The sequence below is a fragment of the Pseudorhodobacter sp. E13 genome (assembly GCF_003991405.1).
Classification (GTDB): domain Bacteria; phylum Pseudomonadota; class Alphaproteobacteria; order Rhodobacterales; family Rhodobacteraceae; genus Pseudorhodobacter.
In genome coordinates this window covers 390103-446024 of the sequence record NZ_RPEN01000159.1, presented here as the reverse complement: position 1 = coordinate 446024, position 55922 = coordinate 390103, and the positions used below count along the sequence as shown (strand labels likewise).

General features: G+C 61.7%; 56 protein-coding genes, 1 tRNA gene and 1 riboswitch (2 of these 58 only partly in view). Of the genes, 45 read left to right on the top strand and 12 right to left on the bottom strand.

The genetic code is table 11. The features are described from left to right. Positions 1-14: the end of a hypothetical protein gene (locus EGN72_RS18300; RefSeq protein WP_127050246.1), read on the top strand. Its footprint begins 760 nt before the window's first position; the window shows 14 of its 774 coding nt (coding positions 761-774); its start codon lies beyond the left edge, outside the window; it ends in the stop codon at positions 12-14. 101 nt (positions 15-115) lie between these two features. Beyond that, positions 116-1063, top strand: coding sequence for a class I SAM-dependent methyltransferase (locus tag EGN72_RS18295; RefSeq protein WP_233587184.1), 948 nt, complete (start codon positions 116-118; stop codon positions 1061-1063). A 6-nt stretch (positions 1064-1069) separates the two neighbouring features. Here EGN72_RS18295 and EGN72_RS18290 read toward each other — a convergent pair whose 3' ends face one another. After that, positions 1070-1270, bottom strand: coding sequence for a hypothetical protein (locus EGN72_RS18290; RefSeq protein ID WP_127050242.1), 201 nt, complete (start codon positions 1268-1270; stop codon positions 1070-1072). A 216-nt stretch (positions 1271-1486) separates the two neighbouring features. Here EGN72_RS18290 and clpB point away from each other — a divergent pair, with 216 nt between their 5' ends. Then, positions 1487-4099, top strand: a complete 2613-nt coding sequence (clpB, locus tag EGN72_RS18285) for an ATP-dependent chaperone ClpB (protein ID WP_127050240.1) — start codon at positions 1487-1489, stop codon at positions 4097-4099. Between the two features lie 123 nt (positions 4100-4222). Here the strand turns inward: clpB and EGN72_RS18280 are convergent, their stop codons facing one another. Together EGN72_RS18280 and EGN72_RS18275 are read right to left on the bottom strand one after the other, a co-directional pair. Beyond that, positions 4223-4888 (bottom strand): alternative oxidase, encoded by a 666-nt coding sequence (locus tag EGN72_RS18280; RefSeq protein ID WP_127050238.1) that lies wholly within the window; start codon positions 4886-4888, stop codon positions 4223-4225. A 92-nt stretch (positions 4889-4980) separates the two neighbouring features. Continuing rightward, complete coding sequence (locus EGN72_RS18275; protein WP_127050527.1) at positions 4981-5880, bottom strand: N-formylglutamate amidohydrolase; 900 nt, start codon at positions 5878-5880, stop codon at positions 4981-4983. Positions 5881-6038: 158 nt separating this feature from the next. Between EGN72_RS18275 and EGN72_RS18270 the strand changes: the two genes are divergently transcribed. Both EGN72_RS18270 and ykgO read left to right on the top strand, forming a co-directional pair. Then, positions 6039-6113, top strand: a tRNA-Val gene (locus tag EGN72_RS18270). Positions 6114-6210: 97 nt separating this feature from the next. Continuing rightward, positions 6211-6336 (top strand): type B 50S ribosomal protein L36, encoded by a 126-nt coding sequence (gene ykgO / locus EGN72_RS18265; RefSeq protein ID WP_050521456.1) that lies wholly within the window; start codon positions 6211-6213, stop codon positions 6334-6336. Here the strand turns inward: ykgO and EGN72_RS19220 are convergent. Next, a complete protein-coding gene (locus tag EGN72_RS19220; RefSeq protein WP_158623224.1) occupies positions 6296-6577 on the bottom strand; it encodes a hypothetical protein in 282 nt (93 codons plus the stop codon). The genes ykgO and EGN72_RS19220 overlap by 41 nt on opposite strands. A gap of 24 nt (positions 6578-6601) precedes the next feature. Here EGN72_RS19220 and EGN72_RS18260 point away from each other — a divergent pair, with 24 nt between their 5' ends. Then, positions 6602-7657: a fatty acid desaturase gene (locus tag EGN72_RS18260; protein ID WP_233587183.1), complete on the top strand. Its 1056-nt coding sequence runs from the start codon at positions 6602-6604 to the stop codon at positions 7655-7657. A gap of 42 nt (positions 7658-7699) precedes the next feature. Here EGN72_RS18260 and EGN72_RS18255 read toward each other — a convergent pair whose 3' ends face one another. After that, positions 7700-8272 carry a peroxidase-related enzyme gene (locus tag EGN72_RS18255; RefSeq protein WP_127050236.1) on the bottom strand — a complete coding sequence of 191 codons (573 nt, stop codon included), beginning with the start codon at positions 8270-8272 and terminating at the stop codon, positions 7700-7702. Between the two features lie 64 nt (positions 8273-8336). On the opposite strand from EGN72_RS18255, the gene EGN72_RS18250 reads away from it, so the two are divergent. The 11 genes from EGN72_RS18250 (at position 8337) to EGN72_RS18200 (ending at position 18356) form a co-directional block, all read left to right on the top strand. Further along, a complete protein-coding gene (locus tag EGN72_RS18250) occupies positions 8337-8942 on the top strand; it encodes an FMN-binding negative transcriptional regulator (RefSeq protein WP_127050234.1) in 606 nt (201 codons plus the stop codon). Between the two features lie 222 nt (positions 8943-9164). Beyond that, positions 9165-9773 (top strand): glutathione S-transferase, encoded by a 609-nt coding sequence (locus tag EGN72_RS18245; RefSeq protein WP_127050232.1) that lies wholly within the window; start codon positions 9165-9167, stop codon positions 9771-9773. A 19-nt stretch (positions 9774-9792) separates the two neighbouring features. Further along, positions 9793-10434, top strand: coding sequence for a LysE family translocator (locus EGN72_RS18240; RefSeq protein ID WP_127050230.1), 642 nt, complete (start codon positions 9793-9795; stop codon positions 10432-10434). A gap of 210 nt (positions 10435-10644) precedes the next feature. Next, positions 10645-11208: a ubiquinol-cytochrome c reductase iron-sulfur subunit gene (petA, locus tag EGN72_RS18235; RefSeq protein ID WP_127050228.1), complete on the top strand. Its 564-nt coding sequence runs from the start codon at positions 10645-10647 to the stop codon at positions 11206-11208. Between the two features lie 9 nt (positions 11209-11217). Next, on the top strand, positions 11218-12537 hold the full coding sequence (gene petB / locus EGN72_RS18230; protein WP_127050226.1) for a cytochrome b: 1320 nt from the start codon (positions 11218-11220) through the stop codon (positions 12535-12537). Positions 12538-12557: 20 nt separating this feature from the next. Continuing rightward, a complete protein-coding gene (locus EGN72_RS18225) occupies positions 12558-13352 on the top strand; it encodes a cytochrome c1 (protein ID WP_127050224.1) in 795 nt (264 codons plus the stop codon). 75 nt (positions 13353-13427) lie between these two features. Continuing rightward, the gene (locus EGN72_RS18220) at positions 13428-13970 is read left to right on the top strand and encodes a dihydrofolate reductase family protein (protein WP_127050222.1); all 543 of its coding nucleotides are present in this window, start codon (positions 13428-13430) and stop codon (positions 13968-13970) included. Between the two features lie 33 nt (positions 13971-14003). Beyond that, a riboswitch (TPP riboswitch) is annotated at positions 14004-14110 on the top strand. A 36-nt stretch (positions 14111-14146) separates the two neighbouring features. Further along, entirely contained in the window at positions 14147-15124 is a 978-nt protein-coding gene (locus EGN72_RS18215) for a thiamine ABC transporter substrate binding subunit (RefSeq protein ID WP_127050220.1), read from the top strand. Between the two features lie 52 nt (positions 15125-15176). Continuing rightward, on the top strand, positions 15177-16163 hold the full coding sequence (gene thiB / locus EGN72_RS18210; RefSeq protein WP_127050218.1) for a thiamine ABC transporter substrate binding subunit: 987 nt from the start codon (positions 15177-15179) through the stop codon (positions 16161-16163). Continuing rightward, positions 16139-17677 carry a thiamine/thiamine pyrophosphate ABC transporter permease ThiP gene (locus tag EGN72_RS18205; protein WP_127050216.1) on the top strand — a complete coding sequence of 513 codons (1539 nt, stop codon included), beginning with the start codon at positions 16139-16141 and terminating at the stop codon, positions 17675-17677. Before thiB ends, EGN72_RS18205 begins: the two co-directional genes overlap by 25 nt. Beyond that, positions 17664-18356, top strand: coding sequence for an ATP-binding cassette domain-containing protein (locus EGN72_RS18200; protein ID WP_127050214.1), 693 nt, complete (start codon positions 17664-17666; stop codon positions 18354-18356). The genes EGN72_RS18205 and EGN72_RS18200 overlap by 14 nt, the downstream gene beginning before the upstream one ends. A gap of 6 nt (positions 18357-18362) precedes the next feature. Here the strand turns inward: EGN72_RS18200 and EGN72_RS18195 are convergent, their stop codons facing one another. Further along, positions 18363-19424, bottom strand: coding sequence for an ABC transporter ATP-binding protein (locus EGN72_RS18195; protein WP_127050212.1), 1062 nt, complete (start codon positions 19422-19424; stop codon positions 18363-18365). A gap of 17 nt (positions 19425-19441) precedes the next feature. Continuing rightward, entirely contained in the window at positions 19442-20239 is a 798-nt protein-coding gene (locus EGN72_RS18190) for an IclR family transcriptional regulator (RefSeq protein ID WP_255417441.1), read from the bottom strand. A 116-nt stretch (positions 20240-20355) separates the two neighbouring features. Between EGN72_RS18190 and EGN72_RS18185 the strand changes: the two genes are divergently transcribed. The 14 genes from EGN72_RS18185 to EGN72_RS18120 all read left to right on the top strand — a co-directional run bounded on the left by EGN72_RS18185 (position 20356) and on the right by EGN72_RS18120 (position 37423). After that, entirely contained in the window at positions 20356-21588 is a 1233-nt protein-coding gene (locus EGN72_RS18185; protein WP_127050210.1) for an ABC transporter substrate-binding protein, read from the top strand. A 69-nt stretch (positions 21589-21657) separates the two neighbouring features. Next, positions 21658-22545, top strand: coding sequence for a carbohydrate ABC transporter permease (locus EGN72_RS18180; RefSeq protein WP_199743777.1), 888 nt, complete (start codon positions 21658-21660; stop codon positions 22543-22545). 3 nt (positions 22546-22548) lie between these two features. Beyond that, entirely contained in the window at positions 22549-23394 is an 846-nt protein-coding gene (locus tag EGN72_RS18175; protein ID WP_127050208.1) for a carbohydrate ABC transporter permease, read from the top strand. Then, positions 23391-25475 carry an alpha-galactosidase gene (locus EGN72_RS18170; RefSeq protein WP_127050206.1) on the top strand — a complete coding sequence of 695 codons (2085 nt, stop codon included), beginning with the start codon at positions 23391-23393 and terminating at the stop codon, positions 25473-25475. Before EGN72_RS18175 ends, EGN72_RS18170 begins: the two co-directional genes overlap by 4 nt. Positions 25476-25493: 18 nt before the next feature. Beyond that, positions 25494-26258, top strand: a complete 765-nt coding sequence (locus EGN72_RS18165; protein WP_127050204.1) for an SDR family NAD(P)-dependent oxidoreductase — start codon at positions 25494-25496, stop codon at positions 26256-26258. Next, entirely contained in the window at positions 26255-27169 is a 915-nt protein-coding gene (locus EGN72_RS18160; RefSeq protein WP_127050202.1) for a 2-dehydro-3-deoxygalactonokinase, read from the top strand. Before EGN72_RS18165 ends, EGN72_RS18160 begins: the two co-directional genes overlap by 4 nt. Then, positions 27166-27768 carry a 2-dehydro-3-deoxy-6-phosphogalactonate aldolase gene (locus tag EGN72_RS18155; RefSeq protein ID WP_127050200.1) on the top strand — a complete coding sequence of 201 codons (603 nt, stop codon included), beginning with the start codon at positions 27166-27168 and terminating at the stop codon, positions 27766-27768. The genes EGN72_RS18160 and EGN72_RS18155 overlap by 4 nt, the downstream gene beginning before the upstream one ends. Next, positions 27765-28610 (top strand): SMP-30/gluconolactonase/LRE family protein, encoded by an 846-nt coding sequence (locus EGN72_RS18150; protein ID WP_127050198.1) that lies wholly within the window; start codon positions 27765-27767, stop codon positions 28608-28610. The genes EGN72_RS18155 and EGN72_RS18150 overlap by 4 nt, the downstream gene beginning before the upstream one ends. After that, on the top strand, positions 28607-30496 hold the full coding sequence (locus tag EGN72_RS18145; protein ID WP_127050196.1) for a beta-galactosidase: 1890 nt from the start codon (positions 28607-28609) through the stop codon (positions 30494-30496). Before EGN72_RS18150 ends, EGN72_RS18145 begins: the two co-directional genes overlap by 4 nt. Positions 30497-30593: 97 nt before the next feature. Next, complete coding sequence (locus EGN72_RS18140) at positions 30594-31829, top strand: MFS transporter (RefSeq protein ID WP_127050194.1); 1236 nt, start codon at positions 30594-30596, stop codon at positions 31827-31829. A 124-nt stretch (positions 31830-31953) separates the two neighbouring features. Further along, entirely contained in the window at positions 31954-33120 is a 1167-nt protein-coding gene (locus EGN72_RS18135) for an MFS transporter (RefSeq protein WP_127050192.1), read from the top strand. Between the two features lie 386 nt (positions 33121-33506). After that, positions 33507-34217 carry a DUF2971 domain-containing protein gene (locus EGN72_RS18130; protein ID WP_127050190.1) on the top strand — a complete coding sequence of 237 codons (711 nt, stop codon included), beginning with the start codon at positions 33507-33509 and terminating at the stop codon, positions 34215-34217. Between the two features lie 304 nt (positions 34218-34521). Continuing rightward, positions 34522-35544 (top strand): aspartate-semialdehyde dehydrogenase, encoded by a 1023-nt coding sequence (locus EGN72_RS18125; RefSeq protein ID WP_127050188.1) that lies wholly within the window; start codon positions 34522-34524, stop codon positions 35542-35544. A 112-nt stretch (positions 35545-35656) separates the two neighbouring features. Continuing rightward, positions 35657-37423: a DUF4139 domain-containing protein gene (locus EGN72_RS18120; protein WP_127050186.1), complete on the top strand. Its 1767-nt coding sequence runs from the start codon at positions 35657-35659 to the stop codon at positions 37421-37423. 72 nt (positions 37424-37495) lie between these two features. On the opposite strand, the gene EGN72_RS18115 is transcribed toward EGN72_RS18120, so the two are convergent. Continuing rightward, on the bottom strand, positions 37496-38143 hold the full coding sequence (locus EGN72_RS18115; RefSeq protein ID WP_127050184.1) for a carbonic anhydrase: 648 nt from the start codon (positions 38141-38143) through the stop codon (positions 37496-37498). A 137-nt stretch (positions 38144-38280) separates the two neighbouring features. Between EGN72_RS18115 and EGN72_RS18110 the strand changes: the two genes are divergently transcribed. The 3 genes from EGN72_RS18110 (at position 38281) to EGN72_RS18100 (ending at position 41025) form a co-directional block, all read left to right on the top strand. Then, positions 38281-38664, top strand: a complete 384-nt coding sequence (locus EGN72_RS18110) for a hypothetical protein (protein ID WP_127050182.1) — start codon at positions 38281-38283, stop codon at positions 38662-38664. Between the two features lie 148 nt (positions 38665-38812). After that, the gene (locus EGN72_RS18105; RefSeq protein ID WP_127050180.1) at positions 38813-40204 is read left to right on the top strand and encodes a M17 family metallopeptidase; all 1392 of its coding nucleotides are present in this window, start codon (positions 38813-38815) and stop codon (positions 40202-40204) included. Continuing rightward, complete coding sequence (locus EGN72_RS18100) at positions 40201-41025, top strand: NlpC/P60 family protein (RefSeq protein ID WP_127050178.1); 825 nt, start codon at positions 40201-40203, stop codon at positions 41023-41025. Before EGN72_RS18105 ends, EGN72_RS18100 begins: the two co-directional genes overlap by 4 nt. Here EGN72_RS18100 and EGN72_RS18095 read toward each other — a convergent pair. Continuing rightward, positions 41000-41623, bottom strand: coding sequence for a TetR/AcrR family transcriptional regulator (locus EGN72_RS18095; protein ID WP_127050176.1), 624 nt, complete (start codon positions 41621-41623; stop codon positions 41000-41002). The genes EGN72_RS18100 and EGN72_RS18095 overlap by 26 nt on opposite strands. 71 nt (positions 41624-41694) lie before the next feature. Between EGN72_RS18095 and EGN72_RS18090 the strand changes: the two genes are divergently transcribed. From EGN72_RS18090 to EGN72_RS18080, 3 genes are read left to right on the top strand one after another with little or no spacing between them, the layout of a single operon-like run. Continuing rightward, complete coding sequence (locus EGN72_RS18090) at positions 41695-42924, top strand: HlyD family efflux transporter periplasmic adaptor subunit (RefSeq protein ID WP_127050174.1); 1230 nt, start codon at positions 41695-41697, stop codon at positions 42922-42924. Then, positions 42921-44096, top strand: a complete 1176-nt coding sequence (gene devC, locus EGN72_RS18085; protein WP_127050172.1) for an ABC transporter permease DevC — start codon at positions 42921-42923, stop codon at positions 44094-44096. Before EGN72_RS18090 ends, devC begins: the two co-directional genes overlap by 4 nt. Then, positions 44096-44791, top strand: coding sequence for an ATP-binding cassette domain-containing protein (locus EGN72_RS18080; RefSeq protein WP_127050171.1), 696 nt, complete (start codon positions 44096-44098; stop codon positions 44789-44791). Before devC ends, EGN72_RS18080 begins: the two co-directional genes overlap by 1 nt. Positions 44792-44800: 9 nt before the next feature. Here EGN72_RS18080 and EGN72_RS18075 read toward each other — a convergent pair whose 3' ends face one another. Then, positions 44801-45541: a glucose 1-dehydrogenase gene (locus tag EGN72_RS18075; RefSeq protein WP_127050169.1), complete on the bottom strand. Its 741-nt coding sequence runs from the start codon at positions 45539-45541 to the stop codon at positions 44801-44803. Positions 45542-45787: 246 nt separating this feature from the next. Here EGN72_RS18075 and EGN72_RS18070 point away from each other — a divergent pair, with 246 nt between their 5' ends. Beyond that, positions 45788-47011, top strand: a complete 1224-nt coding sequence (locus EGN72_RS18070) for an aminopeptidase P family protein (RefSeq protein WP_127050167.1) — start codon at positions 45788-45790, stop codon at positions 47009-47011. A gap of 230 nt (positions 47012-47241) precedes the next feature. Further along, positions 47242-48063: a L,D-transpeptidase gene (locus EGN72_RS18065; RefSeq protein ID WP_127050165.1), complete on the top strand. Its 822-nt coding sequence runs from the start codon at positions 47242-47244 to the stop codon at positions 48061-48063. Between the two features lie 76 nt (positions 48064-48139). Here EGN72_RS18065 and EGN72_RS18060 read toward each other — a convergent pair whose 3' ends face one another. After that, the gene (locus tag EGN72_RS18060) at positions 48140-48490 is read right to left on the bottom strand and encodes a cupin domain-containing protein (protein ID WP_127050163.1); all 351 of its coding nucleotides are present in this window, start codon (positions 48488-48490) and stop codon (positions 48140-48142) included. Between the two features lie 170 nt (positions 48491-48660). On the opposite strand from EGN72_RS18060, the gene panB reads away from it, so the two are divergent. Further along, positions 48661-49500 (top strand): 3-methyl-2-oxobutanoate hydroxymethyltransferase, encoded by an 840-nt coding sequence (gene panB / locus EGN72_RS18055; RefSeq protein WP_127050161.1) that lies wholly within the window; start codon positions 48661-48663, stop codon positions 49498-49500. Continuing rightward, entirely contained in the window at positions 49497-50339 is an 843-nt protein-coding gene (panC, locus tag EGN72_RS18050; protein ID WP_127050159.1) for a pantoate--beta-alanine ligase, read from the top strand. Before panB ends, panC begins: the two co-directional genes overlap by 4 nt. 63 nt (positions 50340-50402) lie before the next feature. Here the strand turns inward: panC and EGN72_RS18045 are convergent, their stop codons facing one another. After that, a complete protein-coding gene (locus tag EGN72_RS18045) occupies positions 50403-51683 on the bottom strand; it encodes an acetylornithine deacetylase/succinyl-diaminopimelate desuccinylase family protein (RefSeq protein WP_127050157.1) in 1281 nt (426 codons plus the stop codon). Between the two features lie 184 nt (positions 51684-51867). On the opposite strand from EGN72_RS18045, the gene EGN72_RS18040 reads away from it, so the two are divergent. The 4 genes in view from EGN72_RS18040 to EGN72_RS18025 are tightly spaced (at most 15 nt apart) and all read left to right on the top strand, a layout consistent with a single transcriptional unit that may run on beyond the window. Further along, the gene (locus EGN72_RS18040) at positions 51868-52941 is read left to right on the top strand and encodes a hypothetical protein (protein WP_127050155.1); all 1074 of its coding nucleotides are present in this window, start codon (positions 51868-51870) and stop codon (positions 52939-52941) included. 1 nt (position 52942) lies between these two features. Next, positions 52943-53185 carry a hypothetical protein gene (locus EGN72_RS18035; protein WP_127050153.1) on the top strand — a complete coding sequence of 81 codons (243 nt, stop codon included), beginning with the start codon at positions 52943-52945 and terminating at the stop codon, positions 53183-53185. Positions 53186-53190: 5 nt separating this feature from the next. Beyond that, positions 53191-54306, top strand: coding sequence for a hypothetical protein (locus EGN72_RS18030; RefSeq protein WP_127050520.1), 1116 nt, complete (start codon positions 53191-53193; stop codon positions 54304-54306). A gap of 15 nt (positions 54307-54321) precedes the next feature. Further along, on the top strand, positions 54322-55922 hold the 5' portion of the coding sequence (locus EGN72_RS18025; RefSeq protein ID WP_127050151.1) for an ATP-binding protein. Its footprint extends 334 nt past the window's final position; only the first 1601 of its 1935 coding nucleotides appear in the window; the start codon lies at positions 54322-54324; the stop codon falls past the right edge of the window.

Below are 55922 nucleotides of genomic sequence, written 5' to 3'. Positions count from 1 at the left end.
AAAAGCGGGAATGACGCTGGCCCAAAGCCCCCCTTGACACTGCGGTGATTTCACCCGATGTGCTGCGCTCTGTCGCCGCCTGATTTCGGGCGGCGCGTGCTTTTTTCATTGGTGCATGATGACTCCGATCCTGTGTTCGTCAGGCGATCTGTTGGCAGATCGTCGCGTTGGGTATGCTGATATGCTGGCCGCCTCTGGCGATCTGGCCGCCGCCGCCGATCTGATGGCCGATGCCTTGGCGCTGGTGCCGGGCTGGGCCGCAGGCTGGTTCCATCTGGGGGAATTGGCCGAGGCGGCAGGGCGCGACACGGCGGCGCAGGATGCCTTTGCGCAGGCCTTGGCGCTGGACCCGGCAGATCGTCTGGGGGCAACGCTGCGGCTTGACCTGTTGCGCAAGGTGCCCTTGACCGAAGGTATGCCTGCTGCCTTTGTGGCGGCCCTGTTTGACCAATACGCGCCGGATTTCGATGCCAGTCTGGTGGATCGGCTGAATTACCGGGTGCCACAGAAACTGGCCGCCGCCTTGCCCGACCGCCCGTTTGACGCGGTGTTGGACCTTGGCTGTGGCACCGGATTGATGGGGGCGGAACTGCGCGGGCGGGCCGCGCATCTGACCGGCTGGGATATTTCCGAAGGCATGTTGGCCGAAGCGCAGGCGAAAGGCATTTATGACGCGCTGGCCTGCCATGACCTGAACACGCTGGCCCCCGCGCAGGGGCGCTATGATCTGATCGTCGCGGCAGATGTGTTCATGTATCTGGGTGCCTTGGAAACGGTGATAAGCTGGGCCGTGCAAGCCCTGCGCCCCGGTGGCGTGCTGGCCTATTCCTGCGAGAGCCATGACGGGCCAGAGCCCATTTTGCTGCGCCCGTCGCGCCGCTATGCGCATAGTGTTGGCTATCTGACAGATTTGCTGCAAGCCGCAGGCGTGCCGGGTGGGGTTGTCAGCCCCATCGCCCTGCGCCGGGACCGGGGTGAGGATGTTGCAGGCGTGATGGTGGTGGCGCAGGTCAACCACACATTGCGCGACCGCAGCGGCGAGGCGGAATGCGAACTGGCCTGAGCGGCCTTAGCGCAGGATCTGCCGTTCCGCTGCGCGCACCAGCCCTTTGACCAAGGCTTGATGCCCGATGCTTTGCGCGGCGGGCATGGTCACACCGATGCGTAGGGGCACCGGCAGGCCGGGGGCAAAGAATTCCACCGCCGCTTCAAAGTGGCGGCGGGCGGCATCATAGACGACATAGGCAATTCTGGTGGCTGTGGTGGCCATGCGCGAACCCTTTCCAATCAAACCGCCGAATGCTCGGCCCGGTGATTTAACAACGTAGAAATGAAGATTTGGTTTCCACTTTTTTAGGGGATTGGCCTTCACAAATGCTTGAAAGCTTTGGGGTGCATCCCCAGATTTACCCTGAGGCCCGAAGATGGGATGTGCCGCAACAGGGCATTCCACACAGCGGGAGCTTAACAGAAAAGGAGAATGCCGATGAACCTTGAGAAGTTCACGGAACGGTCGCGCGGTTTCTTGCAAGCCGCCCAAACCATCGCGCTGCGTGAAAATCACCAACGCCTTGCCCCCGAACATTTGCTGAAAGCCTTGATGGATGATGATCAGGGCATGTCGGCCAATCTGATCCGCCGCGCGGGCGGTGACCCGGCGCTGGTGACCCAGGCGCTTGATCTGGCCATGGGCAAGATGTCTAAAGTGTCGGGCGATGCACAGCCCTATATGGACCCCGCCACCGCGCGGGTGCTGGATGAGGCCGAAAAGGTCGCCAAGAAAGCCGGTGACAGTTTCGTCCCGGTGGAGCGGATTCTGGTCGCGCTGGCGATGACGAACACCAATGCCAAGGATGCTTTGGCTGCGGGCAACGTGAATGCCCAAAGCCTCAATGCCGCGATCAATGACATTCGCAAAGGCCGCACCGCCGATAGCGCCAGCGCCGAAGATACGTTCGAGGCACTGTCGAAATACGCCCGCGACCTGACCGAGGCCGCCGAGCAGGGCAAGATTGACCCGATTATCGGCCGCGATGAGGAAATTCGCCGCGCGATGCAGGTGCTTTCGCGCCGGACGAAAAACAACCCGGTGCTGATCGGGGAACCCGGTGTCGGTAAAACCGCGATTGCCGAAGGGCTTGCCCTGCGCATCGTGGATGGCGATGTGCCGGAATCCCTGCGCAACAAAAAGCTGATGGCGCTGGATATGGGCGCGCTGATTGCGGGTGCGAAATATCGGGGTGAGTTTGAGGAACGTCTGAAAGCCATCCTCAAGGAAATTGAGGCCGCCAGCGGTGAAATCATCCTGTTCATCGACGAGATGCACACGCTGGTCGGCGCTGGTAAAGGCGACGGCGCGATGGATGCTGCCAACCTGATCAAACCGGCTTTGGCGCGGGGCGAATTGCACTGCATCGGGGCCACCACCTTGGATGAATACCGCAAATATGTGGAAAAAGATGCCGCCCTTGCCCGCCGCTTCCAGCCTGTGATGGTCGAGGAACCGACGGTGGAGGATACGATCTCTATCCTGCGCGGGATCAAGGAAAAATATGAGTTGCACCACGGCGTGCGGATCAGCGACTCGGCATTGGTTGCGGCGGCCACGCTCAGCCATCGCTATATCACCGATCGCTTCCTGCCCGATAAGGCCATCGACCTTGTGGACGAAGCCGCCAGCCGTTTGCGGATGGAGGTCGACAGCAAGCCCGAAGAACTGGACCAGTTGGACCGTCAGATCCTTCAGCTGCAGATCGAAGCCGAGGCGTTGAAGAAAGAAGATGACGCGGCGTCGAAGGATCGTCTGGAAAAGCTGGAAAAGGAACTGGCCGACCTGATGGAGCGGTCCGACAGCATGACGGCGCAATGGCAGGCCGAACGCGACAAGTTGGAATCGGGGCGCGCGCTGAAGGAAAAGCTGGACCGCGCCCGCGCCGATCTGGATGCCGCCAAGCGCGAGGGCAATCTGGCCAAAGCCGGAGAGCTTTCCTATGGCATCATCCCGCAGCTTGAACGGCAGCTTGCCGAAAGCGAAGGTCTGGAATCGGATGCGCTGGTGTCCGAGGCCGTGCGGCCCGAACAGATCGCCGAGGTGGTGGAACGCTGGACCGGTATTCCCACGACCAAGATGCTTGAAGGGGAACGCGAAAAGCTGCTCAAGATGGAAGAGGAACTGGGCAAGCGCGTGATCGGGCAGCGGCAGGCGCTGAAAGCGGTGGCCAATTCGGTGCGTCGTGCGCGGGCCGGGCTGAATGATGAAAACCGGCCTCTGGGCTCTTTCCTGTTCCTTGGGCCAACCGGCGTGGGGAAAACCGAACTGACCAAAGCGGTCGCTGAATATCTGTTCGACGATGATCAGGCGATGGTGCGGATCGACATGAGCGAATTCATGGAGAAACACGCCGTCAGCCGGTTGATCGGCGCGCCTCCGGGCTATGTCGGTTATGACGAAGGCGGGGTGCTGACCGAAGCCGTGCGCCGCCGCCCCTATCAGGTGGTGCTGTTCGACGAGGTGGAAAAGGCGCATCCGGATGTGTTCAACGTGCTGCTGCAAGTGCTGGATGATGGTGTGCTGACCGATGGTCAGGGCCGCACCGTGGACTTCAAGCAAACGCTGATCATCCTCACGTCCAACCTTGGGGCGGTGGCCCTTAGCCAGCTTCCCGATGGCGCCGATCCGGCCCCGGCACGGGCACAGGTGATGGAAGCGGTGCGGGCGCATTTCCGCCCCGAATTCCTGAACCGTCTGGATGAGACGATCATCTTCGACCGTCTGGCACGCGAGGATATGGCAGGCATCGTGACCATTCAGCTCAAGCGGCTGGAGCGTCGCCTTGCAAGCCGCAAGATTACGCTGGAACTGGATGCGGATGCGCTGCAATGGCTGGCCGATGAAGGCTATGACCCGGTGTTCGGCGCGCGCCCGTTGAAACGTGTGATCCAGCGCAGCCTGCAAGATCCGCTGGCCGAGATGATCTTGGCCGGTGACGTGATGGACGGCAGCACGATTGCAGTGTCGGCCAGCGCCGATGGCCTGCTGATCGGCGATCGCGTCAGTGCTTCGCAGCGTCCCAAACCGCATGTTGCCGTTGTGCATTGAAATTGAAGGGGGCAGGGCCTGAAAACCCTGCCCCTTTCATCTATTCAAAAATATCCCGGGGGTGTTTGCATTGCCGGCAATGCAAACGAGGGGGCAGCGCCCCCTCTCCCGCAGCGGATCGTCTTAGCCCGCCTTCAGGGCATCGGCAAATTCGTGGTTTTTGTCACGATGGCCTGCCTCATCGGCCCGCACTGCGATGATGACATCGCGCAAGCGGGCATCGGCCCCAAGCGACCAATAATCAATGGCAAGCTGTGGCGCGGGCACGTTTTCGATCACCCCGGCATCTACCTTTTCCAGATATTGCGTGTAGCTGATCACGGCTTCTTCCTCCAGATACCCCACGACCCGATGCGCAACGCGCGGGGCGAACAGATACAGCAGGAAATACAGGTTGAAGAACACCCCTTGCCCCATCAGGATCAAAAAGCGTTCAAAGCGGCTGGGTTCAGCGATCTTGATGAAGGTCATCAGATGCATCCGCTCATTCTCGGCCTCGTCCAGCAATTCGCGAATCCAGCCCTGATCGTCACGGATATGGCGCAGGGCGCGCAGATGTTGCAGCAAACCACCCACCATCCCCGGCACTGCGGCCACGGTTTCCAGCACCACGGCGCGGTGGCCGTAGCGGCTGGAAAAGAAGGCATCCGCAAAAACCCGCATGAATTTTACCACGCCCAAGGCGATCCGGTCGCGCCGGTCCTGCGGTTGGCGATGCGCGGTCAGGTCAATCCTGCCTGTGGGCCTGCCTGCGGGGTGGGTGGGCTGTGTCTGTGCTGTGTTCAGCATGGCTTTTCTCCTTTTGACAGGAGATTTGCGCGCCGGGGGGGGCTGCCGCAAGGCCACTGCGTCAGCTTGCCCCTGCGCGAATGCGCGCAGCCTTATTCCGCCGCCATCGGTTTGCCCTGCGCCGCACCTGTAATCTGGGCGATGACGCCCGAGATCAGCGCCTGAAACGCAGCGAAATCGGCGCGGGGTTCAACGCGGGCCTCATCCAGATAGAGCGCGCGGTCAATCTCGATCTGCACCACATGCTGGCCGCGTGACGGGCGGCCATAGGCCTGCGTGATATAGGCCCCGGCAAAAGGTGTGTTGCGCGCAACCCGCAAGCCGGCATCGACAAAGGCCGCTTCGATGCGGCCCACCACATCGCCGCTGGCCGATGCCCCGAAACGATCACCCAGAACCACATCCGGGCTTGGGCTGCCGGGGCGGGCATGGGTTTCAATCGCCTCATGCGGCATGGAATGGCAATCCACCAGCACGGCCCGGCCGAATCGTTCGGTGGTTTCAAACATCAGGTTGCGCAATTGCTTGTGATAGGGGTGCCAGAACCCGTTGACGCGGGCCAAGGCCTCCTCCCGGTCCAGCCGCCCGCCATAGATATGTCGCCCGCCTGACACCACGCGCGGCACAACGCCCAAGCCGGAATTGATGCGCGGATTATGGTGCAGACGCGGCACGCCGTCGATCAGCGCCGGGTCCAGCTCATCCGCGGCGCGGTTCAGGTCCAGAAAGGCGCGCGGCGCGCGGGCGGCCAGCAAAGGCGCCCCAAAACCAGGGGCATCGGCGAACAACAGGTCGACATAGGCATCCTCGGAGGAGCGCAGGGTCACGTCGTCCAAGCGGCTTTGGTCGCGAAAGGCCTGCGGATAGGCCCGCCCGCTGTGCGGGGACGAGAATACAAAGGGCGCGGTTTGCACATCGGGACGAAAAAGATCAAACGTTTCGGTCAAATCACAGACTCCTTCTTGCCAAGAGGTATAGCCCGCAATCGCCATTTGCCAAAACCTCAAAGCGCCGCGTGATAAAACAAAACCACTTGAACCCCGGCGCGACTCCTTTTATAGCGCTGCCAACCGACGCGGTTCCGCCCGCGTCCTTTTCTTTGGTAACTTGGGTCCAAAGCAAAGACATGGCGGAATCGCTGCGGGCATGTGGGCGGTTAGCTCAGCGGTAGAGCACTACGTTGACATCGTAGTGGCCACTGGTTCGATCCCAGTACCGCCCACCATCTTGCCACCTTTTTGGTTGCAGGTTCACCGCCCCCGCTGTAGGTGGAGGCACCAAGTTTTAATCGGCGCACGCGCGCCGCGATAAGGAGAAGACCCATGAAGGTCAAGAACTCGCTCCGCTCGCTGAAGTTGCGTCACCGCGACTGCCAGGTCGTGCGCCGCAAGGGCCGCGTCTATGTGATCAACAAGACGCAGAAGCGCTACAAAGCGCGTCAGGGCTAAGCCAGCCCGATATTTGCACCTTGCCGTGCAAAAAATCTAAAAAGCCGTCGCTGGATAACAGCGGCGGCTTTTTCTTAGGGGAAACAGGGGTGTAGTCTTTGTGCCCTTGCGCTTGAAGGGCTGCGCCCTGCGACACAAGGGCCTGCTTTTGTTGCATCGGTTGCAAGAAGGCCTGGATTAACTTATCGGTAATGCCAAATAGGGTAGCCATGGCCACGTTACCCTTGTCAAAACCGGCCATCACTACAGGGAAGACATCTCGTCCATGAACATCCAGAATTTGCGTGATGCCACGCTCATGCCCGTGCCTGACCACCAGCGTTCAGCGCGTGAGTGGCTGCAAGTGCTTGCCAAATACCGTGATCCGGACCCGACGCGCAGCACGTTTGAATTGCTGGTGACGCTGGTTCCCTTCCTTATGATCTGGGTGGCTGCGATCTGGGTTTTGCCCTACAGCGGGCTTGTCGCCTTTGCTTTGGCTGCGGTGAACGGCCTGTTTCTGGTGCGGCTGTTCTGCATCCAGCATGATTGCGGGCATGCGTCATTCTACGCCAACCGGCAGGTCAGTGATTGGGTCGGGCGTTGTCTGGGCGTGTTGACGCTGACGCCCTATCACGTCTGGCGCCGCCAGCATGCGATCCATCATTCCGCCTCGGGCAATCTTGATATGCGCGGTATTGGCGATGTCACCACCCTGACGGTGGATGAATATCTGGCCCGTTCGCGCTTTGGTCGCTTCATGTATCGGCTTTATCGCAGCCCGGTGACGCTGTTCCTGATTGGTCCGGCCTATATCTTTCTGGTGCAGAACCGGATTCCCTATGGGTTGATGAAATCCGGCGCGTCGTTCTGGATTTCGGCGATGGGCACCAATGCGGCCCTGATCGCCGGGGTTGCGGCGCTGGTTTACTTCGGCGGCTGGGCCCCTTTGTTGCTGGTGATCCTGCCGACATGGATCGTTGCTGCCTCGACCGGGGTGTGGCTGTTCTATGTGCAGCACCAGTTTGAGGATACGCATTGGCGCAAGGCGGATGAATGGCAGTTGCACGAGGCCGCGCTGGAAGGGTCATCGCATTATGTGCTGCCCAAGCCCTTGCAATGGCTGTCTGCGAATATCGGTATTCACCATGTTCATCACCTTTACAGCCGCATCCCGTTTTATCGGCTGACCGAGGTGATCAAGGATCATCCCATTCTGGCGGAAAGCCAGCGCATGACGATCCGCGAAAGCATCGCCTGCGCGCGCCTGCATCTGTGGGATGAAAGCCAGAAGAAGCTGTTGTCCTTCCGCCGCGCGCATGCGCTGTATCTGGCGGCCTGAAGGGTCGGCCTGCCTTGCCCCGGCAGCGGGGCAGGGCGCTGGTCAGCGCGCCATGCCGTGATATTCGGGGTTTGGCTGCATCTCGGTCGCGGCGGCAAGCCGGTTTGACATGTTGTAAAACGATGTCACCGCCGAAATATCCCAGATGTCACGATCCGAAAATCCCGCCATGCGCAGGGATTGGCGATCTGCCTCGACCATATCTTTGGGCGTATTGGTCAGTTTGACCGCAAAGCCCAGCATCGCCTTTTGCCGCGCGTCCAACGGGGCCGCCCGCCAGTTCTGCGCAACCACCTCGGCCAGCGCCGGGTCTGCCGAAAGCTGCCGCAGCGCCGCGCCATGGGCTGTCAGGCAATAGACGCAGCGATTTTCGGCCGAGACAGCAACGGCGATCATCTCGCGCTCCATCTTGGACAGACCGGATGGGGCCAGCATCAGATCGTTATACATTTCCATGAAGGCGCGCAGTTTGGCCTGATCGAAGCTATAGGCTTGCAGCACATTGGGAATAAGCCCCAGCTTTTCGGTGCATTTGGCGAAATAGGCGGCAATATCATCGTCCAGCGGGTCTGCGGGGGGCAGGTTCAGGGCAGTTGTATCGGTCACAATAAACATCCTTCCAACGGGTTGCACCTTTCTGGGGGATTGCCCAGCATCACGCAACCCATAGGAGGGAGCGATGCATCCAAACCCCGTCTTTCGAACCACGAGCGCGGCCGACGCCTTGGCCATCGCGCGCGGGCGCGGCTTTGGCACCTTGTCGGTGAACGGGGCAGCGGGGCCTTTGGCGGCGCATATTCCTTTTGAGATGCAGGAGGGCGCGGCCTATTTGCATCTGGCGCGGTCCAACGCCATTGCGCGGGCCACGCTGCCCGCGCCAGCGCTTTTGGCGGTTCTGGGGCCGGATGCCTATATCTCGCCCGATTGGTATGGTGCTGCGGATCAGGTCCCGACGTGGAATTACGTCGCTGTGCATCTGCGCGGGGTGTTGGAGCCGTTGCCGCCAGAGGCGCTGCGCCCGCATCTGGAACGCATGAGCGCGCAGATGGAGGCGCGCCTGGCCCCAAAGCAGCCCTGGACGATTGGCAAGATGAGCGCGGAGGCCTTGATGCGGATGGAGCGGATGATCCTGCCGTTCCGCTTTGTGATCGAGGCGGTGGAAAGCACGGCCAAGCTGGGCCAGAACAAGACAGCCGATCAACGGGCCGGGGCGGTTGCGGGCCTGCGCGAAGCGGCGTTCGGGATGGAGGCCCAGCAGATCGCGCGGTTGATGGACGGGCTGTGAATGGGATTTACTCTGCCCTCTCGCGGCCCTACCATACCAGTCGCGCGTCGGGTCGTCGCCGCCCCCTGCGCCGCTGCTGCGGCAAGGCAGCGAGATTGATGGCGCGGTTTGGCATAGGGTCGCGCGCGGCCCGGTTTGTTGGTTTGTGTGGCCCCGGTGGAATTTAGGTATTTAGGCCAAGATGAAGCAGCGGGTTGCGCTGCCTGAAAAAGGAAGATGACGATGCGGCTTTATTGTTCCCACACCTCGCCCTATGCGCGCAAGGTTCTGGTTCTGCTGGCAGAGGCGGGGAAATCCGATCTGGTGGAAATGGTGCCGGCCAGTGGCACACCGCTTGATCCGGGGACGACGCCTTTGGCGCAGAATCCTTTGGGCAAGATCCCGACGCTGGAGCGTGCCGATGGGCCCGCGTTGTATGACAGCCGGGTTATTACCCGTTATCTGGATGATCACTTCAAGGCCGGGTTCTATCCGCAAGGCGCGCGCCTGTGGGAGACTTTGACGCTGGAGGCGACGGCGGACGGGATTCTGGATGCGGCGATCCTGATGGTATACGAGCAACGCGTGCGCCCCGAGGAGAACCGCTTTCCGGCCTGGGTTGAAGGGCAATGGGGCAAGATTGCCCGCGCGCTGGACGCGATTGAAGCGCGCTGGATGAGCCATCTGCAAGGGCCGTTGGATATGGGGCAAATCGCGGTTAGTTGCGCTTTGGGCTATCTCGATTTCCGCCATGACGACCGCGACTGGCGCGCGGGGCGCCCGGCGCTGGCGGCATGGGAGGCCGGGTTTGCCGCGCGCGACAGCATGAAGGCCACGGTGCCGCCCGCATAGGGCGCGGCGGCGCAAGCTTATGTTACCATTGTCAAATTTCCTTTTGGTCTGGTCGATTGTGGCTTTGAACACCACAACGCCGGGGCCGAATGTGGTGAACACCATCGCGACCGCGATGTCGGCGGGGCGGCGCGCAGGTCTGGGCGCGGCGATGGGTGTGGCGATTGGGGTCGCGCTGTGGTGCCTTGCCTCCAGCCTTGGGTTTGCCGCGATCTTTTCGGCCTATCCGCTGGCCGAGCGGATCATGGCTGTGGTGGCGGCGGCGCTGATGAGCTGGCTGGCGCTGCGGGCGCTGCGCTTTGCGTGGCGCAATTACCGCGAAGCGCAGCGCGGATTGCCGCAGGCCCCGGCGGTGTTGTCTTATGGGGCGGCACTGGTGCGGGCAGTGATGATCAGTGCCACCAACCCCAAGGTTCTGACGACATGGTTGTCGATTGCGACCTTGTTTCCGGTGGCGCGGGCCGGGGCGGCGGATGTGGCTTTGCTGGCCGGAGTGTCGGCGCTTATCGGGCTGTTTTTCCACAGCACTTACGCCACGCTGTTTTCCACCGGGCCGATGGTGCGATTCTATTTGCGCGCGGGTTGGGTGATTTATCTGATCTCGGGCGTGTTTTTCGCGGTCTTGGCGGCGGGCATGATTTCGCGGCTTGTCTGGGGTTGATTCTGCGGATTTTGGCGACCTGCGTCGATTTGCACGCATTTTCACAGGCTCGCCGTTGCATTTCAGTCGCGCAACACCCACATGCGCCGCTTTGTCCGCTGGACGTGGGCCGCATCCATCGCTAAATACCCCGCTTGTAAGGCTGCGCATCACACGTGGCCCGGTCATGACATGGGCCGTATCATGCGGCCTTCGGAAGGGAGAATTCTCGTGTCCCACGCAGACGAACACGCAGGCACCCGCAGGGATTTCCTGTATTACGCCACCGCAGGCGCAGGTGCTGTAGCCACCGGGGCTGCCGTTTGGCCGCTCGCCAATCAGATGAACCCATCGGCAGATGTGCAGGCCTTGTCCTCGATCTTCGTTGATATCTCGGCGGTTGAGCCGGGAACCCAGCTGACGGTGAAATATCTGGGCAAGCCGGTTTTCATTCGCCGCCGCACGCCCGAGGAAATCGAGGCTGCGCGCGCTGTTCCTGCCGAGGAGCTGGCGATCGACAAGCTGTCGCAGAACCCCAACAAGCCGGCAACCGATGCGTCTGACCAGAACCGCACGATGGACGAGGCGGGCGAATGGCTGGTGATGATCGGTGTTTGCACCCATTTGGGTTGCGTGCCGATTGGTGACGGCGCGGGTGAGTTTGGCGGCTGGTTCTGCCCTTGCCACGGGTCGCACTATGATACGGCGGGCCGCATCCGCAAAGGCCCCGCCCCGCAGAACCTGCATATCCCGGTGGCTGAATTCACCGACGAATCAACTCTCAAGCTCGGGTAAGGACATATCATGGCCGGAATTCCGCACGACCATTACGAGCCCAAAACGGGCGCAGAAAAGTGGCTTCACAAGCGCCTGCCGATTGTGGGCCTGCTGTATGACACGCTGATGATCCCCACGCCCAAGAACCTGAACTGGATGTGGATCTGGGGTATCGTTCTGACCTTCTGTCTGGTGCTGCAAATCGCCACCGGCATCGTCTTGGCGATGCATTACACGCCGCATGTCGATCTGGCCTTTGCCAGCGTTGAACACATTATGCGCAACGTGAATGGCGGGCATATGCTGCGTTATCTGCACGCAAACGGTGCGTCGCTGTTCTTTATCGCTGTGTATCTGCATATTTTCCGCGGCCTTTACTACGGCTCTTACAAAGCCCCGCGCGAGATTACGTGGATCATCGGCATGCTGATCTATCTGGCGATGATGGGCACAGCGTTCATGGGTTACGTTCTGCCATGGGGGCAAATGTCCTTCTGGGGGGCGACTGTGATCACCGGCCTGTTCGGCGCTATTCCGGGCATTGGCGAGTCGATCCAGACTTGGCTGTTGGGCGGCCCTGCCGTGGATAACGCCACGCTGAACCGCTTCTTCTCGTTGCACTATCTGCTGCCCTTCGTGATTGCGGCCTTGGTTGCCATTCACATCTGGGCCTTCCATTCGACCGGCAACAACAATCCCACCGGTGTTGAAGTGCGCCGCACCTCGAAGGCCGAAGCCGAGAAAGATACTTTGCCCTTCTGGCCCTACTTCGTGATCAAGGACCTGTTTGCGCTGGCCGTGATCCTGGTGGTGTTCTTTGCGGTTGTGGGCTTCATGCCGAACTATCTGGGCCACCCCGACAACTATATCGAGGCGAACCCGCTGGCGACGCCTGCGCATATTGTGCCGGAATGGTATTTCTTGCCCTTCTACGCCATTTTGCGTGCCTTCACCGCAGATGTCTGGGTTGTGCAGCTGACCAGCTTTGTCACCTTCGGGATCGTCGATGCCAAGTTCTTTGGCGTGTTGGCGATGTTTGGGGCGATTGCTGTCATGGCGTTGGCGCCCTGGCTGGATACCTCGTCGGTGCGTTCGGGTCGCTATCGCCCGATGTTCAAGATGTGGTTCCTGCTGCTGTGCATCGACTTCATGGTGCTGATGTGGGTTGGCGCGCGCCCGGCAGAGTTCCCTTATGACTGGATTTCGCTGATCGCTTCGGCCTACTGGTTCGCCTATTTCCTCGTGATCTTGCCGCTGCTTGGCGTGATCGAAAAGCCGCAGGCAGCCCCTGCGACCATCGAGGAAGACTTCAAATCGCATTATGCCGATCCGAATCCGGCCGAGTGAGGACAAAGGAACTGATGATTATGTTTCGTAAAATCGCAATCAGCGCCGTTTCCGCCCTCGTTCTTGGGGCCGGTTCGGCAATGGCAGCCGGGTCTGAAGGCCATGTCCATGACACGGCGTTCAGCTTTGAAGGGCCGTTTGGCACCTATGATGAGCACCAGCTTCAGCGCGGGCTTCAGGTCTACACCGAGGTTTGCTCGGCCTGTCATGGGTTGAAATTCGTGCCGATCCGCAGCTTGTCGGATGAAGGTGGCCCGCATCTGCCGGAAGATCAGGTGCGCGCCTATGCCGCCCAGTTCGATATCTTTGATGCCGAATTGGACGACACGCGTCCGCGCAAGCCCACAGATCACTTCCCGGAGTCAGGCTTGTCCAACGCCCCTGACCTGAGCTTGATGGCCAAGGCCCGCGCCGGGTTCCACGGCCCTGCGGGCACGGGGATCAGCCAGTTGGTCAATGGTATTGGTGGCCCCGAATATATCGTCTCGGTCCTGACCGGTTACACCGGTGAGGAGAAAGAAGAAGCCGGGACAACCTTCTACGGTAACACCGCGTTCCCCGGTGGCTGGATCGCCATGGCCCCGCCGCTGTCGGATGGTCTGGTGGAATATCAGGATGGTCATGACAACAGCCTGCACCACCTGTCCGAAGACGTGACCGCCTTCCTGATGTGGACGGCTGAACCGAAAATGATGGCGCGCAAGCAAGCAGGCTTTACCGCTGTAATCTTCCTGACGGTTCTGTCGGTTCTGCTGTATCTGACCAACAAGCGTATCTGGGCGGCTGTCAAAGGCCCCAAGAAAAAGCACGCTTGATCTGATCCAACGCGATCCAAAGGCCCCGCCCGTAACGGTGGGGCCTTTTTCCTATTTGACCAAGGCCACGCCCCTATGCCGCTTTCCTGCCACGCCTTTGTTGCTGCCAGCCTTGATGGCTTTATCGCCCGCCCGGATGGCGGGTTGGATTGGTTGGAACCTTTCAACGCCGCCGAGGAAGATCACGGCTATGACGCGTTTATCGCGCGGATGGATGGCATCATCATGGGCCGTGGCACCTATGAAACCGTGCTGGGTTTTGGCCATTGGCCTTACCGCCTGCCCGTGATTGTCCTCAGCCAAAGCCTGACGGTGGATGATATCCCTGACAGCCTTGCCGATCATGTCGCCATCACCGATATGGACCCGGCGGAGCTGCATGCCGCTTTGGCCGAGGAAGGCTGGCAAAGCGCCTATGTCGATGGTGGACAGGTGATCCAGTCCTTTATCAACGCAGGCCTGCTGACCGATATCACACTGACGCGCGTGCCGCTGCTTTTGGGCCAAGGCCGCCCGCTGTTTGGCCCTGTGGCGGGCGACGTGGCGTTGACCTTGCTGGAAAGCCGCAGCTTTCCTTCGGGCATCGTTTCCTCTCGCTACGCGATTGCGCGGCCATAGCCCCTTGCCTCTGCCACGATAGACGCTAAATTGCTGCTTACCTCGGGGGGCCCTGTGTGGGGCTGAGATCTGGCAAAAGCCAAAGACCCGTTGAACCTGAACCGGTTAGGACCGGCGGAGGGAAGGTGCATGGAATAATCCATCCCGACTTTTTGCCGTCGTTTTTGGAGAGAGCCATGCTGAAACGACTTATCACTTTATCCCTGTTTGCAACCCCGGTGCTGGCCGATACGCCTGTGCTGACGGTCTATGCCTCCAGTTCCTTTGCGTCGGAATGGGGGCCGGGGCCTGCGATTGAAACCGCGTTCGAGGCGGTTTGCGGCTGCGACCTGCAATATCGCAACACCGATCTGATCCCCAGCCTGATGCTGGAAGGCGCGAATACCGAGGCCGATGTGGTCATCGGCATTTCCACCGATGAAACCTTGCGCGCGCGCGAAACCGGGCTGTTCGGCCCGCATAATCAGGACCTTTCCACTTTGTCTTTGCCGGTGGATTGGACGGATGAAACCTTCTTGCCCTTCAACTATGGCGATACGGCGTTCATCTATGACAACACCAAACTGGCCACCCCGCCGCATGATTTCGAATCGCTGGCAGCACTGCCCGAGGACGTGAAAATCGTGATTCAGGACCCGCGCTCATCCGGGGCGGGGCTGGCCTTGGTGCTCTGGGTCAAGTCGGTTTACGGCGATCAGGCCGAGGATTACTGGCGCCGCCTTGCCCCCCGCATCCTGACCGTGACCAAAGGCTGGTCCGAGGCCTATGGGTTGTTTACGCGGGGTGAGGCGGATCTGGTGATGTCCTATATCACCTCGCCCGCCTATCACCTGATCGTCGAGAAGGATGACACCAAGGTCGCGGCGATCTTTGACGAAGGCCATTATTTCACCGCCGAAGTGGTGGGCCAGATTGCCGGCACCGACCAGCCCGAACTGGCGCAGGCCTTCATGGATTTCATCCTGTCCGAGACATTTCAGGAGATGATCCCGCGTGTGAATTTCGGCTTTCCAGTCAAGCTGGACCCAAAGCTGATGCCGCCGGAATTTGACAAGCTGAACCTGCCGCCGAAATCGCTGTTCTATTCCGAGTCCGATGTGGCCGCCTTGCGCGATACCGCTGTCGCCGAATGGCAGCGCGCGCTCAGCCAATAACCCAAGCGGGCCGCCGCTGTGCGGCCCCACCCCCGCAGAATTGGAGATGATGATGAACCGCCTTTTTCCCGCCGCCGCCCTTGCCCTGCTGACAACCGCCGCGCAGGCGCAGACCCCGGTGCTGAACGTGCTGACCTATGACAGCTTTACCTCGGAATGGGGCCCCGGCCCCGCGATTGAAACCGCGTTCGAGGCGGTTTGCGCCTGTGATCTGGTGTTTTCTGCCGTGGGCGATGGGGCGGAGCTTCTGGCGCGCGTGCAGCTTGAAGGGGCCAAGTCCGAGGCTTCGGTGGTCTTGGGGCTGGATACCAACCTGACCGCGCAGGCCGCAGCTACGGGGCTGTTTGCACCGCATGGGCAGACGGGTGGCAATGACCTGCCGGTGCCCTTCGATGATCCGATCTTCCTGCCCTATGACTGGGGCTATTTCGCCTTTGTCTATGACAACACCAAACTGGCCACGCCGCCCACCAGCTTTGAGGCGCTGGCCGCGTCAGACCTGAAGATCGTGATTCAAGACCCGCGCTCCTCTACCCCCGGCCTTGGGCTTTTGCTGTGGGTCAAGGCGGCATATGGCGACCGCGCGCCCGAGATTTGGGCCGCTTTGGCCGATAATATCCTCACCGTGACCCCCGGCTGGTCCGAGGCCTATGGCATGTTCACAGCCGGTGAGGCGGATATGGTGCTGTCCTACACCACCTCGCCCGCCTATCACCTGATCGCCGAGGAGGATGCAGGCAAATCCGCCGCTGCCTTTGACGAAGGGCATTACATGCAGGTCGAAGTGGCGGGCAAGCTGGCCGCCGCGCCGCAGCCGGAATTGGCCGATCAATTCCTTGCCTTCATGGCAACCGATGCCTTCCAATCGGTGATCCCGACGACGAACTGGATGTATCCGGCGCATATGCCGGAGGCAGGCTTGCCCGAAGGGTTTGCGCAGATGATCACCCCGGCCAAGGCCCTGTTGCTCAGCGCGGATGAGGCGCAGGCCGCGCGCAAAAACGCGCTGGACGAATGGCTGACCGCGCTCTCTCGCTAAGCGCGGCAGGGCTGGCGGCGGCGCTGTTTGCGCTGCTGCTGGCCCCGCTGGTGGCTTTGGGCCTGTCGTTTGACGGGCTGACCCTTGGCGCGGCCGAGGCTGCGGCGCTGCGCTTTACGCTGTGGCAGGCCATGTTGTCGGCGCTGATCTCGGTGGGGCTGGCGGTGCCGGTGGCGCGGGCCTTGGCGCGGCGGCGGTTCCGGGGGCGGGGGGTGTTGATCTCCACCCTTGGTGCGCCGTTCATTCTGCCGGTGATCGTGGCGGTGCTGGGGCTTTTGGCGGTGTTCGGGCGCGCAGGTTGGGTGAATAGCAGCCTTGGCGCGCTGGGCCTGCCGGAATTCACGATTTACGGGTTGCAAGGCGTGGTGTTGGCGCATGTGTTTTTCAACATGCCGCTGGCGGTGCGGATGGTGTTACAAGGCTGGCAAGCCATCCCGGCAGAGCGGTTCCGCCTTGCGCAAAGCCTTGGGTTTTCGCCCGCCGATACGCTTCGGCATCTGGAATGGCCGATGCTGCGGGCGGTGTTGCCGGGTGCCGCGCTGGTGATCTTTGTGATCTGCCTGACCAGCTTTGCCGTGGCTTTGACCCTTGGGGGCGGGCCGCGCGCCACGACGATTGAGCTGGCGATCTATCAGGCGCTGCGCTTTGATTTTGATCTGCCCACGGCGGCACGGCTGGCGCTGTTGCAATTTGCGCTGTGCGCGGCGGCCTATCTGCTGGCCACGCGGCTGACGCTGCCGTCCAGCTTTGGCGCGGGGCAGGGGCGGGCAGGGGGGCCGCCTGCACCGGGCGGCTGGCGGCGCGGCGTGGATGCTGTGGCCATTGCGCTGGCTGGCTTGTTCATCGCCTTGCCCTTGTTGGCGGTGGTGCTGGCGGGGCTGCCCGGTCTTGGCGATTTGCCGGTGCAGGTCTGGCAGGCGGCGGGGCGGTCCTTGGCGGTGGCGGGGGCGTCTACGGCGCTGTGCATTTCGGCGGCTTTGCTGCTGGCGCTGGCGGCGGCGCGGGGGCGGGGCTGGCCTGCTTTGGCGGCCACCTTGCCGCTGGCGGCCTCCAGCCTTGTGCTGGGCACGGGATTGTTCTTGCTGCTACAACCCTATGTGCGCCCGTCCAGCCTTGCGCTGCCCGTGACAGTCGTGATCAACGCGGCGCTGGCGCTGCCCTTTGCCTTTCGCATTCTGGCACCAGAGGCGCGCAGCCTTTACAGTGATTACAATCGGCTCAGCCGCTCGCTTGGGATGACGCCATGGGCGCGGGCGCGTTGGGTGGTTTTGCCCCGGCTGTCCCGGCCCTTGGGTTTTGCGGCCGGGCTTGTGGCGGCGCTGTCGATGGGCGACCTTGGGGTGATCGCGCTGTTCGCAGGCGAGGCCGAGGCAACCTTGCCGCTGCTGGTGCAACGTCTGATGGGGGCCTACCGGATGGAAACCGCCGCCAGTGCCGCGCTGTTGCTCGTTGCACTTTCCTTTGCCCTGTTCTGGGCCTTTGACCAATGGGGCCGCCGCCATGCTGCAATTTGACACCCTGACACTGGCGCAAGGCGCGTTCCGGCTGACGGCGGATTGGCAGGCGCAGAAAGGCGCGCGGATCGCGCTGATCGGCCCGTCAGGGGCCGGGAAATCGACGCTGCTGGCCGCGATTGGTGGCTTTTTACGCCCCACACAGGGCCGGATTCTGTGGGATGGCCAAGACCTGACGCCGCAAGACCCCGGCGCGCGCCCGGTCACCACGCTGTTTCAGGATCAGAACCTGTTCCCGCATCTGACCATCGCGCAAAACCTTGGCCTTGGCGTTTCGCCCAGCTTGCGGCTGACACCCGCCGACCACGCGCGGATTGAGGCGGCGTTGGAGCAGACCGGGCTGTCAGGCTTTGGCCCGCGCAAACCCGCAGCCCTTTCGGGCGGGCAGCAAAGCCGAGCTGCCCTTGCGCGGGCCCTGTTGCGCGACAAGCCCTTGTTGCTGCTGGATGAGCCCTTCGCCGCCCTCGGCCCCGCGCTGAAGGGTGAGATGTTGGGCCTTGTCACCGCGCTGGCGGATCGCACCGGGGCCACGGTGCTGATGGTGACGCATGACCCGCAAGATGCGCTGCGCTTTGCCCCTCTGACCTGCCTTGTCGCGAATGGCGTGGCCCATCCGCCGCAGCCGACCGCCGCGCTGCTGGACAACCCGCCCCCCGCGCTTGCGGCCTATCTGGGCTAGGCGCGCTTAGCGCAGCCGCAAACCACGCTCGCTGTCTTCAAAGAACATGGCTTTATCGGCCTCAAAGGACAGGCCGACCTGATCGCCCAGCTTCAACCGCGTATCGTCATGCGCCTCGATCACCAGCTTTTCGCCATTGCCAGCGGTCAGGTGAATATAGGTCACGCCGCCCAAGGCTTCGGTCATTTCAACCCGGTGGGTGGCGCCTTCGGTCACGCGCAGGTGCTGCGGGCGCAGGCCCACCACCACCTTTGCCCCGGCACCGGGCAAGGCCGCATCGGTCGCGACCGACCCGACCAAGCCTTCGGACAGCACCAGCCCGGCCTTTTCCACCACACCTGCCACAAAGTTCATCGCAGGCGACCCGATAAACCCCGCGACAAAGCGGTTGTCGGGGTTGTGATACAAGTCCAGCGGGGCGCCGACTTGTTCGATAACCCCTTTGCGCAGCACGACGATCTTGTCGGCCAGCGTCATCGCCTCGACCTGATCATGCGTCACATAGATCATCGTGGCGCCGATTTCGCGGTGCAGGCGGGCAATCTCTACCCGCATTTCGACGCGCAATTCGGCATCGAGGTTGGACAGCGGTTCGTCAAACAAGAACACCTCTGGCCCGCGCACAATCGCCCGGCCAATGGCCACGCGTTGCCGCTGCCCACCTGACAGGGCCTTGGGCTTGCGCGTCAGGTAGTCATCCAGCTTCAGGATGCGGCTTGCCTCGGCCACTTTCGTGTCAATCTCGGCCTTGGGGTGGCCGGTCATCTTCAGGCCAAAGCCCATGTTTTCGGCCACCGTCATATGCGGATAAAGCGCATAGGTCTGGAACACCATCGCCACGCCACGATCGGCGGGGTCGGCATCGGTCACGTCACGGTCGCCGATGGCGATCTTGCCGCCGCTGGTCTTTTCCAACCCGGCGATCATGCGCAGCAAGGTGGATTTGCCGCAGCCCGACGGCCCGACAAAGACGCAGAATTCGCCATCCTCTACCTTCAGATCGACCCCGTGGATCACCTGAATATCGCCGAACTTCTTTGTCACGGCCTGCAAATTTACGCCTGTCATGGCGGTCCCCTCCCTGTTTATTGTTCTGGAAAGCGCCAGTCGCGCGCTTCCATGGCGATGTTGTTTGCCACCGCCAGCAGTTGCGGGGCGAGTGTTTCCAGTTCTGTCAGGTTTGTGCGCAGCAAGGTGGACGTTACCGAGATTGCCCCGATGGGCCGCCCCCGGTCTGTCAGAATCGGCGCTGCGACGCAGATGATGTTGGGTTCATGCTCTTCGCGGTCAAAGGCATAACCGCGCGCACGAATCGCCTCCAGCTCGGCGCAAAGCTGATCGCGGTTGACATAGGTATGCGGGGTGAATTGGTAAAAGCTTTGGCGGTTCAGGGCCTGTTCCAGCGCCTCCGGCGGCAGAAAAGCCATCATCGCCTTGCCGACCCCGGTGCAATAGGCCGGCCCCACTTTGCCCGCCGAGGAGAACATCTCGACCGGTTGGGCCGCGTTGCGCTTGTCGACATACAGCACCTGGCCCTGATCGAGTTGCGCAAGATGGATGGTTTCGCCCAGCTTTGCCGACAGCGCATCAAGATGCGGGCGCGCCAAGGGGGCAAGGCTGGATTGCGCCCAGGCGGTATGGGCCAGCCGCACCAGCCGCATCCCCAAAGCATAGGTTTGCCGCTCGGCGTCATAACTGAGCAGGTTCTGATGCGTCAGGGTTTGCAGGAAACGGTAAAGCGTGGCTTTGGGGAAGGGCGATTGCGTCAGCAGTTCGGTAAAGCGCACAGGCGCGCCGTGGTTGGCCACCATATCCAGCACATCCAGCGCTTTACCCACCGTCCCATCGCCGCTTGCGGCCCCGTCTGTAATCGCCTTCGTCACAGCCCCTCCCCTTCAACGCGTTGTTGACAGGTTAGCCTAATCTCGGCATACTTTCAATATTCAAAACCTAGTTTCAAATAATGAAACCTAAGTATGGATCTAAGGGAGGAACCTAAATGACCCATCTGAAAACGGGCGCAGTTGCGTTCGCGGCGGCCTTGCTGATGTCTGGCTCGGCCTTCGCGCAGCAGCGTATGCTGAACTATAATGCCGATTTTGACCCGACGCCGCTGGCCGCCTTTCAGGCCCTGATCGCGGATTTCGAGGCCGAGAACCCGGATATCAAGGTCAATCTGAACAACTTTGACCACGAAGGTTACAAGACCGCGATTCGCAACTTCCTGACGGCTGACAGCCCGGATCTTGCCAACTGGTATGCCGGCAACCGCATGGCCCCCTTTGTCACTTCGGGCCAGTTCATGGATGTCTCGGATGTGTGGGAGGCCAACGGCCTTGGTGACCAACTCGCCTCGGCCAAGGCGTCGATGACCATCGACGGCAAGCAATGGGGCGTGCCCTATACCTATTACCAGTGGGGCATTTACTACAACAAAGACGCTTACAAAGCGGCTGGTGTTGAAGTGCCGACCACTTGGGACGGGTTCGTGGAAAACTGCGCCAAGTTCAAAGAGGCGGGCATTGATTGCCTGACCACGGGGTCCAAGGCGCTGTGGCCCGCTGCCGGGATTTTCGATTATCTGAACATGCGCACCAACGGGTATGAGTTCCACATGGACCTGACCGCGGGCAAAGTGGCGTGGACGGATGACAAGGTGAAGGCGACCTTTGCCGAATGGGCAAAAGTGCAGCCCTTCATCACCGAAAACCATGCCGCGATTGATTGGCAGGATGCCGCAGCGCTGCTGGTGCAGGGCAAGGCTGCCAACTATGTGATGGGCAACTTTGCCGTGGCAACCTTCAAGGAAGGTGGCATGACCAATGACAACCTTGGTTTCATGGTCTTCCCGGAAATCACCCCCGGCCTGCCGCGCGCCGAAGAAGCACCGACAGACACGATCCACATTCCGGCAGGTGCCAAGAATGTGGATGATGCCAAGAAGTTCCTCGCTTTCGTGGCGCGTGCCGATGTGCAGACCAAGCTGAACGCTGCCTTGGGGCAACTGCCCACCAACAAGGACAGCTCTGTTGATGCGGCTGATCCGTTCATCTCGGCCGGGTTTGAATCCTTGTCCTCGGCCTATGCTCTGGCACAGTTCTTTGACCGTGACGCCCCGGCGGAAATGGCCAAGATGGGGATGGAAGGCTTCCAGGAATTCATGGTGAAGCCGGATCGTCTGGATGCCATTCTGGACCGTCTCGAAAAAGCACGCGGCAAGATCTATCAGTAAATAACGATAGGCCCCGCGTGCAAATGCGGGGCCTTTTCACCTGTTCTGACCGCACGGAGGGGGGCGATCATGTCCAGCTATTGGAAACGAAACCAACTGCGGCTTGCGCCATGGCTGTTTCTGGCCCCCGGCGCGATCATGTTTCTGGTTTACGTCATCATCCCGATCTTTCAGTCGCTTTCCATTTCGTTCTACGATTGGGATGGCTTGGGCGAGGCGGTCTATATCGGCACCGACAACTATGTCGAACTGATGGATGATGAAGCCTTTTACACCTCGCTCAAGAATAACCTGATCTGGCTGGTTCTTTACATGCTGGCCGTGCCTGCCGGGTTGATGATTGCGATCTTCCTCAATCAAACCGTGCGCGGGATTCGTATCTATAAATCGCTGTTCTTCTTTCCCTTCGTGATTTCGCAGGTCGTGGTGGGCCTGATGTTTTCATGGTTCTATGCGCCCAATTTCGGGCTGCTGTATAAGCTGATCGAACTGGTTACGGGCAACGGCATCGCCATCCTCGCGGATGAGGATTATGTGACTTATGGCATCATCGCCGCGGGGCTGTGGCCGCAGATTGCCTATGTGATGATCCTCTATATCACCGGGCTGAACAACATCGCCCCCGATCAGGTAGAGGCGGCGCGGCTGGATGGCGCGAAAGGCTGGAAAATGCTGTGGCATGTGATCTTGCCGCAATTGCGCCCGGCCACGTTCATCGCCGTGGTCGTCACGGTGATCGGCGCGCTGCGCAGCTTTGACCTTGTGTCGATCATGACCGATGGCGGGCCCTACGGGTCGTCCCGCGTGTTGTCTTTCTACATGTATGAACAGGCGCTGTCGGAATACGGCTTCCGCATGGGCTATGGCGCGGCGATTGCCGTGGTGCTGTTCGCGATCATGATGGTTTTCATTTCGGGCTTCATCTGGAAGATGTGGCGCGACGAGACGGAGCGCTGACCCATGTTTCCACGCCCGATAGAACAAACCCGCCCCACAACGCAGTGGCTGTATACGCTGGCCCTGCCCATCGCGCTGATCCTGTGGCTGTTGCCGCTGATCGGTGTGGCTGTCACTTCGGTGCGGCCCGCGTCCGACTTGGCGCAGGGCAATTATTTCGGGATGCCCAGCTATATCGCCTTTGAAAACTATATCTCGGTGTTCCGTGACAGCGATCTGGGCAGCTATATGGTCAACTCGCTGAAGGTGACCATTCCCACGGTGATCGGGGCGGTGGCGCTGTCTTGCATGACGGGCTTTGCGCTGGGGATTTACAAGTTCAAATCAAACCTGCTGGTGTTCTTTCTGTTCGTCGCGGGCAACTTTGTGCCGTTCCAGATCCTGATGGTTCCGGTGCGTGACCTGACGCTGGACCTTGGCATGTATAATTCATGGACCGGGCTTGCGATGTTCCACATCGCTTTTCAAACCGGGTTCTGCACCTTGTTCATGCGCAATTTCATCAAGGCCCTGCCCTTTGAATTGATCGAGGCGGCGCGGGTCGAAGGTGTGTCGGAAATCCGCATCTTCTGGTATATCGTGCTGCCTCTGATGAAGCCCGCCATCGCGGCGCTGTCGGTGTTGATCTTCACCTTCATCTGGAACGACTTTTTCTGGGCCACGGTGCTGACCACAACCAAGGAAACCCAGCCGATCACGGCGGGCCTGTCCTCGCTTAACGGGCAATGGGTGGCGGCGTGGCATCTGGTTTCGGCGGGGTCTATACTGGCGGCGCTGCCCCCGGTGTTGATGTTCTTTCTGATGCAAAAGCATTTCATTGCGGGCCTGACACTCGGAGCGGTGAAGTGATACAAGAATGGCGGCTGGATGACGGCCAGCAAACTTTGGTGCTGGCGGCCCGGCGTGGGCGTTTGCCGGAATGTGTGTATTGGGGTGCGGCCCTGCCTGCGCGCGAAGACCTTGGCACGCTGCTGGCCGCGCATGGTATTGATGTCACGGGCGGGATGCTGGATGAAAACCCGGACCTGTCGCTTTGCCCCGAAGCGGTGCGCAGCTTTCCCGGCCAGCCCGGCCTGATCCTGCGCGATACCGACAGCACGCCCTTGCTGCCAAAGTTCTGCTTTGCCGAGGCGCGCGAGGAAGACCACGCGCTTTATCTGACCTACCGCGATGATGACGCGCGGCTTGGCCTGACCTTTGGTTTCGTGGCCGACCCGGAAACCCATGTCATCACCTGTGACACCACGCTGACCGCCGATCGCCCGGTGCATCTGCATTGGCTTGCCGCCCCGGTGCTGCCCGCGCCGCAATTGTCGGATGAGATGATTGATGTCTCGGGGCGCTGGTGCGGTGAATTTCAGCTTGCGCGCACGCCATGGTCTGCGGGCATGCGTTACCGCGAAAACCGCACGGGCCGCACCGGGCATGAGCATTTTCCCGGCCTGATCATTCCCACGCGCGGCACCACCAATTGCAGCGGAGAGGCCTATGCCTTTCACTACGGCTGGTCCGGCGGTCACCGCATGTTGGCGGAGGAATTGCCAGATGGCCGCCGCCAGGTGCAGTTCGGGCATGCGGCCCGGATGGAAACCGCGCCCGGCACCGAATTTCGCACCGCACCGCTGTATATCACCTATTCCAATGCGGGCCTGAACGGTTGCGCGGTGGCGTTTCAGCGCCATACCCGCGACCGGATCGTGCAGATGCCACGGCCCGACCGCCCGCGCCCCGTGCATTACAACTGCTGGGAGGCGGTGTATTTCGACCACAAGCTGCCGGTGCTGCAAGATATTGCCACCCGCGCGGCGGCTTTGGGGGCCGAGCGTTTCGTGCTGGATGACGGCTGGTTCGGCACCCGCGACGATGACACGCGATCCTTGTCCGACTGGACGGTGGACCCGCGCAAATACCCCGACGGGCTGACCCCGCTGATCGACCATGTGCATAGTCTGGGCATGAGCTTCGGCCTGTGGTTCGAACCGGAAATGATCAACCCCGACAGCGATATCCACCGCGCCCACCCCGATTGGGCGCTGGGCAGCGAAGATCAGACCCTTGGCCGCCAGCAAAAGGCGCTGAACATGGCGCTGCCCGAGGTGCGCGATTTTCTTTATGACCGGATGTCGGCGATCCTGTCGGCCCATGCCATCGACTATATCAAATGGGATCATAACCGCGTGTTGCCGATGCCGGATGCCGCACAGACCCGTGGGTCTTATGCGCTGATCGACCGCTTGCGCGCCGATTTCCCGCTGGTAGAGATTGAAAGCTGTGCCTCGGGTGGCGGGCGGATTGATCTGGGCATCTTGCGGCGCACGCATCGGGTTTGGCTGTCGGACAGTAACGATGCGCTGGAACGCTTGCGTATTCAGCATGATGCGGCGCTGTTCTTGCCCGCCAGTGTGACGGGCAGCCATGTCGGCCCGCGCCATTGCCATACCTCTGGCCGGGTGATTGATATTTCCATGCGCGCATGGGTCGCCGCCCAACGTCACATGGGCTTTGAGATGGACCCCCGCGAATTGACCGACCATGAAGCGGCGGTGCTGACCGAGGTGACAGGCTGGTGGAAGGCCAATCGCGGCTGGATGATGCGCGCCGATATCCTGCGGCTCGATAGCGCCGATCCGGCGGTGATTGCCGAACAGCAATTGGCACGGGATGGCAGCCGCTTTGTCACCTTTGCGGGCAAGGCCGCGACCTCGGCGCAGATTGCCCCGCGCCCCTTGCGCCTGACCGGGCTGGACCCGGCAGCGACCTACCGCGTCGATCTGATCAACCGCGCCACAGCGCCCAACCTGTCCCGCGGGAAGCCCGCGTTGAAACAAGGGCCGCTGGTGCTGTCGGGGGCGTATCTTATGGGCCATGGCGTCACGCTGCCGTGGCATTTCCCCGAAACCATGTGGGTGCTGGAAGGCACCCGCCTGTAACCGCAAACGGAGCCTGCCATGACCGCAACCTATACCGACCTTTCCGGCACGTCCGTTTTCATCACCGGGGGCGGCTCTGGCATTGGCGCGGCCCTGACCGAAGGCTTCTTGCGCCAAGGGGCAAAGGTGGCCTTTGTGCAGCGGTCCGATGCCAGCGCCTTTGTCGAGGAGATGGCGCAGGCCACGGGCAGCCGCCCGCTGTTCATCCCATGTGACATCACCGATATCCCGGCGCTGCAAGCGGCCATCGCGCAGGCCGCAGCGGCGCATGGCCCCATCACCACGCTGGTCAACAATGCCGCCAATGACAAACGCCACAGCACCGCCGAAGTGACCGAGGATTTCTATACTTGGATGATGGATATCAACCTCAAGGCCTATTTCTTCACCGCGCAGGCCGTGGTGGCGGGGATGAAAGCAGCAGGCGGTGGGTCGATCATCAACTTTTCGTCGATCAGTTACATGATGGGGAACGCGGGCTATCCGCTGTATACGGCGGCCAACTCCGCGATCAACGGGATGTCGCGCAGCCTTGCGCGGGAATTCGGGCCAGACCGTATCCGCGTCAATGCTTTGGCCCCCGGTTGGGTGCTGACGCAAAAGCAAAAAGACCTCTGGGTCACGCCCGAAGGCCTTGCCGCGCATCTGGATCGCCAATGCCTGAAGGATGCGCTGGAACCTGCGGATATCGTGGGCGGCGTGTTGTTCCTTGCCTCCTCCGCGTCGAAAATGATGACCGGGCAGGCGCTGGTGATTGACGGCGGCGTAGTGGTGACGGGATGAGCCAGCCCGCGCACCCTTTGCCCCAAGCGCCCGCATGGATTGCGGTGGATTGGGGCACGACCCATCTGCGCGCCACGGCCATGGGCGGCGCTGGCCCCTTGGCACAGGCGGGTAGTGCCGATGGCATGGGCAGCCTGAAACCCGACCAGTTTGAGGCGGCGCTGCTGGCGCTGATCGGTCCGTGGCTGACAGCCCCCGTCACCCCGGTCATCGCCTGCGGCATGGTCGGCTCGCGTCAAGGCTGGGCCGAGGCGAAATATCGCGCGGTGCCTTGCACGCCTGTTGCCGCCGATGCGCTGACCCGCGTGGCCACAAAAGACAGCCGCATCACGGTGCATATCGCGCCGGGGCTGCGCCAAGACAGCCCCGCCGATGTGATGCGCGGCGAGGAAACCCAGATCGCGGGCGCGCTGGCCCTGCACCCGGAATTTGACGGCGTGTTCTGCTTGCCCGGCACCCATTCGAAATGGGTCCATGTCAGCGCGGGTGAGGTGGTCAGTTTTCAAACCTTCATGACCGGAGAGTTGTTTGCCCTGCTGTCCACGCAATCGGTGCTGCGCCATTCCATCGCGGCGGAGGGGTTCGACGATGCCGCGTTTGATACCGCTGTGTCGGATGCCCTGTCGCGCCCCGAACGGATTGCCGCGCGCCTGTTCACCCTGCGCGCCCAAAGCCTGCTGACAGATGCTGCGCCCATCGTGGCCCGCAGCCGTTTGTCGGGCCTTTTGATCGGGATCGAACTGGCCGCCGCCAAACCCTATTGGTTGGGCCAACCCGTGACCTTGATCGGGGCCGAAACCCTGTGCGACCATTATGCCCGTGCCTTGCGCGCCCAAGGGCTTGCCCCCTCCACCCTGACGGCGGCGGATTGCACGCTGGCTGGCCTGTCCAAACTGAAAGGTGCGCTATGACCCGCCCTCTGATCGCGATTCTGCGCGGCATCACCCCTGCCGAGGCGCTGCCCATCACCAAGGCCCTGATCGACGCCGGGCTGACCTCGATCGAGGTGCCGCTGAACTCTCCGGACCCGTTCGCCTCTATCGCGGCCATGGCGCAGGCGTTTGGCGACCGCGCACTGATCGGGGCGGGCACGGTGCTGACGGTGGAACAGGTGGCGCAAGTGGCTGCGGCGGGGGGCAAGCTGGTGGTGTCGCCCAATACCGACCCGGCTGTGATCCGGGCCACCATCGCCGCCGGAATGCAAAGCTGGCCCGGCGCGCTGACGCCGACGGAATGTTTTGCCGCGCTGGCGGCAGGGGCGACCGGGCTCAAGATTTTCCCGGCCTCTATCATCGGGCCTTCGGGGGTGAAGGCGATGCGCGCGGTTCTGCCGCCGCAAACCAAGGTGTATGCCGTGGGCGGGGCGGGCCTGTCCAACCTTGCGCAATGGCGCGATGCGGGTGTGAACGGCTTTGGCATCGGCTCTGCGCTTTATACGCCCGGCATGTCGGTGGCCGAAGTGTCCACCCGCGCCCGCGCGCTGGTGGCGGCATGGGATGCGCTGGGATGACGGTCTTTGACGGACGCCAATGCGCCTTGGGCGAAGGGGCCTTGTGGCACCCGCTGCGCAAGCAATTGTTTTGGTTTGATATTCTGGGAAAGCGCCTGATGTCCCTGTCCGATGCAGGCCCCGAGGAATGGCATTTCGACGAAATGGTTTCGGCGGCGGGATGGGTGGATCACGATACGCTGTTGATCGCCTCGGAAACCGCGCTGTCCACGTTCAATCTGTCCAGCACCGCCTGCGAAACCGTCGCGCTGCTAGAGGCTGACAACCGCGTCACCCGCTCCAACGATGGCCGCGCCGACCCGATGGGCGGCTTTTGGATCGGCACGATGGGCAAGGCGGCAGAGGCGGGTGCCGGGGCGATTTACCGTCTGCACAAAGGCGAACTGCGGCAGCTTTTCCCCAATATCACCATCCCCAACGCGATCTGCTTTGCCCCGGATGGCCGCGCCGCCTATTTCACCGATACCACGACCCGGATCGTCAACCGTGTGGCGCTGGATTCCGAAGGCTGGCCCGATGCCGTGCCCGAAGTGTTCCTTGATCTGCGCGACGCGGGGCTGAACCCGGATGGCGCGGTGACGGATGCCGCCGGCAATCTGTGGCTGGCGCTTTGGGGGGCGTCTTGCGTGGCGGTCTTTGCCCCCGATGGCAGCAAGCTGGGCCACCACCCGCTGCCCGCGCCCCATATCACTTGCCCCGCCTTTGCGGGCAGCACGCTTTACGTCACTTCGGCCACGCAAGACATGGATGCCGCAGCACTGGCGCAATTCCCGCAGGCGGGCCAGACCTTTGCGCTGCAAGGCGTGGGGCAGGGCCGCGATGAACCACAGGTCAGACTATGAAACGCACGCTTGGCACCTGTTATTACCCCGAACATTGGCCCGAGGCGCAATGGGCCGAGGATGCCGCCCGCATGGCCGAGATTGGCCTGACATGGGTGCGCATCGGTGAATTTGCATGGAGCCGGATGGAACCCACCCCCGGCCAGTATGACTGGGGCTGGTTGGACCGCGCGATTGACACCCTGACCGGGCAGGGGCTGAAAGTGGTGCTGGGCACGCCCACCGCCACGCCGCCGCGCTGGATGCTGGACCGTCACCCCGACATGCTGGCGCTGGATGCGCAGGGCCGCCCGCGGGGCTTTGGCTCGCGCAGGCATTATTGCTTCAGCCATGCAGGTTATCGCGCCGAATCTGCCCGGATCACCACGGAACTGGCCAAGCGCTATGGCCAGAAGGTGGCCGCGTGGCAAACCGACAATGAATATGGCTGCCATGACACGACGGTCAGCTATTCCGATGCCGCGCGGGACGCGTTTCGCGATTGGCTGGCGCAGAAATACCAATCCCCCGATGCGCTGAACCGGGCCTGGGGCAATGTGTTCTGGTCGATGGAATATCACGACTTTGCCGAGGTTGGCCTGCCCAACCTGACCGTGACCGAGGCGAACCCCGCGCATGTGATGGATTTCCGCCGCTTTTCATCCGATCAGGTCGCGCGCTTCAACCGCGTTCAGACAGAGATCATCCGCCGCCACTCGCCCGCGCCGATATCGCATAACTATATGGGCGCGGTGGTGGATTTTGACCATTTCGCGACCGGGGCCGATCTGGATATCGCCACATGGGACAGCTACCCGCTGGGCTTTTTGTCAGACCGGATCGCGGCCAGCGCCGACCATAAACGCGCCTTTGCCCGCCAAGGCGACCCGGATTTTCAGGCCTTCCACCATGACCTTTATCGCGCTGTCGGGCGGGGGCGTTGGTGGATCATGGAACAACAACCCGGCCCGGTGAATTGGGCCCCCTACAACCCCGACCCCGCACCCGGTATGGCCCGGCTTTGGGCGTGGGAGGCGTTTGCCCATGGGGCCGAGGCGGTGTGCTATTTCCGCTGGCGTCAGGCGCCCTTTGCACAGGAACAGATGCACGCAGGTATGCTGCGCCCCGATAGTGAACCCGCGCCCGCCTATCACGCCGCTGCCGAAGTTGCGCGCGAGTTGGCCGCCATGCCAGAGGTGGAAACCACCGCCGCCCCGGTCGCGCTGATCTTTGATTATGGCAGCGCCTGGGCTTGGGCCACGCAGCCGCAGGGCCGTGGCTTTGACTATTTCAACATCGCCTTTTCCTTTTACAAAGGGCTGCGCAAGCTGGGCCTGTCGGTGGATATCCTGCCGCCCGAGACTGCCGATCTGTCGGCCTATAAGCTGGTTTTGGCCCCGGCCATCGCCACGCTGCCGCCAGCCCTTCTGGCCGCCCTTGCCGCGCATCAGGGTGCGTCCCTGATTGGCCCGCGCAGCAATGCCAAGACGGCGGAGTTCAGTATCCCGACCCCTTTGCCGCCGAACCTGCCGGGCTTGGCGGCGGTGGTGTCGCGGGTGGAAACCTTGCCCCCCGATCTGCCTGTGCCGCTGGCGCGCGGGGGGGCTTTCACGCTGTGGCGCGAAAAGCTGGAAGGCGCGGCGCAGGTGGTCGAGGAAACCGCCGATGGCTGGCCCGCCTTGGTTGCCGCAGGCGGGTTGCACTATCTGGCAGGCTTGCCGGATGAGGCGGCATTGGCGCGGATATTGACCGCGCTGTGCGACAGCCAAGGGATAGAGGCCACGCCGCTGCCCGAAGGCCTGCGCTGCCGCCAATCCGGGCCGCATCGGTTCTGGTTCAACTATGGGGCCGAGCCCGCCGATTTTGCCGGGCGGACCCTGCCACCGGCCGGGGTTGCGTGGGACTGATCCATCACGGGTTGTGTTTGCACCCGACACAATTCAACGATTGACCCGCTGCACCCCGCCGCGCAAAGGTTCCGGGCTGACTTCCCGGAGCTTTGCCATGACCAAATCTGCCCTGTTCACCCCCGTTCTGATTGCCGGTTGTGCGATCTTGCTGGTGAATTTCGCCATCCGGGCCAGTTTCGGGGTGTTTCAGATTCCGATTGCGACGGAATTTGGCTGGTTGCGCGCCGATTTTTCCATGGCGATTGCGATTCAGAACCTTGCTTGGGGCGTGGGCCAGCCGATCTTTGGCGCTTTGGCCGAACGCTTTGGCGACCGCCGCGCGATCATCGCGGGGGCGCTGCTTTATGCGTTGGGGCTGGTGCTGTCGTCGATGGCGGTGACGCCGGGGCAGCACTGGTTGCTGGAAATCCTTGTGGGCTTTGGCATCGCGGGCACGGGCTTTGGTGTCATTCTGGCGATTGTGGGCCGGGCCACATCGGATGAAAACCGCAGCCTGTCGCTGGGGATTGCCACGGCTGCGGGGTCTGCGGGGCAGGTGTTTGGTGCCCCTACGGCCGAGTTTTTGCTGCAAAGCTATAGCTGGCAGACGGTGTTTCTGATCTTTGCGGTGCTGATCCTGTGCGTGCTGTTCGCACTGCCGTTTTTGCGCGCGCCGATCACGGCAAGCAAGGTAGAGTTGCAGGAAAGTCTTGGCACAGTGCTGACCCGCGCCTTTCGCGACCCCAGCTATATCATGATCTTCGTGGGATTCTTTTCCTGCGGTTATCAGCTTGGCTTTATCACCGCGCATTTCCCCGCCTTTGTAACCGAGATGTGCGGCCCGATAGACCCTTCGGGCTATCTGGCGGGGATCGGGATTTCCAGCACCTCGATCCTTGGCGCGGTGGCGATTTCGGTGATCGGCATCGCCAATATCGCCGGAGCGATTTATGCAGGCTGGCTGGGCAAACGCTATTCCAAGAAATACCTGCTGGCGGCGATTTACGCGGGTCGCACGATTGCGGCGGCAACGTTCATTCTGTTGCCGATGACGCCTGCGACTGTGCTGATCTTTTCGCTTGTGATGGGCTCTTTGTGGCTGGCGACGGTGCCGCTGACCTCGGGCCTTGTCGCGCATCTTTACGGGCTGCGCTATATGGGCACGCTTTACGGGTTTGTGTTTTTCAGCCATCAGCTTGGGTCGTTCCTTGGGGTCTGGCTGGGTGGCAAAATGTATGACCTGACGGGCGATTATACGCTGGTCTGGTGGATTGGCGTGGGGGTGGGCGCGTTTTCCGCGCTGGTGCATTTGCCGATCAGGGAAAAACGGGTGAATTTGGCGGTGGCGTGAGGGGGGAGCCGCCCATGGGGGCATCGAACCCCCATGTGCGGCGCTGTCGCGGCCCGGCCTTTGATCGGTGGGGCGTGGTGGCCGCGGTATCAGGTATTTAAGCCAAGATGAAATGGGAGTGGGGATGAAGGCGGGAATTTTCAGTCTGGTTCTGGCCTATGTGCTGAGCCAGTTCTACCGGGCCTTTCTGGCTGTGATGAGCCCGGTTCTGATGGCGAATCTCGGTATCTCTGCCGGGGATCTGGCAGATGCCTCGGGGCTGTGGTTTCTGACCTTTGCGGCGATGCAAATTCCGGTTGGGGTGGCGCTGGACCGGGTAGGGCCGCGCCTGACCTCGGCGGTTTTGTTTGCTTTGGGCGGGGCTGGTGGGGCGGTGTTGTTTGCGCTGGCGGGCAGCGCGTTGGAGGTGAAGCTGGCCATGGCTCTGATCGGGGTTGGGTGTTCGCCTGTGTTGATGGCCAATTACTACATTTTCGCGCGGGAGTTTTCGCCTGCGGTTTTTGGCACTTTGGCGGGTGTGGTGATTGGCATCGGCTCTTTGGGCAATATCGCCAGTTCGTTGCCGTTGGCCTATGCGGTGGAGCTGTTGGGCTGGCGTGGAACCTTGTGGGGCTTGGCCGCGATCAGCCTTTTGGTGGCGCTTGGGATTGCCATTCTGGTCCGCGATCCGGTGCGGTTGACGGTGGGGCCGCGCGGGTCGGTTCTGGATGTGTTCCGCATCCGGGCCTTGTGGTTGATCTTGCCGATCATGGCGGTGAATTACCTGCCTGCGGGCGCGCTGCGGGGGCTGTGGGTGGGCCCCTATATGGCCGATATTTATGGGCTGGACGCGGGCGGTATCGGGCGGGTGACGCTGGCGATGGGGGTGGCGATGGTTTTGGGAAACCTTGCCTATGGCCCGCTGGACCGGGTGTTGGGCACGCGGAAATGGTTGATTTTTGGCGGCAACGCGATCGTTGCGGTGGCTTTGCTGGTGCTTTGGGCGGCCCCCGGGCAGGGCATGGGTTTTGCCGCGCTTTTGCTGGCCGGGATCGGGTTTTTCGGCGCGTCCTTTCCCATGGTCATGGCGCATGGCCGGGCGTTTTTTCCGGCGCATCTGGTGGGGCGCGGGGTGACGGTGATGAACCTGTTTGGTATCGGGGCGACCGGTTTGGCGCAGGTTTATACCGGGCATCTGAAGGCCGCCGCTGTCAGTGTGGAGGCAGGCTATGTCGCGATTTTCGGGTTCTTTGCGCTGGCGATGGTTCTGGGGTTGGTGATCTATCTGTTTGCCGAGGATCGTGTGGATTAGAGCCGCAGAATCGCGCGCGATTCATTTGGTAAGGCTTTGATTTAAAGGCGTGTCGTGGTTTTTGTTAACTGATTTTTAATGCGGGTGGGGGTGGGTGTTCGCGTCATTCCGGGGGCAGTGTCGAGGTGAACCCCGACCTACGGGCGTTTTAAGATGGGCAGGGCCATCTTCTGCAACACTGACGCAAACGCAGAGCATTTATGACTCAATCCGGACCTCGATTACGGTCTTTGCAATGGCAAGTATGCGGACGGAGCGGACTTTGACCTAAGAAGTTCTTGATACAGCATTCTGCCAAACGCGACACCAAGAAGGGGCGGATTGAAAATTGACTCCTTACAGCCCAGAACTAGCGCTGAAACTACCAGTCCGGAGAAGGCAACTCGATGTCAAAAACGGTGAGACTTTATTACTTTACCAACGATCAATGGGGGAAAGAAAACGTCGAAAAACGCCGGTTGAAACTGTCCTTCCCTAGTCTTGTTAACGACGTATTCGAACTCCGGCCATTTGATTTTGGCGAAGGCGAACAGGGGCGGTTGCGCCGTCTGGCTTGGAACAAGGCGATAGAAACACACTCCATGACGCAAGGGTTTATTTCGTTCGCAAAGAGTTGGTCTGTGCCGACAATGTGGGGGCACTATGCAAACAACCATAAAGGTATTTGTCTCGGGTTTGATATTCCCATTCTTCGCGATGATGACGCTGCATTTGCTGAAAGAATCGAATATGTTGATCAGCTGCACCCGATGAATGAGCGCGTCTTTACCGATGCCGCGTACAACGCGAGCATGGTCGAAATCGCTCGCAAGACCAAGAGTAGCCATTGGTCTTATGAGCAAGAGTGGCGCTGCTGGTTTTCGCTTTCCGGCGAAGAAAAGAAGATGAAGCAAACGAAACTGGGCGAACTATTCTTCGCTAATTTCGACACAAATCTTGTTCTTAGAGAAGTCATATTCGGCGTTAATTCGATCCATACCTCCGAAACCTTCAGGACACTTCTTCGCCCTGAGGACAATGTTAAATTTACCACAGCCCGCCCATCGTTTCGCCGATTTGAGATGGTCCCACAACTACATTCAAGCCTGAAAAAATAGTTGAACTCTTTGAAGTTCCTGTTTTCGGCACAACTGAGGTTTGTCGTTTGCCAAGGGCCGCTTCCTTCGCATCGCCGCTGCTCGCACAAACCGCAGCATCGGAAACTCAGGGCGCAAACCCGCCATTCGCTGCACATTGCCTGATGTTCGGCTTCGGCCTGTCCCAGCCATTTGCCCTGCACAGGTTTCAGCCACCCTGCACATTGCGCCAAAATGGGCACTGTTTCCGGCCCTCGGCGCAGGCCCCCTTCCCCCTGCCGCGCCTTTGCGTTATGGCGCGCTGACCGCATAAATGGAGGCCATGATGGGCTATAGAGTCGCTGTCGTTGGGGCCACGGGGAACGTGGGCCGCGAAATGCTGAATATCCTCGCTGAGCGCGAGTTTCCGGTGGATGAGATTGTGGCGCTGGCGTCGCGCAAATCCATGGGGACAGAGATCAGCTTTGGTGACCAGACCCTGAAATGCAAAGACCTCGACACCTTTGACTTCACCGGCTGGGATATTGCGCTGTTTGCTGTCGGCTCGGAGGCGACGAAGGTTTATGCGCCCAAGGCCGCAAGCCAGGGCTGCGTTGTCATCGATAACTCCAGCCTTTACCGCTATGACGCCGATGTGCCGTTGATCGTGCCGGAAGTGAATGCCGATGCGGTTTACGGCTATACCAAGCGCAATATCATCGCGAACCCCAACTGCTCCACCGCGCAGATGGTTGTGGCGCTGAAGCCCTTGCATGACCGCGCCAAGATCAAGCGCGTGGTGGTGAGCACCTATCAATCCGTGTCGGGTGCCGGCAAGGAAGGCATTGATGAGCTGTGGGATCAGACCAAGAGCATCTACAACCCGACCGACAACCAGCCGCCCAAGAAGTTCACCAAGCAGATCGCGTTCAACGTGATTCCGCATATTGATGTGTTCCTTGACGATGGCTCCACCAAAGAAGAGTGGAAGATGGTCGCGGAAACCAAGAAGATCCTCGACAAGAACATCAAGGTCACGGCGACCTGTGTGCGCGTGCCGGTGTTTGTGGGCCATTCGGAATCCATCAATATCGAGTTTGAGGAGTTTCTGGACGAGCATGAGGCCCGCGATATTCTGCGCGAGGCGCCGGGGATCATGGTTGTCGACAAGCGCGAGAACGGTGGCTATGTGACGCCGGTGGAATGTGTGGGCGATTACGCAACCTTCATCAGCCGCATCCGTCAGGACAGCACGATTGATAACGGCATCAGCCTGTGGTGCGTGTCGGACAACCTGCGCAAGGGTGCTGCATTGAACGCGGTGCAGATCGCCGAAGTGCTGGGCCAACGCTGCTTGAAGAAGGGGTGATCTGCGACCCCGGCCAGAGGCCGGGGGCAAAACGGTCCAGTGGACCGTTTTGAGCAGATCACGCGCGGAGCCACCGCACCGCGCCGGATAAAATGCGCTGCTTTTTCCTGATATGTCCCAACGCCTCGCCCCTGATCCGGGCGGGGCGTTTTCATTCGGGCTGTTTCCCGCCACCCGGCGCTGCGATGGCTTGCGCGCTTTGCAAGGGGCGCTAAGCTGGGCGTGTATTCCAGATCAGGGTGTTTTCATGCGTCGTGTCATTTGTCTGTTTTCACTGCTTCTTGCCGCGCCGTTGCAGGCCGAAACCTTGCAGGCCGGCAGCAAGATCACGGCGGTCACGGTTTACCCCGAGGGGGCGATGCTGACGCGGCGGGTGGAATTTGACGCACCTGCCGGGCTGCATGATTTGCTGATCACCGATTTGCCGCAATATACCGACCCGCAAACCCTGCGGCTGACGGCGGCAGCGGCGGTGCAGATCGGGGCCTATGCCTTGCGGACAGACCGTCTGCCGCCCCGGCCTGACCTTGCGCCCTCGGCCGAATATACCGCTGCCAAAACGGCGTTGGAGGCGGCGCAGGATGCTGAAACCACGGCGCAACTGGCGCTGGATGCGGTGACTGCGCGGATCGAGGCGGCGCAGGCGCAGATCGCCTATCTGGGCCGTCTGGGGGCCAGTGATGCCAAGGCCGACACCGAGATGCTGCAAGCCACCGCCCGCATGATCGGGGCCGAGGTGCTGGCCGCCTCGCAAACCGCGATTGCCGCGCGGGCGGACCTGCCTGCCGCACAACGGGCGCTGCGCGATGCGCAAGAGGCGCGGGCCAAGGCAGAGGCCGCGTTGCAGGCGCTGACCGCCCCGCGCGACGATTATGCCGCCTTGTCCTTGGCGATTTCGGTGGAAACGCCGGGCCCTGCCACGATTGAGATCAACCAGTTCATGCCTGCCGCCACTTGGTCGCCGCTTTATGACATTGCGCTGACGCGGCAGACCGGAAAACTCGTGCTGGACCGGTCGCTGCTGGTGTCGCAATCCACCGGCGAGGATTGGGAGGGGGTGGCGCTGACGCTATCCACCGCGCAGCCCGGCAATCTGGCCTCTCCGTCAGAGTTGTGGCCGCAATTGCACCGGATCGACGACCCGCAAAGCTTTGAGACAGAGCGCAGTCTGGAAGCAGGCGCGCTGGCCCCGGTGGCAGCGGAACCGATGGTCGTCAGCGATGCCTTTGCCAAGACCACGGTGGCATTTCAGGGCGATACGGTGACTTATACCTATCCGCAGCCCGTCGATATTGCCGATGGGGTGACGAACCTGCGGTTGAGCTTGGATCAGTTGGTCTTTGACGCTGATGCGCGGGCGCGGGCGATCCCTCGGGCCGATGCGACCGCGTTTCTGATGGCGGAATTCCGCAATAGCAGCGGCCAGATATTGCTGCCCGGCCCCGCGTTTCTGACGCGCGACGGGGCCTTCATCGGTGGCACGATGCTGGAGCCGCTGGCCCCCGAGGCGGTAGCAACGCTTGGCTTTGGTGCGATTGAAGGTTTGCGGCTGAAGCGCACATTGCCCAGCCGGGCCGAAGGCGACCGGGGGGTGTTCACCAAATCCAACCAGATTGTCGAGGAAGCCCGCCTGAGCATCGAGAACCTGACAGCCGAGGATTGGCCGGTGCGGGTGATGGATACCATCCCCTATTCCGAGCAGGAGGATTTGCAGATCACCTTTACCGCGACCCCGCCTGTCAGCGAACAGGATGTCGATGGGCGGCGCGGCGTGCTGGCATGGGATCTGACGGTTCCGGCGCAATCGACGCAGGTGATCTCGCTGACCACGCAGGAAAGCTGGCCCGAGGGTAAGGTGCTGAACGGCGGGCGGTATTAACGCGGTTTGGGTCTGGGGGCATTGGCTGCCCCCGGTTTGCCCCCCAGCAGACTACAGCATATCACAGCCGTATCAGACGCTGACAAACGCCTTTTGCTGGGCGTCGTATTGTTCCAGCCCGCCTTCGCCCACATCGGTCCAAAGCCCGTGCAGGGTCAACCTGTCATCCTCCACCGCGGATTTGACGAAAGGAAAGGTCATCAGGTTTTCAAGGCTGACAAGCACCGCTTCCTTTTCCAGCGCACGGGCGCGCAGGCTTTCATCAACATGGGCAACGCGTTCATAGCCGGGGCGCAGAATATCCATCCAGCGGCCCACAAAGCTGGATTCCTCCAGCAGTTCCGGCGCATGGCCCGAGCACATGTCATGGCAGCCCTTGACGCCGCCGCAGTTGGAATGGCCCAGCACCACGATATGCGCCACGCCAAGCGCCTGAACCGCATATTCGATGGTGGCAGAGGTGCCGTGGTTCTTGCCATCCGGCGTATAGGGCGGCACCAGATTGGCGATATTGCGGTGAATGAAAAACTCGCCCTCATCCGCGCCAAAGATCGAGGTGACATGCACGCGGCTGTCGCAGCAGGAAATCACCATCGCGCGCGGGTGCTGGCCGGATTCCGCCAAACGGCGATACCAGGCCTTGTTCTCGGCATAGGCCGTTGCCTTCCAGCCGTGATAGCGCTGAATAAGGTAAGAGGGCAGCAGTTTGGCGTGGTTCATCGGGCACTCCTGTTCTTCTCTCCCCTCTCTTATGCGGGGCTTTACGAAAATTCGAGGGGTTTCCTGTTCTGATCGCAACCTTTTCTTCAGCACCAGCGCGGAAACTGGCCTTGGGTGTGAATGGAGGCATGGGTGTTATGACCGCGACGATATTGAATTTTCGACCCAAGGACAGGATTTGCCAGGATGCAGAACCGATTGCCTTGATTTACCGGTCCATGGGCACCGCTGCGGCGGAAGAAGTGGTGACGCGCGCGCTGGGCGAATTGGCGCTGACGATGTCGGGGCTTGCCGATCAGGTGCGCGGCAAGGAAACCGCCAATCTGGCGCGGCAGTTACGGCGGCTGGAACGCATGGCGGAACAGTTGGGCCTTGTCAGCCTTGGCCGCGTGGCCTGTGACGTGCGCGCCTGTCTGGAAGGCGGCGACCTGACGGCTTTTTCCGCCGTCTGGGCGCGGTTGATCCGGGTGGCCGAAAGCTCGCTTGCGACGGACAGGGCCACATTGGATCAGCAGCGCTGATGCTGGGTCTTGCCAAGGCGGTTGCGGGGGGAACGGCGAAAGGCAACGGGTGCAAAGATTTCTTTGTCTGGCCCTGATTTAGGCTTTAAGGCGCGGCGAAAAACACCGTAGGCTTGGCAGCAATGATCTTGCTGGAGGAGCCTGCCTTATGCCCGAATTTGCCCCTGCCGATGCGGTGTCTCGTCCGCTGCATATCGTGGCGGAACCTGATCTGGACGCGTGGCTTGCCGCGCAACCTGCGGCCACCGGGGCGTGGCTGGCGGCCACCGGGTTCAAGGCGGGCTTGGGTGATCTGCGGCTGTTGCCGGATGCGCAGGGCCATGTTGCGGCGGCTGTCATCGGCTATGGGTCGGAAACCGCGCGCAAACGCACGCGCTTTGGTCTGGCTCCGGCGGCAACGGCCTTGCCTGCTGGTGATTGGCATCTTGATGGCAACCTGTCCCCTGAGGAGGCGGATGAGGCCGCGCTGGCGTGGCTGCTGGGCCAATACCGCTTTGATGCTTACCGCCCCGGCAAGCCCGCGCCGATCTTGCCGCGCCTGAAAGCCCCGCAAGGGGTCGATGCGCAGCGACTGGCGATCATCGCCGCAGGGGAATGCCTGACGCGCGATCTGATCAACACCCCCGCGTCGGATATGGGCCCGGATGAGCTGGAGGTCGCGTTCCGCACGCTGGCCGAGACGCATGGCGCCAGTGTTACGGTGGTGCGCGGTGACGATCTGCTGGTGCAGAACTTTCCGATGATCCACGCGGTTGGCCGCGCCTCGACCCGCGCGCCGCGCTTGCTGGATATGCGCTGGGGCGATGCCGGGCCGCAACTGGTGCTGGTGGGCAAGGGGGTGTGTTTTGATACCGGTGGGCTGGATATCAAGCCTTCCTCCGGCATGTTGTTGATGAAAAAGGATATGGGCGGGGCGGCCACGGTGCTGGGCCTTGCGCATATGATCATGGCGCTGGGCCTGAAGCTGCGCTTGCGGGTGCTGATCCCGGCGGTGGAAAACGCGATCTCAGGCTCTGCGATGCGGCCGCGCGATATCCTGACCTCGCGCAAGGGGTTGACGGTTGAGGTGAACAATACCGATGCCGAAGGCCGCCTTGTGCTGGCCGATGCGCTTGCCCTTGCGGATGAGGGGGAGGCCGATCTGATCGTCTCCATGGCGACGCTGACGGGGGCGGCGCGGGTGGCGGTTGGCCCCGACCTTGCGCCGTTTTTCACCGATGATGACGGTTTCGCCAATGCCTTGTCGCAGGCGGGCAGGACTGCGCGCGATCCGGTTTGGCGCTTGCCGCTGTGGCCGGGGTATGAGGCGATGATCGAACCCGGCATTGCCGATCTGGACAATGCGCCGTCAGGCGGCTTTGCGGGGTCGACCACGGCGGCGCTGTTCTTGCGGCGCTTTGTGGCCAATCCGGCCTATGTGCATTTCGATATTTACGGCCATCAGCCCGCAGCCGCGCCCGCCCGGCCCAAAGGCGGTGTGGGCCAGGGTGCGCGGGCGCTGCTGGCGGCCTTGCCGGGCCTGTTGGGGGGTGCGCTATGACCGACCGTCGTCTAACCTTTGCCAATGACCGTGTGGCCCATATCTCGTTGGAGGGGCAGGTGGAGGCTCCGCAATTCGCCGATGCCATACCCAATGAGGTGGCTGTGCCCGTGGTCGATTTGTTGCGCAGCCCCGATGGCCCGCGCGACCGCCAGCTTTTGCTGGGTGACGGGTTCGACGTGATAGAGGAGCGGGACGGTTTCGCCTTTGGGCGCAGCAGCAAGGATGGCTATTGCGGCTATATCCCCGAAGGCGCGCTGTGTGAGCCGACAAAGGTGAGCCATTGGCTCGCAGCACCTGCCAGCCATCTTTATTCCGAACCGCGCGCGCAGGCCCCGCAGTCGGTGGGCATCAGCTTTGGCAGCCGGTTGCGCGTGCTGGGGCAAAGCGGGCAATTTGCCGAAACGCCGCATGGCTTTGTGCCGGCCAGCCATTTGCAGATGCTGGGCCGCTGGTATGGCGACCCGGTCGAGGTGGCGGGCCTGTTTCTGGGCGTGCCCTACCTTTGGGGCGGCAACAGCCATGCGGGGTTGGATTGTTCCGGCCTTGTGCAACTTTCGCTACTGGCCTGCGGGCGGGCCTGCCCCGGTGACAGCGATATGCAGCAGGCGCTGGGCCAAGAGGTGCCGGAAGGCGCGCCCTTGCAACGCGGTGATCTGCTGTTCTGGAAGGGGCATGTGGCGATGATGGTGGATGCGGATCTGATGATCCATGCCACCGGGGCCTTCATGGCCACCGTCATTGAACCCGCCGAGGAGGCGATTGCCCGTATCCGCGACAGTAACGGCGGCGCGGTTACGGCGCGGCGGCGTCTGGCCTAAGCCCGTGCAGGATGATCGTGAGGTGAGAGCGGATAAACCGGTCCCGCGCCTCGCTTGGCATGGGGCCAAAGATCAGCCCGAAGATGATGGAAAACACAGCCGGGGCGATGATCACCTTTAGGTCCAGCGCCTGCACCTCTGGCCGCACCTCGCCGCGCGCGATGCCTTTGGCCACCAGTTGCGCCAGCAGTGTTTCGACCGAGCCAAGCATCTTGCTGCGGAAAAAGGCTGCAAGCTGTGGGAAGCGCCCACCTTCGGCCACCAGCACCCGGATCAGCACAGCGGCATCGGTGCCGACGATCCGGTCGTAATAGTTGCGCAGCACCTGTTCCAGCGTTTCGTCAAAGGGCGCATCATCGGCCAGAATGTCATTTGCGCGGGCAACCATGCCGCCGATGCGGTCCATCACGGCGGCCTCAAATATCGCGTCCTTGCTGGTGAAATACAGATAAACCGTGGGCCGCGCGATGCCCGCGCGCGCGGCGATACTGCCGATGCTGGCCGCCGCAAAGCCTTTTTCGCCAAACTCTGCCAGTCCCGCCGACAGGATTTCTTCGGGGCGGGCGTCTTTGCGGCGGCGGCGTTGCGGTTCTGTCATTTGGCTGGCCTTGCGTTTGCGGGCTTTAATGACATATATGTCAGTAACTGTCGAGCCGGAAGGACAAGCCGATGACCAAAGACCCGCAAGCGCCGGAATTGCCCTTGGTCGATAATGGCAAGGCGTCAGATCAGGGGGCGGCGGGTCAGGCCGCGCCGCGCAAACGCACAAAGCTGTGGCTGGTGCCGCTGCTGATGCTGACGCTGTTTACCGGGGCGGTGATCGGCATGTATTTCCAGCCCCCCGGCCTGCGCGTCTTTTTTGGGGTCACAGGTTTGCAGCCGGGTGCAGGCACCGACACGCCGATTGCTGTGGCGATCCAGAAGGTCAAGGCGCAGGAAGAAGTGGCGATTGTCAGCGAAGGCGATGTTGTGGCACTGGGCCGGGTGATCCCGAAAGGCGATGTGATCTCGGTTGCGACACCTTCGGGCGCGGGTGATGCCCGGTTGGCCGAAATTCGCGTCGCGGTGGGCGATCAGGTCGCGCGGGGGGATGTGTTGGCGGTGCTGGACAATCTGGGCCAGCTTGAAACCGGGATTGCGACAGCGAAGGCGGTGATTGCGGTGCGCAAGGCCACCCTTGCACAAACCCAAGCCACCATCCGCGCCAGCCGAGAGGAGGCGCAGGCCGCGCTTGAGCGGGCGCAGACCACCGCCGCCGCTGCGGAAACCGACCGCGGTCGCGTGACATCGCTGTTTGAACGCGGCGTTGCCACCCGCGCCGATCTGGATACAGCCGTCGCCCGCGCCACCGAGGCCAGCCGCGATGTGGAACGCGCCATCGCCACGCTGTCACGCTATGCCTCGGGGGAAACCACGCAGGCCGATATTGCCGTGGCCGAGGCCAATCTGGCCGCCGCCGAGGTGGATCTGGCCCGCGCAACGCAGGATCTGGAGCGGGCCTTCGTCCGCGCGCCCATCGCGGGCATGGTGCTGGACATTAACGCCCGCGCGGGTGAGCGGCCCGGATCGGCGGGGATCATTGATCTGGGCGACACTTCGGAAATGACGGTTGAGGTGGAAGTCTATCAAACCCTGATCGGGCGCGTGGCCATCGGTGATCCGGTGAAGGTTTCTGCCGAAGCCTTCGCGCAGGAATTGACGGGCAGCGTCACCGCCATCGGGTTGGAGATTGGGCGGCAATCCATCACCTCCAGCGACCCGGCGGAAAATACTGATGCTCGGGTGGTGGATGTGATCGTGACGCTGGACGAAACCAGCAGCGCCTTGGCGCGCAATTACACCAATCTGGAAACCATCGTGCGGATTGATGCGGGCATTGATCCGGGGCGGACCGAATGATCCGGCTGCTGACCGCGCTGTTCGGGCGCTTGCCGATTGGCTGGTTGCAACTGTCGCATAACCGCACGCGCTTGATTGCGGCGGTGGCGGGGGTGGCTTTTGCCAATCTTCTGGTCTTCATGCAGCTTGGCATCATGGGCGCGCTGAACAATTCCACCGTGGCCCCCTATGCGCTGCTGAACGCCGATATCATCCTGTCCTCGCAAGAGGGGAATACCCTGACCGACAGCGGCAATATCGCCCGCACCTATCAATATCAGGCGCTGGCCGTGCCGGGGGTGGTGGCGGCGACCCCGTTGTTCATTGGCAATCTGCCGCTGACGCTGGAGGATGGCAGTTCGGTGTCCTTGCTCAGCTTTGGCGTGGATGCTGCAAAAGCCGGGTTTATGGCACCGGCCTTGGCCCCCAGCGTGGCAGGGTTGGCGTTGGAAAACACCGTGCTGCTGGACAAGGACACGCGCGGCATGCCTGCCGAAGCGTTGGACAGTCTGGCCAGTGGCGGCAGCTTTACCTTTGAGGCGAATGGCAAAACGCTGACGGCGGTGGGGTCCATGTCGGTCGGGGGTGGGTTTCTGGCCGATGGCATGATGGTGACATCGGATCAGACCTTCCTGCGGTTTTTCGGCAGTCGCAGCAGCGGCGCGCCGGATCATATCTTGCTGCGGGTGGGCGATGGCCTGTCGCCCGATATCGTGGCGGAACGGTTGCGCGCCGCGCTGCCCGCCGCCGTGGTCAAGGTGCAAACCGTGGCCGAGGCCCGCGCCGCCGATCTGTCCTTCATGGCGACCGAGCGGCCCACGGGCATCATCTTTGGCTTTGGCGTGTTCATGGGGATTCTGGTGGGCTTGGTGATCGTCTATCAGGTATTGTCCACCGATGTGGCGGACCATTTGCGCGAATATGCCACCTTCAAGGCCATGGGCTATGGCCAGCGGTTCTTCCTTGGCATCGTGTTCGAGGAGGCGATCGTGCTGGCGGTGTTTGGCTTTGTGCCGGGGCTGGTGGTGTCGATGGGGCTTTATGCCGGGCTGGTCGCGGTGACGGGCCTGCCGGTGGCCATGGATGCAACCCGCGCGGTGCTGGTCTTTGTGGGCACTTTGGGGGCCTGCACCCTGTCAGGGGCGATTGCCACGCGGCGGCTGGCGGCGGCTGATCCGGCGGATCTGTTCTGATGGCGGGCGCAGATTTTCCCATCGCGGTGCAGGGGCTGAACCATTATTTCGGCACAGGCGAGGCGCGCAAACAGGCGATCTTTGATCTGAACCTGTCGATCAAACGCGGCACGCTGACCATTCTGATGGGCCCCTCCGGGTCGGGCAAAACCACGGTGCTGACGCTGATGGGGTGCCTGCGTGAGGTGCAGGAAGGCCAGGTGCGCCTGCTGGGCCATGCGCTGCACGGCGCGACCGAGGCGCAACTGGTGCAGTTGCGCCGCCGTCTGGGGTTCATCTTTCAGGCGCATAACCTGCATGAAAGCCTGACAGCGATGCAGAATGTGCTGATGGGGTTGCAGGTGCATGGGCCGGGGAATGCTGCCAAGCAGCAAGGCGCCGCACGGCACATGCTGGGGCTGCTGGGCCTTGCGGATCGGCTGGATTACCTGCCTGCCAATCTGTCCGGCGGGCAAAAGCAGCGGGTGGCCGTGGCCCGTGCGCTGGTATCCAACCCCGAGGTGGTCTTTGCCGATGAACCAACCGCAGCGCTGGACAAGGATTCGGGCCGTGTGGTGGTCGAGATGCTGAAAGCGCTGGGCCAAAGCCGTGGCGTCACCACCGTGATGGTAACGCATGACAACCGGATCATGGAACTTGCCGACCGTATCATCACGCTGGAAGAAGGCCGGATCGTCAACGACACGAACCCCTGAGCGCGGGGGTCAGATACAGCGCCCGCCGTCCACCTCCATCGCGATGCCGGTGATCATGCTGGCCTCATCCGAGCAGAGGAAACAGGCGGCATTGCCCATATCCTCGGGCGTGGAGAACCGGCCCAAGGGGATGGTGGACAGGAATTTCGCGCGCATTTCCGGCGTATCCTCGCCCATGAAACTGGCCAGCAACGGCGTTTCGCCTGCCACCGGGTTGATGGCATTGATGCGGATGCCAAAGGGGGCCAGTTCCACCGCCATCGCCTTGGTTGCGGTAATCATCCAGCCTTTGGAGGCGTTATACCAGTTCAGCCGGGGCCGGGGCGAGACGCCAGCGGTGGAGGCCACATTCAGGATGACGCCTTGGCGGGCGGCTTTCATCAAGGGCACCAGATGCCGCGCGGTCAGATAGACCGATTTGGCATTCACCGCCAAGACGCGGTCAAATTCATCTTCGGTCACCTCCTCCATCGGTTTGGGCAGATGGGTGATGCCCGCGTTATTGACCAGAATATCAATGCGGCCATGCTGGGCCTGCACCGCGTTGATCATCGCGGCCACACTGTCATTGCGCGCCACATCGACCTGTATCGCCTGCCCGCCGATGCGCAGGGCAACGGCTTCGGCGGCTGTTTCGTTGATGTCGGCGACGATGACCTGCGCGCCTTCGGCGGCGAATTTGGCCGCGATACCCGCGCCAAAGCCCGAGCCGCCCCCCGTTACGATTGCCCGTTTCTGTGCCAGTCGCATTGCGATCCCCTTCCCGTTGCGCCTGTAGCATAGGGCGGAATGAGGTATTTATGCCAAAATGAAATTGCAGCGCTGTGCAGGAAGGGGGGCTTGCGCGGGGCGGCCGAAAGCGGCAAGGATGGCGCAGCAGCGATGGCGTCGTTGCGGGGCGGCAGATGCAGCGCTGGCCCAAAATTTTCGTCCTGTACGCCGGGGCCTTTTCGGGGGTCTGGCGCGGTGCGGCCCCTTTTCACATGAGGTCTGACGATGACGCTTACCCGTCCCGAGAATTACCGTTTTCACAATGGCAGCAAGGACGCGATGCCCTTTGCCCCCGAGGAATATGAGGCGCGGCTGGAAGGGCTGCGCGATATCATGGAGATGCATGGGCTGGATGCCATTGTGCTGACCTCTATGCACAATGTCGCCTATTACTCGGGCTTTTTGTATTGTTCCTTTGGGCGGCCCTATGCCTGTGTTGTGACGCCCACGCAATGCGTGACGGTCAGTGCCGGGATTGATGCGGGCCAGCCGTGGCGGCGCAGCATTGGCGACAACATCACCTATACCGACTGGCAGCGCGACAATTTCTGGCGCGTGGTGGCCGGGGTTGTGGGCAATGGCAAATCGGTGGGGTGCGAGGGCGACCATCTGACCCTGATGCAATCTGAAAAGCTGAACCATTTTCTGAAACCCACGCGCGGGATGGATATTGCGCCTGCGACCATGGCGCAGCGCATGGTGAAATCAGAGGCCGAGGTGGCCTTGATCCGGCACGGGGCGCAGGTGGCCGATGTGGGGGGCTATGCCATCCGCGATTGTCTGATCGCGGGCAAGGGCAAGCGCCTGCGCGAGATTGACGTGGCCATGGCGGGCCGCGATGCGATGGAGCTGGAGATTGCCAAGCGCTTTCCCGAGGCCGAATACCGCGACACCTGGGTCTGGTTCCAGTCGGGGTTGAACACCGATGGCGCGCATAACCCGGTCACGGGGCGTGTTTTGCAGAAGGGTGATATCCTCAGCCTCAACTGTTTTCCGATGATCTCGGGCTATTACACCGCGTTGGAGCGCACGATGTTTCTGGGCACGGTCGATGAGGCCAGCCTGAAGATCTGGGAGGCCAATGTCGCGGCGCATGAATATGGCATGAGCCTGCTGAAGCCGGGCGCGACCTGTTCGGGCGTGACCGCGCAGATCAATGCGTTTCTGGCCGAGCGGGATTTGCTGCAATACCGCACCTTTGGCTATGGCCATTCCTTTGGGATTCTGTCGCATTTCTATGGCCGCGAGGCCGGGCTGGAACTGCGCGAGGATATCGACACCGCGCTGGAACCCGGCATGGTGATCTCGATGGAGCCGATGCTGACGATTGCCGATGGCAAGCCGGGTGCGGGCGGCTACCGCGAGCATGACATTCTGGTCATCACCGAGGACGGGAATGAAAACATCACCGCCTATCCTTACGGCCCGGAGTTCAACGTGGTGGGCTAAGGCCCCCTTTCCCCGTCCCGATTGCCTTGCCTTTGGGGCTTTGGCAATCGGGGCGGCGCGTGGCGGCGGCGCTTGTCGCGTCTGCCCTGCGGGCGAGCCGACTGGTTCACAAGTGCAACGCTCCCCCGCTTTTCTGTGGTAAGGGTTTCTTAATCCGGCCGAATCCCTTGACCTTGCCGGGTAGAAATGGCCGTGCTGCGGTAACGCGAATTAACTGACGAGAGCGCATTGTGACCCAACTTCCCGTGAATCGCCGCACCTTTCTGACGCTGACAGGGTCGGCCCTGTTGGGTGCCTGCGCGGCACCCGAGGCCCCTGCACCAAGCGCAGGTTTCGTCGAAGGCTATGGCCCGATTTATGACAGCGGCTATAAACTGGCAGCCGTGCCGACAGAATATCTGCAAGGGGTCAACCGGCGGATCACCGGCACCTATCTGGGTGAACAGCCCCCCGGCACGATTGACGTCGACCCCTATGCCAAGTTTTTGTATTTCGTGCGCGAAGGGGCCAATTCCGTGCGCTTTCCCATCGGGGCAGGCCGCGCCGGGCGCAGTTTTGCGGGCGAAGGCACGATTCAGGTCAAGAAGAAGTGGCCGGGATGGACCCCGACCAAGAACATGCTGCGCACTGAGCCGGAAATCTATGGCCCCTTTGCGCGCGGTATTCGCGGCGGGTTGCGCAGCCCCTTGGGCGCGCGGGCGCTGTATCTGTATAAGGGCGGGCGCGATACGTTCTACCGCATCCATGGCACCAATGCGCTGGACAGCATCGGCAACTCCAGTTCTGCCGGCTGTATCCGCATGTTCAACCATGATGTGATCGCATTGTATGAAATGGTGCCGATTGGCACGCGGGTGCATGTGCGGTCCGAGGCGGAATCGCTGCGGGTTGACCCGGAAAACTTCAACCGCGGGGTAGAGGTTCCGGCCCGCCGCGTCGATCCTGATCTGATCTATAGCGAAGAGGCAATCGCCGCTGATCCGCCGCCGATCTTTGATGATCCGCGCGATGGCACGGTGCCCGGCGCAGATGAAGGCAATGTGCCGCTGTAAGGCGGGGCGCAAAGTCATGGCATCAAAGCGGTCCCTTTGGGGCCGCCTTTTTCTTGGGCGCGGCCCCAACCCCGGTTTACAACCGGATCACATAATCCTTCACGGTGGTTTCCAGCACCTCCCATGTCCCTTCAAAACCGGGGCGGATGATCCAGCTATCGCCTGCGCGCAAGGTCACGGCTTTGCCCGTCGCGTCTGTCAGCACCGAGACGCCTTGCAGGATGCGGATATATTCCCATTCCGCATAAGATACGCGCCACTTGCCCGGCGTGGATTGCCAGATACCGCAATACAGCCCATCGCTGTCCTCAAGGTTCCAGGTGGTATGCACGGGGTCACCCGCCAGCACCTTTTCCGCCGCAGGCCGAGCTGTTTCGGGCGGGACGCCATCCCAGGACAGCGGCAACAGAAGCGGGGCATGGGGCATAGGAAAATCCGGGTTGTTATGTGTGATCTTGCAAAGTCAAAGGCTTGTCCGCGCCAAGGTCAAGCGCAAAGCGGGCGCTTTGGCCCGGCGCGCAAGATTCTTGCTGGTGCGTTCTGGGGCGGGGCGGTATAAGGGGAAAACCATTCCTCTTGAGGGAGAGCAAGAGAGACATGAGCGCATCAACACCCGTTCGCCCGACCCTTCCGGTTGATATTCTGGCCCGCAAGGGGGGGGATCCTCTGGTTTGCCTGACAGCCTATACCACGCCGATTGCCCGACTGGCCGACCCGCATTGCGATGTGGTTTTGGTGGGCGACAGTCTGGGCATGGTGCTGCATGGTTTGCCCTCGACCATCGGGGTGACGATGGAAATGATGATCCTGCATGGTCAGGCGGTGATGCGCGGGATCACGCGCGCGATGCCGGTGATTGATATGCCCTTTGGCAGCTATGAGGAAAGCCCGCAGCAAGCCTTTCGCAACGCCAGCCGCTTAATGCGCGAAACCGGCGCACCTGCGATCAAGCTGGAAGGCGGGCAGCATATGGCCGAAACGATTGCCTTTCTGACCGCGCGCGGCGTGCCGGTGATGGCGCATATCGGGCTGACGCCGCAGGCGGTGAACACGCTGGGCGGCTATAAGGTGGTGGGCCGCGCCGATGAAGCCGCGCGCGTGATGGCAGATGCCGAGGCGGTGCAGGCGGCGGGGGCGTTCTCGGTCGTGCTGGAAAAGACACCCGAAGGCCTGTCGCGCCGCATCACGGAACAGTTGACGATTCCCACCATCGGGATCGGTGCGGGTGTGGGCTGTGACGGGCAAATTCTGGTGATCGACGATATGCTGGGCCTGTTCACCGATTTCCGCCCGAAATTCGTGAAACGCTATGGCCATCTGGGGGATGAGGCCTCCAAGGCGATTGCCGCCTATGCCGAGGAGGTGCGCGGGCGCAGCTTTCCGGGGCCGGAACATTCCTTTCCCGATGTGCTGCCCGCGAAAGGGACCAAACCGTGACACCGCAAGTCTTGCGCGAGATTGCGGCGCTGCGCCGGGTTGTCGCGGGCTGGAAAGCCGCTGGCGAGGTGGTGGGCGTGGTGCCGACCATGGGCGCGCTGCATGACGGGCATCTGAGCCTTGTGCGCGCCGCGCAAGCCGAGTGTCAGCGCGTGATCGTGACGATTTTCGTCAACCCCAAGCAGTTCAACAATTTGGAAGATCTGGCGAAATACCCAAGGACAGAGGCCGCCGATACCGCGCTGTTGGCGCCTTTGGGGGTGGATGTGGTTTTTGTGCCTGCACCGACCGAGATGTATCCCGATGGGTTTGCGACCAAGGTTTCGGTGTCGGGCGTTTCCGGCCCTTTGGAAGGCGCGCATCGCCCCGGCCATTTCAACGGGGTGGCGACGGTGGTGGCCAAGCTGTTCGGCATCACGCAGGCGGATCGTGGCTATTTCGGGCAGAAGGACTGGCAGCAATTGCAGGTGATCCGTCGCATGGCCGCCGATCTGAACATCCCGGTTGAAGTGATTGGCTGTGAAACCATCCGCGAGGCGGACGGGCTTGCCATGTCATCGCGCAATGTGCGGCTGACAGCGGCGGGCCGGGCCAAGGCCCCCGCGCTTTACGCCGCGATGCAAACGGCGGCGGCGGCCATTCGTGGCGGTGTGGCCGTGCCCAAGGCGATGAAGGCCGCGCGGGCCGAGATTCTGGCGGCCGGGTTCGAAGAGGTGGAATATATCGAGCTCCGCTCTGCCGCGATGCTGGAGCGGGTCTCGACGCTGGACGCCCCCGCCCGGATGCTGGCGGCGGCCCGGATTGATGGCGTGCGCATGATCGACAATATCGCGGTGTAAGCGGTTACGATTTTTCGTTGAAAAATCGTTGCCTGCGGCGCAGGTATTTTTGCCAAGATGAAATCAGGCGCTGAGCAGGTCGGCCAGCACGAGGGCCATGACCTTTGCGCTGTCCTGCATATCCTGAATCCCCACCCATTCATCCGGCTGATGGGCCAGATGCAGCAGGCCGGGGCCATAGGCGATGCAGTTTTTCAGCCGCCCGATACGGTCGATATGTTTCTGGTCATAGGTGCCGGGAGAGACGACATAATCGGCGGTTTTGGCAAGCACACGTTCGATGGCCGCTGCGGTGGAGCGGACGATAGGCGCGTCGGGGCTGGCCATGGTGGGTTGCACCTCGAACAGGTCGCGGATGTCATAGGAAAAGCCGGGGCGCCGGGCTTTGACGCGGTCCAGCACATCGGTGATTTCCTGTTTCACCTGCGCGATGTCTTCTTCGATCAGGAAGCGGCGGTCGAGGATGATGCGGCAGCGATCGGCCACGCAGGGCGCGGGCAGGGCGGTGGAGCCGGGTTCCGGTTCCGCCTCGCCGCCGTGGATGGAGTTGATGTTCAGCGTGGATTGCTTTGCCCCTTCGGGGACCACGGGCATCTGGGTGCGTTTGGTGGCCAGCAGCGGGTAAAGCCGTTCCTCGATCTCGGCCAGCACGGCGCCCATGTGGCGGATCGCGCTGTCGCCCAGAAAGGGCATGGAGCCATGGGCGATGCGGCCATGGGTTTCCACCTCGGCCCACCAGACGCCACGATGGCCAAGGCAGATGCGATCCTTGTGCAAGGGTTCGGGGATGATGACATGTTGCACGCGTTCGGGGTTGAAATAGCCACGTTCGGCCAGCCATGCCACGCCGCCGAAGCCGCCAGACTCCTCATCCGCCGTGGCCGAGATTTCGATGGCCCCGGCATGGTCGGGATAGGCGGCAATGAAGGCCTCTGCCGCGATCACGCTGGCGGCAAGCCCGCCTTTCATATCGCAGGCCCCACGGCCATAGATGCGGTCGCCTTCCATAGCGCCGCCAAAGGGGTCACGGGTCCAGCCGTGGCCCACTTCGACCACGTCATGATGGCTGTTGAAATGCACGCAATCACCGGGCCGGGCACCGTTGCGCCGCGCCACCATGTTCCAACGCGGAAAGCGGTCGCTGTCACCGGGGCTGCCATGGGCGCGCAGCAGTTCCACCGCAAAGCCGCTGCGTTCCAGCCGCGCGCCAAGGTAGTCGCAAATCTCGCGATACTGCTGCCCCGGCGGGTTCAGCGTGGGAATACGGATCAAGCCTTGCGTCAGCGCCACCAGATCGCTGCGGCGTTGGTCAATTTCCTGCATCAGGCGCGGTTCGGTTTGCATGGCCTCAGTTTAGCCGCGCATTTCCCCGGCCTGCAAGAACGCAAAAGAATTGCAATTCCCGCCCCCGTGTCGCAATTTGGCTGCGACCGAGGGCACCCCCGTCTGCGACATTATTTCGCGCCGGGGGCTGGAATGATCCTGCGCCCTCACCCATATGTTACATGTATTTACATCGGAGGCCGATATGGCAGATTTCGACAGCAAGATCCGCGAAAGTCAGGATCAAGTGGCAAAGGCGCAGGCCAAAATCTCTGAGATTACCAGCAGGATTGAAACCGCGCGGGCCAAGATCGAAGCGGGCGAAGCGGCGATTGACGTGGAAAACGCCACGTTGGACGATGTGCATAAGCATACCGACCTGATGAATGCCAATATCGCCGATCTGATCATGGGTCTGGATGATGTGACCGCAGGCTTCAGCCGCGATTTTGATGAAATGCGCAACAAGACCGGGATGGAAAGCTTTATCGGCATCTTCTCCAACGCCAAGGCGGAATCCATGCGGCAGGAGCGGATGCGCTCGGCCTCCATCGACGACAAGTTGCAGGATCTGATCGGCAAATCCGATATCATCGTCAAGCTGTTGCAGGGCCAGTTGGATATGCTGAACACCCAAAAAGACAGCGTGGAAAGCAACCTGAGCGCAACGCTGGAAGAGCGCGAGGCCACCGTGGGCGCGCTGGAAGCGGTGCGGGCCGAGATTGCGGGGATGGACCCCAAGATCATCGAATTGGAAAACAAGATCAGCGTCGAACAGGACGCCGCCAAGCGCACCAAGCTGGAAAGCGAATTGGCCGAGTTGAACACCCGCTATAACGCACTGGTGCAGCAAGAGCAGGTTGATCTGGCAAAATCGCAGACGCTGGAACGCTATATCGAAAAGGGTAAAACCTGGATGGACAGCTTGCAAAACCAAGCCGCCACCCAGATGGTTCTGATCAACAAGCTGCAAACCGATACCAAGCAGCGAGTGGTGCTGTATGATGCGCTGACCTCCAGCTTGAAAACCGCGCAGCAGCAGGATGTGGCGCATCGCATCAATGAAATCGGGGTGAAAACCGACCAAGAGGCACAGGCCGCCATGGCCGCCATTGGCACCGCCACCAACAACCGTATGGCCGACATGATGGAAGCGCATGAGGATCATATGGTTTACGCCCGCAAGGTGCTGGAGGCCAAGGCCAAGGCGGATGAACGCTTTGCCCGCCGCTTTGCCGCGATTGTCGAGAAACACGACAAGAACCAATACGGCGGCTGATATGCGGCTGTGGCAGGCCACGCTGCGCGCGCTGAACGTGATTTACATCATGTTCTTTGGCGAGGGGGATCGCTGGTCGGTCTGGGCCGTGGTCATGGCGATTCTGGCCGCGCTTTATCTTGGCGCGGCCACCGATGGCTTTGCGGTGGCGCCCAATCCGGGGCAGTTGGGCTTTGTCGCGGTTTTTGTGGCGATCAGCGCTGCGGGTGTGTATCTGCGGCGCAAAAGGAAAGATGAGCAGTGAACACGCTGACCGATGACCATGCAGAGCTGTATGATACCGCTGTTGTCCGGCGCTATTTCGACAAGTTTGACAAGATCACCGGGCATCTGGGCCGTGTTGCGGCGGAACTGGAAAGCGAAGGCCATCTGACCAAGCTGGAAGCGCGGGTGATCGGGGCTTATGTCCAGCGGCTCAACCTGACGTTTCAGTCTTTGGGGTATAAATACCTGATGACGGGCCGGGTGGATGGCCCTTTGCCCGGCAAGCTGACCTTTGATCGGCACGAATCCGGCTTTCCCATCGCGCAGGAATTGCTGGTCATGGCCAATGATGCGCAGCAGGCCGACAGGCATCTGGCGCAATTGCCCTCGGAAACCGAGATCAAGGATGCGATGATCCGCCAGATCGTCGGGGAGTTGGCGATCCCGACCAGACTGCAATTCACCCTGTCGCAGCGGCTTTACTATGAAAGCCTGCGCAATGGGCAGCAATTCTGGGCGCGCAATGATGCCGATGTGCAATGGCTGGGCGAAACGCGGGAGCGGAAGTCATGGCTCGTGCATTGGGCGGTGTATGACACGCAAACCAATCTGCCCGTGATCTATATGCTGAACCTTGAGGACAGCGGCAGAACCCCCTTGCCCAAGGACAACCGGCGCTGGCCGCAGGTGCAGGCGCATCTGATGGCGCAATCGCTGAACGGGTTGAAACTGGTGACGATTGCCAAGGGGTTCGACACCGATTTCGACGATCTGCACCCCAAACGCCTGCGCCGCATCCATCTGGGGCCGATGTATTCCAGCAGTTTCACGCTGCAAACCGGCCCGATTTCCGAGGTGTTGGCCGCAGCCCGCCCTGAACCGGGGCAGGATTGGGCGCTGGTCTGGACGGTCGAGGATTTGCGCGCCGAGCGCGAGGAAACCGTGAAAACCGGTTGGTTCTCCTCCTCCGAACGGCAGATTTTTGCCTCCAGCCCCTTTGTCGGCAAAACCCTTGCCGATATTGGCGCGACCAGCATGGAGCGGATGCTGATCATGCCGGAACGCCCGTTTCAGGCGCTGGCGGAAAAGCGCCCCGCAGGCTTTGCCGATGTTCGTAAATTCGTGGTGGGCGCGGGTGGCCGCGTGCTGCCGCAGCGTTGACGTTAGGAATTTGACATGACGACCCGTGACACGATGGAACTGCGCGAAGACGATATCCGATCGCATTATCTGGCCGCGACCGAGATGTTGATGGGTGTGGACCATACGCCGCGCATCGGCACCGCGCGCCATGCCCCTGTCGTGGCCGAAAGATCACCGGGGGTGGCGGCCACGGGGCGGCGCTTTCGGTCCACCACGCCGGGGTTGGTGACACGCTCTACCGCGCGGGCAGACGGGGTGCGGCTGCTGGAGCGGATCGCGGAACAGGATGATGACGACCCGCTGACCTCGCCGCTTCAGGCGACCGTGGGGCAGGCCCTGCGCCGCGCGTTGTCCATCGCACTGGCCGTGGGGCAGGAATATGCCCGCCAGACCCCGCTGGTGGAGTTGAAGAAAGCCAATCTTGAAGGGCGCCTGCCCGCTGATCGCAAGCCCGAGTTTACCGAGCTTCTGGCCGCCGAGGCGCTGGCCGTGCTTTACACTTTCGGCAATGCCACCGCATTCCTGTTGGCCCCGCATGCCAGCGAACGCACCGCCGAGATTGGCCCCGTCGAAGAAGTGCTGACCGATAACGCCCCCCTCGCCCTGCATGGCGCGCTGTGGGAGCTGGACCAAGCTATCGCCGCCCATGCGCAAGATGACGCAACGCTGGTCGCCACCGTGTTGGCCTATGCCGAGCAGCTTATGGCCAAGGTTGCCTTGCGCGGGCAAGAGGCCCCCCGTATCAGCGGCTTTACCGCTGCAAGCTGGCGGGTGGAGGCGGACAAGCTGACGATTGCCGGGTTCAAACCCGCGCTGGCCGCCAAGGGCACCGCCCTGACGATGACCTTCAAAAAGCCGAATGAGGTTGTCGGCAACCATATCGCCAAATACCAAAGCCTGCGTTTGGCCAAGATGCTGATGGCCTATGATTTTGACCGCAAGCTGAACCCTTTTGCCGAGATGGGCGGGTTCATCTTTACCTTCATGGGGGATGGCGCGCCGGGGACGGGGAAAACCACGCTGATCCAGATGATGGCGGGATTGTTGAATGATTACTGCAAGGTGGCGGGCTATCCGTTCCGCTATCAGAACTTCTCGATTGATCAGATCGACAGCTATCAGGGCAAATCGGGGCAAAACGCCAAGGCCTTTATCAACAATGTGCTGGACCCCGGCGTGATCGGGTTCGGCACGATTGATGACATCGACCAGATCGCAGGGAAACGCGGGGACAAACAGTCCAGCGCGGGGCAGCAAGAGGTGACGGCGGTTTTCATGGAGGCCTTTGCCGGGGCCAATACGGTGGTGCGTGGCAATTGCACCTTCGGGATGTTTTCCAACTATCCCGAGAATGTGGATGACGCCTTGCGCCAACGGTCTGGGGCGCGGTTTCTGGTCGACGGCCCGCAAACCCGCGAGGATTACATTGATATCCTTGCGTTGCTGATGGGCAAGAACCATGAGATCCCGGTGGGCGCGCATGAGCTGTTCGCCGCGCAGGAAATGAAACGCGCCGTTGCCGCCAGTTTTGAAGGCCATTCCCGCCCGCATGAGGACGGCTTGCTGCGCGTCTGGGACCAAGTGGGCCGCGATATCGGCAAGCTGGACACCATTGCCAAACTCGGGACCTATCT

Excerpts from the sequence above, each read along its gene's own strand:
- EGN72_RS18295 (WP_233587184.1), top strand. The coding sequence starts at position 116 with ATGATGACTCCGATCCTGTGTTCGTCAGGCGATCTGTTGGCAGATCGT.
- EGN72_RS18290 (WP_127050242.1), bottom strand. The coding sequence starts at position 1,270 with ATGGCCACCACAGCCACCAGAATTGCCTATGTCGTCTATGATGCCGCC.
- clpB (WP_127050240.1), top strand. The coding sequence starts at position 1,487 with ATGAACCTTGAGAAGTTCACGGAACGGTCGCGCGGTTTCTTGCAAGCC.
- EGN72_RS18280 (WP_127050238.1), bottom strand. The coding sequence starts at position 4,888 with ATGCTGAACACAGCACAGACACAGCCCACCCACCCCGCAGGCAGGCCC.
- EGN72_RS18275 (WP_127050527.1), bottom strand. The coding sequence starts at position 5,880 with ATGGCGATTGCGGGCTATACCTCTTGGCAAGAAGGAGTCTGTGATTTG.
- ykgO (WP_050521456.1), top strand. The coding sequence starts at position 6,211 with ATGAAGGTCAAGAACTCGCTCCGCTCGCTGAAGTTGCGTCACCGCGAC.
- EGN72_RS19220 (WP_158623224.1), bottom strand. The coding sequence starts at position 6,577 with ATGGCCGGTTTTGACAAGGGTAACGTGGCCATGGCTACCCTATTTGGC.
- EGN72_RS18260 (WP_233587183.1), top strand. The coding sequence starts at position 6,602 with ATGAACATCCAGAATTTGCGTGATGCCACGCTCATGCCCGTGCCTGAC.
- EGN72_RS18255 (WP_127050236.1), bottom strand. The coding sequence starts at position 8,272 with ATGTTTATTGTGACCGATACAACTGCCCTGAACCTGCCCCCCGCAGAC.
- EGN72_RS18250 (WP_127050234.1), top strand. The coding sequence starts at position 8,337 with ATGCATCCAAACCCCGTCTTTCGAACCACGAGCGCGGCCGACGCCTTG.
- EGN72_RS18245 (WP_127050232.1), top strand. The coding sequence starts at position 9,165 with ATGCGGCTTTATTGTTCCCACACCTCGCCCTATGCGCGCAAGGTTCTG.
- EGN72_RS18240 (WP_127050230.1), top strand. The coding sequence starts at position 9,793 with ATGTTACCATTGTCAAATTTCCTTTTGGTCTGGTCGATTGTGGCTTTG.
- petB (WP_127050226.1), top strand. The coding sequence starts at position 11,218 with ATGGCCGGAATTCCGCACGACCATTACGAGCCCAAAACGGGCGCAGAA.
- EGN72_RS18225 (WP_127050224.1), top strand. The coding sequence starts at position 12,558 with ATGTTTCGTAAAATCGCAATCAGCGCCGTTTCCGCCCTCGTTCTTGGG.
- EGN72_RS18220 (WP_127050222.1), top strand. The coding sequence starts at position 13,428 with ATGCCGCTTTCCTGCCACGCCTTTGTTGCTGCCAGCCTTGATGGCTTT.
- EGN72_RS18215 (WP_127050220.1), top strand. The coding sequence starts at position 14,147 with ATGCTGAAACGACTTATCACTTTATCCCTGTTTGCAACCCCGGTGCTG.
- thiB (WP_127050218.1), top strand. The coding sequence starts at position 15,177 with ATGAACCGCCTTTTTCCCGCCGCCGCCCTTGCCCTGCTGACAACCGCC.
- EGN72_RS18205 (WP_127050216.1), top strand. The coding sequence starts at position 16,139 with ATGGCTGACCGCGCTCTCTCGCTAAGCGCGGCAGGGCTGGCGGCGGCG.
- EGN72_RS18200 (WP_127050214.1), top strand. The coding sequence starts at position 17,664 with ATGCTGCAATTTGACACCCTGACACTGGCGCAAGGCGCGTTCCGGCTG.
- EGN72_RS18195 (WP_127050212.1), bottom strand. The coding sequence starts at position 19,424 with ATGACAGGCGTAAATTTGCAGGCCGTGACAAAGAAGTTCGGCGATATT.
- EGN72_RS18185 (WP_127050210.1), top strand. The coding sequence starts at position 20,356 with ATGACCCATCTGAAAACGGGCGCAGTTGCGTTCGCGGCGGCCTTGCTG.
- EGN72_RS18180 (WP_199743777.1), top strand. The coding sequence starts at position 21,658 with ATGTCCAGCTATTGGAAACGAAACCAACTGCGGCTTGCGCCATGGCTG.
- EGN72_RS18175 (WP_127050208.1), top strand. The coding sequence starts at position 22,549 with ATGTTTCCACGCCCGATAGAACAAACCCGCCCCACAACGCAGTGGCTG.
- EGN72_RS18165 (WP_127050204.1), top strand. The coding sequence starts at position 25,494 with ATGACCGCAACCTATACCGACCTTTCCGGCACGTCCGTTTTCATCACC.
- EGN72_RS18160 (WP_127050202.1), top strand. The coding sequence starts at position 26,255 with ATGAGCCAGCCCGCGCACCCTTTGCCCCAAGCGCCCGCATGGATTGCG.
- EGN72_RS18155 (WP_127050200.1), top strand. The coding sequence starts at position 27,166 with ATGACCCGCCCTCTGATCGCGATTCTGCGCGGCATCACCCCTGCCGAG.
- EGN72_RS18150 (WP_127050198.1), top strand. The coding sequence starts at position 27,765 with ATGACGGTCTTTGACGGACGCCAATGCGCCTTGGGCGAAGGGGCCTTG.
- EGN72_RS18145 (WP_127050196.1), top strand. The coding sequence starts at position 28,607 with ATGAAACGCACGCTTGGCACCTGTTATTACCCCGAACATTGGCCCGAG.
- EGN72_RS18140 (WP_127050194.1), top strand. The coding sequence starts at position 30,594 with ATGACCAAATCTGCCCTGTTCACCCCCGTTCTGATTGCCGGTTGTGCG.
- EGN72_RS18135 (WP_127050192.1), top strand. The coding sequence starts at position 31,954 with ATGAAGGCGGGAATTTTCAGTCTGGTTCTGGCCTATGTGCTGAGCCAG.
- EGN72_RS18130 (WP_127050190.1), top strand. The coding sequence starts at position 33,507 with ATGTCAAAAACGGTGAGACTTTATTACTTTACCAACGATCAATGGGGG.
- EGN72_RS18125 (WP_127050188.1), top strand. The coding sequence starts at position 34,522 with ATGGGCTATAGAGTCGCTGTCGTTGGGGCCACGGGGAACGTGGGCCGC.
- EGN72_RS18120 (WP_127050186.1), top strand. The coding sequence starts at position 35,657 with ATGTCCCAACGCCTCGCCCCTGATCCGGGCGGGGCGTTTTCATTCGGG.
- EGN72_RS18115 (WP_127050184.1), bottom strand. The coding sequence starts at position 38,143 with ATGAACCACGCCAAACTGCTGCCCTCTTACCTTATTCAGCGCTATCAC.
- EGN72_RS18110 (WP_127050182.1), top strand. The coding sequence starts at position 38,281 with ATGACCGCGACGATATTGAATTTTCGACCCAAGGACAGGATTTGCCAG.
- EGN72_RS18105 (WP_127050180.1), top strand. The coding sequence starts at position 38,813 with ATGCCCGAATTTGCCCCTGCCGATGCGGTGTCTCGTCCGCTGCATATC.
- EGN72_RS18100 (WP_127050178.1), top strand. The coding sequence starts at position 40,201 with ATGACCGACCGTCGTCTAACCTTTGCCAATGACCGTGTGGCCCATATC.
- EGN72_RS18095 (WP_127050176.1), bottom strand. The coding sequence starts at position 41,623 with ATGACAGAACCGCAACGCCGCCGCCGCAAAGACGCCCGCCCCGAAGAA.
- EGN72_RS18090 (WP_127050174.1), top strand. The coding sequence starts at position 41,695 with ATGACCAAAGACCCGCAAGCGCCGGAATTGCCCTTGGTCGATAATGGC.
- devC (WP_127050172.1), top strand. The coding sequence starts at position 42,921 with ATGATCCGGCTGCTGACCGCGCTGTTCGGGCGCTTGCCGATTGGCTGG.
- EGN72_RS18080 (WP_127050171.1), top strand. The coding sequence starts at position 44,096 with ATGGCGGGCGCAGATTTTCCCATCGCGGTGCAGGGGCTGAACCATTAT.
- EGN72_RS18075 (WP_127050169.1), bottom strand. The coding sequence starts at position 45,541 with ATGCGACTGGCACAGAAACGGGCAATCGTAACGGGGGGCGGCTCGGGC.
- EGN72_RS18070 (WP_127050167.1), top strand. The coding sequence starts at position 45,788 with ATGACGCTTACCCGTCCCGAGAATTACCGTTTTCACAATGGCAGCAAG.
- EGN72_RS18060 (WP_127050163.1), bottom strand. The coding sequence starts at position 48,490 with ATGCCCCATGCCCCGCTTCTGTTGCCGCTGTCCTGGGATGGCGTCCCG.
- panB (WP_127050161.1), top strand. The coding sequence starts at position 48,661 with ATGAGCGCATCAACACCCGTTCGCCCGACCCTTCCGGTTGATATTCTG.
- EGN72_RS18045 (WP_127050157.1), bottom strand. The coding sequence starts at position 51,683 with ATGCAAACCGAACCGCGCCTGATGCAGGAAATTGACCAACGCCGCAGC.
- EGN72_RS18040 (WP_127050155.1), top strand. The coding sequence starts at position 51,868 with ATGGCAGATTTCGACAGCAAGATCCGCGAAAGTCAGGATCAAGTGGCA.
- EGN72_RS18035 (WP_127050153.1), top strand. The coding sequence starts at position 52,943 with ATGCGGCTGTGGCAGGCCACGCTGCGCGCGCTGAACGTGATTTACATC.